Source organism: uncultured Tateyamaria sp. (assembly GCF_947488715.1).
Lineage (GTDB): Bacteria > Pseudomonadota > Alphaproteobacteria > Rhodobacterales > Rhodobacteraceae > Tateyamaria.
Genome location: NZ_CANLAG010000001.1, coordinates 55939 through 113609, shown reverse-complemented (window position 1 = coordinate 113609; position 57671 = coordinate 55939). Strand labels below are relative to the sequence as shown.

The following is a 57671-nucleotide window of genomic DNA, read 5'->3' as shown; positions in this document are numbered from 1 at the left end:
GAACTCGAAGACCTCAAGAACCGCTATATGGGGCGCTTTACGCTGATACATGTGCTGGAAACAGGTCAGGACATCGACCTGTTTTCGGGCCGAGTGGATGGCGAAAAATGCGCGCTGCTGTTCAAGTCGTGGATATCGGTCGCGTCTTTAGACACCGCCTTCATCTGTGGCCCCGAGCCCATGATGAAGGCGATCGCCACCGCGCTCGAAGGGCACGGCGTGGAAAAAGAGCGTATCAAATTCGAACTGTTCGGTGCCGGGCAACAAGGCCAACTGGCCCAACATACGATCCGCGACCGCGCACGAGACGCCAAGGGAACACAGGTGCAAATCACCTTGGACGGGACCACGCACAGCATAGAAATGCCCAAGGACATGCCCGTCCTCGAGGCCGCGTTGTCGAACAGCCTTGATGCGCCCTATGCCTGCAAGGCGGGTGTCTGTAGCACGTGCAAGGCCAAGGTCACCGAGGGCGAATACGAATTGCTCACCAACCACGCGCTCGAAGACTACGAGGTTGAGGCGGGGTATGTCCTGACCTGCCAGTGTTACCCCGTCTCAGATACTTTGACGGTTGATTACGACCAACATTAGGGGGGCCGCGATGCGCCAGGTTCACAGTCTAGTTGCGGGTCAATGGGTGGCCCCCGGTTCGGGCGCACGCGCCATATCCAGCGCGATTACCGGCGATGTCATTGCTGAGGCGGGCAACGATACGCTGGATGTCCATCTGATGCGCACGCATGCACGTGAGGTGGGTGGACCGGCCCTGCGCGCGATGTCGTTCCATGACCGCGCCCGCATGCTCAAGGCGGTGGCGATGTACCTGCGCGATCATCGTCAGACCCTTTATGACCTCAGCTTTGACACCGGTGCCACGCAGGCGGATCACCTGATCGACGTGGACGGCGGCATTGGGACAATGCTGGTTTTCGCGTCCAAGGGGCGGCGGGAAATGCCGGACGGGCATGTCTATCTCGATGGCGCAACGGAACAGCTTGGCCGATCCGGTCAGTTTCAGGGGCGCCACGTCTGTACGCCACTGCAAGGCGTTGCTGTCCACATCAACGCATTCAATTTCCCTGTCTGGGGGATGCTGGAAAAGATCGCGCCATGCCTGTTGGCCGGTATGCCCACCATCGTCAAACCAGCCACTGCCACCTCTTATGTGACCGAAGCCTGTGTGCGCCTGATCCAGGCCAGTGGGCTATTGCCCAAAGGTGCGCTGCAACTGATTGCGGGTGGCACGGGTGAACTGCTGGATCACCTCGACTGTCAGGATGTTGTGACATTCACCGGTTCCGCAAATACGGCTCTAACACTGCGCAAAAACGAAAACCTGTTGTCGAACGGTGTCCGGTTTACCCCCGAACAGGACAGCCTGAATGCCTCGGTGCTTGGTCCTGATGCCGTGCCGGGCACGCCGGAATTCGATCTGTTCGTCAAGGAAGTCATCCAGGAAATGACTACTAAGGCTGGGCAAAAATGTACGGCAATACGCCGGGTGATGGTGCCCGCCACACAGACCGAGGCCGTGATTGACGCCGTGCGCGCCCGTTTGTCCGATGTCTCAGTTGGTGATCCCCGTGCCGAGGGTACTCAGATGGGTGCATTGGTCTCTAACGCGCAGAAAAACGACGTTCTGGACAAGGTCACGCAGATCGGAGCCGAGGCGGAGCGACTGTGTGGTGATCCCGATGCGTTTGCGATGTCCGGTAGCAAGGGTGCGTTTCTACCGCCGATATTGTTTCACTGTGCCGATCCGGATGCCGCACAGGCGATCCATGATGTCGAAGCGTTCGGTCCGGTATCGACGATCTTGCCGTACCGCGACCTCGAACACGCCGCCGCACTGTTGAACCGGGGCAAAGGATCGCTGGTGGCATCCATCGTCACCCATAGTGCAGAAACAGCGCGTCAGATCACGCTGGCCTCCGCGTGTTTTCACGGGCGGCTCTACTTTAACAACCGCGACAGTATGAAAGAGGCAACCGGACACGGCGCACCCCTGCCGCATATGGTTCATGGCGGTCCGGGACGTGCGGGCGGCGGCGAAGAGTTGGGCGGCGTCCGCGCCGTGCTACACTATATGCAGCGCACGGCCATCCAAGGTAGCCCTGACATTTTGAGCGGCATCACGGGCCAATGGGTGCCGGGTGCTGTCGAGGCGACCGAGGCTGCACACCCGTTCACACGTCCCTTTGGGGATCTGCGTATCGGGGACACGCTGCACTCTGCCGCGCGGCAGATCACGTTGGAAGATATCGAAACCTTCGCCCATTTCACTGGCGATACGTTCTATGCCCACATGGACGACGACGCGGCGCGAGCCAATCCGTTCTTTCCGGGCCGTGTGGCGCATGGCTACCTGTTGCTCAGCTTTGCGGCTGGGTTGTTTGTGCAACCTGACCCCGGACCCGTTTTGGCAAACACCGGCCTCGACAATCTGCGGTTCATGAAACCGGTCGAGGCGGGCGACAGCATCAAGGTGCGTCTGACCGTCAAGGCAAAGACACCGCGCAATGACGACTATGGCGAGGTACGCTGGCACGTGACGCTTTTGAACCAGAACGAAGAGGTGGCAGCGGAATACGAGCTGCTGACGATGAATGCCCACTGACGCCCATACCCAAGCCATTCGGGCACTGGCCGACCTGGGACCGTTGAGGGTTTGGTCGGTTTTGGTGACCGTGTTTGGCGACCTTGCGCCAAATGACCCCCTGGACGGTCCAACCTTGTCTGCCATCATGAGTGCCATAGGGATCAAACCTGAGGCGACGCGCGTTGCATTGCACAGATTGCGCAGTGACGGCTGGATCGCATCACAAAAACGCGGGCGCACCAGCCTGCACAGCCTGACGGAACAGGGACGCCGTGACAGCGAGGCGGCACGCCCGCGCATCTATGGCACCCCGGATCAAATGGGGCGTGGCGCCTATGCGCTGATCATGCCGGACGCAGGCACGGCACTTGATCCCGCGCTCTATGCTCAGATAACGCCGCGCGTATACCTCGCAGCAGATGCAACGCCACTGCCAGACAGCGCAATGCAGCTTGCACCGATGGATTTACCGCCCTGGCTGGGCGCGCAACTGGAACCAACGGCGCTGCGCGATGCCTACAAGGCCCTGCACGCCGTGTTAATGGACGTCGATGCGGAGCTGCGGGATGTCCAACTGACACCGCTTGAGGTTGCCGTTTTGCGTGTGATGATTGTCCATGCGTGGCGGCGTCTGACGCTCCGGCACCCGGATCTGCCCCGCGCATCACATTCACCCGATTGGCGTGGTCACGACTGCCGCGCTCTGGTCACGGGGTTGCTGACCCGGTTTGCCCGGCCGGATCTGGACGCGATAAAAGCCGCCTAAACCCTTCTTTCCCAAGGGCGGGACAGGCGTTATAGCGGGTCTATGACCAATACGCTGCACATCTCCGACCTTCCTGATGACCTGGACCTGGGCCCGGTTGTCGCCATTGACTGTGAAACCATGGGATTGAACCCGCACCGCGACCGGCTGTGTGTGGTGCAATTGTCCGGCGGTGACGGAAATGCGCATATCGTGCAGATCAAGCTGGGGCAGACCCAAGCACCCAACCTGTGCAAGCTGTTGACCGATCCGAATGTGCTCAAACTGTTTCACTTTGGGCGCTTTGACATTGCAGCCATGCAGAACGCCTTTGGCGCCGTGACTGCGCCGGTCTATTGCACCAAAATCGCCAGCCGTTTGATCCGCACCTATACGGACCGCCACGGCCTCAAGAACTTGTTGCAGGAAATGCTGGGCATCGACATCTCAAAGCAGCAGCAGTCGAGCGACTGGGGCGCTGACACACTGACCGACGCGCAACTGGAATACGCGGCCTCGGATGTCCTGTACCTGCATAAATTGCGCGACGCCCTGAACTTGCGGCTAGAGCGTGAGGGCCGGATGGAGATCGCGCAGGCCTGCTTTGACTTTTTGCCGATGCGCGCGCATTTGGATTTGGCGGGCTGGCCTGAGACGGACATTTTTGCACACTCATGACGGACAAGACCCCCTTTATCGACACGGCAAGGCGGGTCATCCGCACCGAAGCTGACGCGCTTGTGGTTCTGGCCGATAGCATCGACGCCAGTTTTCGCGCGGCGATTGACCTGCTGTTGAACACATCGGGCCGGGTCATCGTGACCGGGATCGGCAAGTCAGGGCACATCGCACGCAAGGTTGCCGCGACACTGGCCAGCACTGGCACACCCGCCCAGTTCGTCCACCCTGCCGAGGCGAGCCATGGCGATCTGGGTATGATCACCCGCAACGACGTTGTGCTGGCCATCTCGAACGGTGGCGAAGCGCCGGAACTGGCCAACCTCATCGCCTTTTCACGCCGGTTTGAGATACCGTTGATCGGGATTACCAAGGCCCCGAACAGCAGCCTTGGCAGTCAGTGTGACGTGGTTCTGCAACTGCCCGACCTGGGCGAAGCCTGCGGCACTGGTGTCGTCCCGACCACATCGACCACCATGACGCTTGCGCTTGGCGACGCACTGGCGGTCGCGTTGATGGAACACAGGTCATTCACCGCCGAACACTTTCGCGACTTCCACCCCGGCGGCAAATTGGGTGCGCAACTGTCCCGTGTCGGCGATCTGATGCACAAGGGGTCGGCCATCCCGCTCGTCACCCTCAGCACGCCAATGTCAGATGCCTTGTTGGAAATCAGCCGCAAGAGCCTGGGCGTGGTCGGTGTGACCGGGGATCAGGGCATTCTGGTGGGGATCATCACCGATGGTGACTTGCGGCGGCACATGGACGGGCTGCTTGGGTTGACAGCAGCCGATGTGATGACCACCTCTCCCACTACCATTCACACCGGGGCGTTGGCCGAAGAGGCGGTCGCCCTTATGAACCAACGCAAGATCACCTGTGTCTTTGCAGTGCCCGCAGACGGGCCAGCCGTTCCGCAAGGTATCCTGCATATCCACGACTGCCTTCGGGTGGGGCTGGGCTAGGCCACTATAGCCGGGGAACAAGGCATGGACCGCTATTCGCGACTGGTCGCCTGGCTTAAGGTGCTGCTGCCTTTGACGGCGCTTGGCCTGCTGTCCACGCTGTTCCTGCTGTCGCGCAACATCGACCCCATGGCCGCCGTCCCCTTTGCCGAGACGGAAATCGCGGAGCGCCTGAAAGGGCAACAAATCACCGCGCCTTTCTTTTCCGGTACGACCGACGCTGGCGACCGGGTCACGGTCTCCGCCGGAACCATGGCCACCCGCGCTGGCACCAACAACGAGGCAAGCGACCTGTCGGCACAGATTGATCTGTCCTCTGGCACACGCATTGTCCTGTTTTCAGACAAGGGCGCATTCGACATGATGCAGGGCACATCGTCGTTGCGCGGCAACGTGGTGATCACCACGTCAACCGGGTACAAACTGACCTCTGACGCGCTGCATACCGACTTTGACACCTTGGCTGTCGAATCGCCCGGACCTGTCATGGGATCGGGTCCACTTGGCGTGCTGAACGCCGGCCAGATGCAACTGCAACGGGTCGGGGACAATGAAAACGCCCATTTGATTTTCACAAACGGGGTGAAACTGATATACGACCCCAAGAATTTGGAAGAGTGACAAGACCCCGTGACCTTTTTTCGTGCCATCGCATGCGTCGCCCTGTTGGGCTTGACGACCCCAGCCATTGCCCAAGGAACCAAGGTGGCCTTTGGCGCGATCCAGCAAGATACCTCTGCCCCGGTTGAGGTCAGCGCGGATGAACTGAGCGTGGATCAGGCAACTGGCGCTGCGATTTTCACGGGTAACGTCATCATCGGTCAGGGTGCGATGCGCCTTTCGGCGGCGCGGGTTCTGGTGATCTACAGGCAGGATTCGCAAGGTATTCAACGGCTCGAAGCAACGGGCGGCGTGACCCTCGTGTCCGGGCCGGACGCTGCCGAATCGCAACGCGCCGACTATGACATTGATGACGGTGTGATCGTCATGACCGGCGATGTTTTGATGACACAGGGCCAAAGCGCGCTGAGCGCTGACCGCATGACCGTCAATCTGGATGACGGCACCGCGCGCATGCAAGGCCGGGTCAAGACGATCCTTCAAACCGGAAACAACTGATGTCCAAGCCCGACCTGAAAGTGGCGGGGGGCTCGTCCGGTCTCAAGATTTCGCATTTGCGCAAATCCTACCGCAAGAAACTGGTGATCCGCGACTTTTCCATGGAACTGAACCGGGGCGAGGTTGTCGCGCTGCTTGGTCCAAACGGGTCGGGCAAGACCACGACGTTTTACAGCGTGGCCGGGCTGGTCACACCAGAGGGCGGCAAGGTCGTGTTGGATGGCACAGATGTGACCGCGCTACCGATGTATCGCCGGGCCCAGATGGGCATCGGTTATCTGCCGCAGGAAATGAGCATCTTTCGGGGGCTCAGTGTCCAAGACAACATCCTCGCCATTCTCGATATCACCGAAAAGGACCGGCACAAACGCCGTGAACGCCTCGAAGAACTGCTGAGCGAGTTTTCGATCGAACATATGCGCCGCGCCCCGGCTCTGGCCCTGTCGGGTGGTGAGCGTCGGCGCGTGGAAATCGCCCGCGCACTGGCCGCCAATCCGCGCTATCTTCTGCTGGACGAACCGTTTGCCGGCGTCGATCCCATCTCGGTCGGAGACATCCGCAGCCTCGTCGCTGACCTCAAAAACCGTGGGCTGGGTGTGCTGATCACCGACCACAATGTCCGCGAAACACTCGATATCGTCGACCGCGCCTATATCCTGCATGACGGGCAGGTTCTGATGTCTGGAACGCCCGAAGATGTCGTGCAAAACGAGAATGTCCGCCGCGTGTATCTCGGCGAGAATTTTCGCATCGGCTAACGGACTGCGTAACCATTTTCGCCGCTTTTCATTGACAGCTACCGCACTTTTGGCGTGCAATGGGTGTATGGCTTTGACGCTGTCCCTGATCCTCAGACTTATTCGCCCACTCTCTGGGCGCATGTCCGGTCAGGCTACAGGCCAGCCCGTTCCGTTTATCTGACAACCTGTTTCCGGCCACACCTATGGCCCGTCTTGCTGTCGGCGCGGACCTAAATGAAGGAGAAAGCATGCAATACCAAATCAGTGGCAAACAGATCGACATCGGCGACGCCCTGCAAACTCACGTTCGGGATGAACTTAGCGGCGTTGTGCAGAAATACGCCGAACGTCCCACCAACGCGAATGTGGTGTTTTCCAAGTCCGCACACGAATTCGTCTGCGAGGCGACCGTGCACCTGTCCACCGGCTTGACGGCCCAGGCCAAGGCGCATGCCACTGAAATATATGCTGCTTTTGACGGATGTTCCGAGAAAATGGAAAAGCAGTTGCGCCGTTACAAGCGGCGTCTCAAAGACCACCACAAGGAGCGCGCGCAGCCAGTTGAACTCTCGGGCGCGGCCTCGTATATCCTCGCCTCTGAAGACGGTTCGGACGACTCGGAACCAGAAAGCTTGAAGCCAATGATCGTGGCCGAGATGGAAACCAAGATTCCGTCTCTCTCCGTTGGCGAGGCAGTGATGCAAATGGAATTGGCGGGCGCCCCTGTACTGGTGTTCCGAAATGAGGGAAAAGACGGGCTAAACGTCGTATACCGTCGGGATGATGGTAATATTGGCTGGATTGACCCGTAAGGGATCGGCGCGCATCGACGCGCTGACAGTGCGAGCAAAATGGATTTTGGAACTCTCCTGAAACCCGAGGCGGTCAAGGTCGTGACCTCCGCTTCGTCAAAAAAACGCCTTTTGCACGAGATCGGTGATGTCGTGCAGGGCGCCTATGACGTGCATGCCGGTCTGGTTGTCGAGGCATTGCTGGCACGTGAGGCGCTTGGCCCGACAGGTGTTGGACACGGCGTCGCCCTGCCGCACGCGCGTTTGGATGGTATCGAACATGTCATGGGTGCTTTTGTCCTGCTGGACCGCCCGATTGATTTCGATGCCGTGGATCGTCAACCGGTCGACATCGCCTTTGCCCTGTTCGCACCCGAAGAAGCAGGCGTTGAACATCTCAAGGCGCTGGCACTGGTGTCTCGTACCCTGCGCGATCCATCCGTGTGTACGAAACTGCGCGCCAATCCTGATGCCTCCACCCTGTTCGCCATTCTGAACGAGGCGAAACCCGCACAAGCGGCGTGATCAGGTCGGCGTCCAGTCGCTGAAACCAAACATCAGATAATCCCGCCCATAGGCCGCGCGCGCCAAGGCCTCGATTTCTGCATCATAGATATCAGCCAGCGCATAAGGTGCGTCCGCACTCGGGCCCTTCAAAGCAGGCGGCGCGTCAATACCCACAGCCACCGCAAGTTCCGCAAGCTCATGCGCCACGGTGTCTTGGCGCATCAACCTGTCCGGCAGCACAAATTCTGCGAATCCTTCGATGATCTTTGATTGGCTGGCCCAATCCGGGTCCACCCGCACGCCTGTCTGACCCGCAAGGTTGGTTTTGAGGAATCCAAGGAACGCTGCAAACGCCGTGCGGTGCGCCACCTTGTCATAATCGCTGGCGGCCGGATCAGTAGGGAGCGGCATCTTGTACCGTTTGGTCAGCGTCGTCCTGATCCCGCCATATCCACCCTGACCGATGTTCAGAATTCGGTGGCAAAACACGGCGTGCGCCCGCACCAACGGGTGCCGCAACACGGAGAAACTGCGGTGGCCCGTGTGGTCGCGCATCCATTCGCGCAAATCGTTCTGAGACAGCTTGGACGCAGGCGCAGCATCCGCGCTTTTGTCTAGATCACGCAACCACTGCAACACAGGGTCAGACGGCCCACCCCGCACAGGCAGATACAAAAGCGGTGCCGTCTCGCTTGCGTGATAGGTCGGCACAGCCGCCCCGCGCCGTGGTTCGAAATTGGGTGTGCGGGTCAGATTGAAACTGTCCAGACCGGACAGGGCCTCAGTCATTTGACCAAAATTGCTGACCTTGTCGGACAGCGCGCTTGGGTTCTGCACCTTCAGGCTTTTGTCCAATGCCTCAAGCCGGGCGTCACTGCCCAACCAGGCGGCCAAACCGTTCATGACATCGAGGCTCTGCAAATCTTCGTAAGCAACGTAAAACGCGGTCTGCCCACTGGTTTGCAGACGGTTGAGCAGCGTGACCTGAAAATTCTGCAAGGCGGACAAGTGTTCGGCAAATTCATCGGCGACGAACTCGGCTTTGCCGTCCTTGCGCGCTTTGGCATCCGTCAGCTTCCACTGGCCAGTGGCCTGCGCAATTTTCCACGACACATAGCTGTCCACGGGGTTCCGGGTCAGTACGATCTTGGCGCATTTGGGGTCATCCAGAATGCGATCGAGAATACGCGGGTCATGGTCGTGAAAGTAACGAAACCCGTTCAACCCCGGCGCTTTTCGAACTTCGCGCAAGAGTTGCTTGGGGTCTGCATCGCGCGCGGCCTGCGTGACGCCCAGCGCATCGTCTCGATTGGGATAGCCGATAAAATGCGGATTGAACGCCTCGCCATGACAAGCGATGCCATCAAACGCATTCAGATTGGTTTCCAGAAAATTGGAGCCTGTCCGCATCTCTGCGAACACAACGAAATAGTCGAATTGGGCCATGACAGGTTACCGCACCAGATAGGGTTTGCGCGGACGATCATGTGCGGGTTCAGGACCCAGCGCCACAGGAAAATCGCCCATCAGATAGGGATGCATGCCCTGGTTCTTGAGATTCTGCAGGAATTGCCCGAACCCCGTCAAATCAACCATCTTAGGCACTTCGGACAGACGCCGCGCTTGCGTTTGACCAATCTCGTCCAGAATACCCTGCAACGGTTCCATCGGTGCCTCGATAAATTCCGCCATGGTCCAGATACGCACGCGCGCCTTCACATAGGGTGACCGCAGAACATCCAGATGGTCGCTTTCGATTTTCTGCAACTGCGCGGCCAGCTTGCGGATATCGAGAAAGTTCATATTGGACCGGAACAATGGCACCGCCCACGCACCTGAAATCACCGAAACCTGCGCATTTGGATCCTTGGCGATGCGCCAGTTGACCGATTGATTGCCCTCTGGCCCAAACTGGAAACACTGACGTTCGCCGCGTGTGTTCCAGATCAGGTTGGTCAGGAACGCATTGGCGTTATAGTCCCGTGCCCGCGCGCTGTCGCTGAGCGCGCCATTCAGCGTTGTTTGCCCTTCGGCAAACTCGACCCGGTCGGGGTGAAACAAATGCCCATGCACGCGCGCGCCTGTCGCTTTGGACAGCCACGGTTCGAAATTCTCGAAAATCTCGGTGAACCCCTGAAACATCGAATAGGGCGCGGCAGTGACGCCGTTTTCCCAGTCTTCGTTCGGAAACCGGCTCTGCATATAGAGGCCGGGCCGCCCGCGCGTCCGACGCTCGACAGCTTTGGCGAAAATGCGGTCAATCTTGCCGGGGTTCGGCTCTGTCCGCTTCATCGCACCGGCGGGGTCGGTCAGAAACGCCTCGTACAGTCGGTTGGCATGGGGCCAAATCTTGCGCGCAACGAAACAGTCGGACCGCCGCAACAGTTGCAGGTGATCGTCGTAGAAAATGTGCGGTTTGCCTTGAAAATCGAACTTGGACAGGGTCAACGACCGGCTTTCGATCTTGGTGGAATACTGTCGCGCAAGCGTCTGGAAATAGCTTTCGTCCGGAATCCAGACATGCCGGAAATACGTGTCATATTCCTTGCGATCCGGCCCCTGAAGGATCGCCGACAGCGTCTGACGGGTCAGGCACCACCATTGGCTGCCCATATGGGGGACCAGACCATCGGGTATCTTGCGCTTCATCTTAAAGCGGCGCTGCAACTCGACATAGCGATCAAAAAGCAGCCGCTGTCGCTTCCACGAGAACGGAAAACGCAGGGTGAACCGTTCCTGATCCAGCCCCCCGACAGTCCAAGGAACATCGGCGGTTGTAGCGCTTTCGATAAAATCGGTGCGCGGGCGCTCTTCGAGATATTCAATCAGCTCTTCGACGGGGCGCAGTGGCAAACAGGACCCCGAAGCCAGATAGACATGCCGCACATCCGGAAACTGGGCCAGCATCATTTCCGACGCCGTCTGGCTGGCCGCGACGATGCCCCACGTTCCCCATTCACAGCGGTAGCGTTTGCAAAACCGGATCGCCGGCACGTCCGCCAGTGCGCGGGCAAAGGCGGCATAAACCTTGCGCGGCACGGCGACGTCCACGTGGATCACAACCGGACAACCGCCCGCCGCCCAGTGACGCGCGGCCTGTTCGGCGCGGTCAAAGGCGTTGTGCACCAGCATGACAATACCGACACTCACGCCCAGTTCCCTTTCGACATCAGGCCCAAAATCTCAAGCTGACGCCAGTTGATGTATTTTTCGGACCATTTGCACCACAGGTCCGGGTCATCCCGCAACGTATCGGCGTAGGCTTTGTATTCCACGCTAGCGGCATAGTGCTGCTTGCGCTGCAACTCTTCGGCGGCCTTGGTGTTGAAGGTATCCAGAAACTTGGCGTGCAACAGGACGCCCGACGCCTTTTCGCCACCCCATTCGTCGTAGACCTGGTTCAAACCACGCGGCAGCAACATATGCGTCGAACTCACATAGGCATAGCGGCGGTCCCATTTGACCAACGGGATCTTGTTGAGCGCAGGCGCACGTTCCGGCGTGTCGGGAAAGAACACGCGCGCACGGGGGCCACCCTGTATCCACAGGTTTCCAAAGGTGTGGTTGCGCGAAATCGTATAATTCCCGCTGTCAAACCAACTGGCAATCTCGAGCGGGTTCTGCCCCGACTGGTACGGCTGTTCGTCCAACCGCCCCTTGGGATACATATCGAGCAGCATGGCAGAGAACGATTTGATCGACGACGCGTCCAGCCAATCGGTGAGCGCACGCAATGGCCGGGTATCGCAAAACGGATAGACGAGGAACTCATCGGGATCGACCACCAGGTTCCAATGGCCATGCCCATATTTCATTTGTAGCCAGTTCAGCCAGTCGACACCAAATCGCGAGCGCTTGTAACTGCCCGAAGTGGACCAGACCGACACATCAGGCTGCGAGGCAAGGTAATCGACAGAACCATCCGTACTGTCATTGTCCACGATCAGGAAATGGTTGATGCCCATCTCTCGGTAGTAGTCGAGGAAATAGGGCAGGCGTACCGCCTCGTTTCTCTGAGTGGAAAAACACAGCAAATCGCTGGGGCGGATCTGGTCAGTGCGATTGGTAATACGTTTCAATTCGCGACGCTTGCGGACCGCACGAATGCGCCACCGCTTGCGCTGAAGCCTCAGCCTATATGACTGCCAAGCGCCCACCGAACTCCGTTCCTCTACCTGCCGCGTGATACGACCAGCGTTGCGCCTATCAGGTCAACCTTAACACAGTCTTGAAATGCGTGTCCCAGGTGGGGGCATGGTACTGCGGTTGTTTGGGCGTTTGCTTGTCTGCCTCGGCCAACTCTTTGATCTTGTTTATCCACAGATAACGATCTGAAACGCTTGCGTAAACTGGAATATCGCCCAAGATTTCGCGGAACACCTCAAGATCATTCACGATCACGGGCACACCGCGCGATGCTGCCTCTGTTGCAGGCAGGCCAAATCCCTCTGCATGAGAGGGGAACAAAACGCCTTGTGATTGCTCGACCAACGCGGCCAAGGCACCATCACTCAGCCCTGCAACCTCACGGACCGAACCACCTTCGGGCAAGGCATCGAGACGGGAAAACACGTCTTCGTTCTTCCATCCGCGGCTACCTGCAATCACCAATGTCGGTGCGTCTGCACCCATCTGTTCCCACATATCCAACAAAAACGCGTGGTTCTTGCGCGGTTCAATTGTGCCGATACAGACAAAAAACGGGGCCCTTGGCGGCATGCCTTGGGGCAAATCATCAGGCGCGGATGGCACCAAGTCTGTTCCCAAATGAGCAACAATCCCAGGTGGCGGCGCAGCCATGCGTGCTTCGGTCCGGGTCTGCGTATCGGCCGAATTATAGATCAACAGATCGGCCTGTGTGCCAACACGCTCAATCATTGCCGCGAATGGCGCGACTGATCCGTCGCGTTGATAGTCGGGAAAATCCAATGGAATGACGTCATGCACCAAAACGCTGATATGCGCGTCGATCGCCTTGAGTGTGCCAAGGACCCGGTCCGTCAGGTTCGAATGCCCCACATTCAGGTAGGCGACACCGCGCGGCAGCCCGCCGCGCAACATGCGGCCCAACAGGGCGGGGGGAACCCGGCTGATGGATAGACGCCGCGCCTTGCGCCATGTCCGACGCCGCTGCGCATCCGCTGATGTATCGGGTTCAGGACCGCCCAGCGACGGCGCCAACGACGCCACGCCATCCGGATCAAGTAGGATGTAACCAAGTTGGGCACGGATAAGCCCGTAGACAGGTACGGGATCGGCCATCAGGGCCCGCAGATAGGCCCATTCGACACGATCCACGCCGGTCAAGACCTTGCCCACCCGCCGCATCAGGCGAGTCAGATCCAGCAGGCGCGCGGGGGGCGGATTATGTGTCGTAGTGGCCAGTTTGGTGCCATCTCCATGCATCGGTGATCATCGTCTCAAGCGTCGACCGTGTGGGTGTCCACCCCAATTCGGTTTCTGCCCGCGTCGATCCTGACACCAGCTTGGTACAGTCACCTGCGCGACGTGCGCCGTCAACATATGGAACCGCCTGATTGGTAACCGACCGCGAATGGTCGATGACCTCGCGCACCGAAAACCCGGACCCGGTGCCAAGGTTGAACACACGGCTGCCTTTACCGTCCTGCAGCCACTTGAGGCCCAGAACATGCGCATCCACCAGATCGCACACATGCACGTAGTCACGGATACAGGTGCCGTCCGGCGTCTCGTAGTCGGTGCCATAGACCGTCAGCGCGTCACGCTTGCCCGCAATCGCATCCAGCATCAGCGGGATCAAATGCGTCTCTGGCTGGTGGAACTCGCCCACCTCGCCATCGGGATCCGCGCCCGCAACATTGAAGTACCGAAAGATGACGTGGCGCAGCCCATAGGCCGCCTCAAAATCTACAAGCACATCCTCGATTGCACGTTTGGACGCGCCATAGGCGTTGATGGGGTGCTGTTCGCTGTTTTCGTCCAGAACCACGTTGTCCTGATCGCCATAGGTCGCACAGGTCGACGAGAACACAAAATCCATGCACCCAGCCGCCACAGCCGCCTCGATCAGAGTCAGTGAACCCAGAACATTGTTGCGCCAGTACCGGCCCGGCTCCTTCATGCTCTCGCCAACCTGGCTGAGGGCGGCAAAGTGCATGACAGCAACCGGCTTGTACGTGGCAAAGACAGCGTCGAGGCGAGCGCGGTCCATCAGATCGCCCTGTTCAAACGGGCCGAACTTGACGGCATCCTTCCACCCGGTCTCGAGATTGTCGTACGTCACCGGAACAAACCCGGCAGCGCGCAGGGCCTTGCAGGCGTGCGAGCCGATATAACCCGCACCACCCGTTACCAATACATGCTTCACAATGTGATCCCTGGTTTACTCTGCGGCTTTGTCCATCTGAACGACATCCTGAATGTAGCTCAACAGGTCGTCACGCAGTTCTTCGCGCGCCAGACCAAAGGACACAGTCGCCTGAAGGAAACCCGACTTGGACCCGCAGTCAAAACGCTGACCACGGAAACGGTAGCCGTAAACGCCGTCTTCGCCACCGATCTCTTGGGCGATGGCATCAGTCAGCTGGATTTCACCACCAGCGCCAGACTTCATCTGGTTAAGCGAGCGCAGCACCTGCGGCGTCAAAATATAACGGCCAATCACGGCCAGGTTCGATGGTGCCTCACCGGCAGGCGGCTTTTCAACCATGCCTTTGACTTCGACCATCTGGCCCATGTCTTCCTTGATGTCGAGAACACCGTAGGACGACGCTTTTTCCGGAGGAACTTCCATCGCGGCAACGATGTTGCCTTGCGTTTCCTCGAATGCCTCAACCATCTGCTGCAAGCAGGGTTTCTCGGCGGCAATCACGTCATCGGGCAGAATAACCGCGAAGGGTTCGTTGGCGATCAGGCGACGCGCGCACCAAACGGCGTGCCCCAGACCCAGCGCCTTGTGCTGACGGATATAGGCAATCGCGCCGCTGTCCATATTGGTGTCTTTCAACACGTCCAACAGCTCGTCTTTACCCTTTTTGCGCAGCTCCTGCTCCAGCGTGGGGGAATGGTCAAAATAGTCCTCAAGCGCACCTTTGCCGCGCGAGGTGACAAAAATGAATTCCTTGATACCCGCAGCGCGCGCTTCGTCGATCGCGTATTGGATCAACGGGCGATCCACGAGGGTCATGATCTCCTTGGGCACGGACTTGGTCGCTGGCAAAAACCGCGTACCCAGCCCGGCGACCGGGAAAATTGCTTTTGTGACCTTCTTACGCATACGCGTCATCCTCGTTTTGATATCTGGTTTGCAGGTGCAATAACTTTTCTGGCAACGCCTTACTATTAGACTGCGACCAAAGAATGTCCAATTCCTGAATTCCTGCCTTGACCGGCAAAGTGTTGCGCAGACGCGCCAAATTTATGCGGAAAATAGACGCTGAATCGCGACACGTTCACGTTCTCTAAGCACTCTTTCCCGAAAGCCATAAGGGCGAAACACCACATCGTCCCGGCTCGACTTGCCAAACAGTCCACCGCTTTGCTCCCAAAATCCACGCGGGTCGAACCGCACGTGATGATATAGAGACGTGGGCGAGAGCAGGAACAAGGTGACAATCTCGCCGTTTTTCACCCTCTCGGCCGCTTCGGCGCGCAAGCGTTTGGCCTGCCAGATCCGGCCAGAGATCAGCACACTCTTGCGCGGTGCAACCTCTAGCGGCTGATAGGGCAAAATCGGGCTGGCTGAAATCTGCGCGCCTCCGCGCTTGCGCATCAAACCCTGGCTGTATCCCTGATCAAGCCGTCCCAGCAGATACCGCACATCGCGTGGCAAGAGCCGCCCAGCCACCATATGTTCCAACGCACGTTTGCGCTCGGACAAACGAATGGCACGCCAATGATCGCGGCGCTCGGCCTCGGACAGGTACTTGCGCTGGAACACTGCCCAGCTTGCACCGATGTCGAACAGGTCACGTGGCACCCGATCCGCTCTGCGACGGGGGCTGGCGGCGAAACCGTGATGCACTTCGGCCATCGGAACAATTGCCGTGGCGTGGCCCGCACGCGCCAGCCGCAGGTTCAGATCCGTTTCGTCCAGATAAAACGCAAAGCCGGGGTCAAACCCTTCGAGATCCACCAACACGTCCCGGCGCACCGCCATATTGGTGCCTTCGGTTTTTGTGCCACGCGCACCTTTGGGTGTCAGGATCGTCGCCCGCCGCGGATTCATTTCCATGTGTTCCGTTGCACCGGTCTCGTCGATGCTGCGCGCCTGCCACTGAAACGAGATACCGTTCCGGCCCCGGACAAATCCACCCGTGGCGCCGACATGTGGCCGGGTGGCCGGTGACACGAGGTGCGTCAGCCAACTGGGCTCAGGCACCGCGTCATCGTCAATGAACGCAACGATGTCGCCCGCCGCGTGGCTGATGCCAAGGTTGCGCGCCTCAGAGATGTTGGGCCGGTCAAATTCGACCACTTTGACCAAACCGGCCAGTGGCGATCCCGCAACTGTCGCACGGCCTTTGACGTCGGCGACCACAACCACTTCGAACGGCGTATACTGCACCTGCGCCAGCGCGGTCAGGCATCGGCGCAATGCCGCAGGCCTGTCGCGGCTCACCACCACAACGCTGACAGGTGGCTGGGTCATGCCAGACCCATATCCGCCATCATTTGCTCAATCTTTGGCACATCTTCGGGGTTGTTCAGTTCCCAGAACTGTCGGCCACGCGCCGCCACTTCGACACACAGAACCTGCCTCCCGTTTTCCAGAAACCGAAGCTGTTCCAACCCCTCCAACTGCTCCAATGGCCCAACGGGCCAGCCGGGATAGGCAGCAAGCGCATCTGGGCGATAGGCATAGACACCCACATGGTGAAACACTGGCGTGTCCGCATCCGGGGCATAGTCGGTATTGGTGTACGGAATGACTTCCTTGGAGAAATAGAGCGCCTGACCAGCGGCACCAAACACAGCGGTCGTACCGCCAACGCGTCCCGCTTTGCGGTCCTCCAGAAAACCGGTCAGCGTCGCCCCGTCACACCGCAGGACCGGAGTCGCAATCTCGGCATCTGGCGCGGCGCGCAGACCATCGACCAGCCCTTCGATGAACCAGGCGGGCGTCAATGGCGCGTCGCCTTGCAGGTTTACGACAATATCATATCCACCGCCCAGCGCGGCATGCGCCTCGGCGCAACGCTCTGTTCCGTTGCCGCACGCCTCTGACGTCATCACAACCTCTGCGCCAAAGGCTTCAGAGGCCGCTTTGATACGATCGTCATCCGTCGCCACAACCACACGGTCCACCCCGGCCACATCGCAGGCGGCACGCCAGCTGCGCTCGATCAGGGTCTGCGCCTCGCCGGTTGCACCGGTCAACGGCACCAGCGGTTTGCCCGGATACCGGGTCGAGGCATAGCGGGCTGGGATGACGATCAGAACAGACATCAGGCTGGCTTCAGCTCAACACCGGGCGCATAGGCGATAAAGAACGGGTTGGCATAGGTATCTTTGCCGTACATCAGGGTCTCATGGTTGTCGAAACGCACCACTTTGCCGCCCGCACCCGTCAGCACCGCGTGACCCGCGGCGGTGTCCCACTCCATTGTGCGACCAACACGCGGGTAAATATCCGCCTCGCCCGTCGCAACCAAACAGAACTTGAGCGATGAACCCGCGCTCTTCATGTCTTTGACGTTGTACTTGTTAATGTAGTCATCCGTGGCCTGATCGCGGTGCGACTTTGATGCCACAACCATCAGCGCGCTGTTGTCGCTTTGAGCCACGTTGATTGGTGTAACCTCACCCATCTCGTTTTTGTCCAGCGCGCCGCTTTCCTCGACGGATTGACCATCTGCAAGGGTAAAGAACATGCGCCCCTTGGCCGGTGCATAGACAACGCCGCGCGTCGGTACACCACCTTCGACCAATGCAATGTTCACGGTGAAATCACCACGACGGTGGACGAATTCCTTGGTGCCATCCAGCGGATCAACGATCAGGAACGTGTCGCCAGTGGTGGAATGGGTCGCCGCCTGCTCTTCGGTCACCAGCATCACATCGGGAAACGCCGCGCGGAGACCATCGGAAATCAGCGCATCCGCAGCTTCGTCTGCTGCCGTCACCGGGCTGTCATCGGACTTGGACTTTACTTCAAAATCATCGCCGTCATAAATCTCCATGATCTTGTCGCCAGCCTCGAGGGCCAGTTTGCGGATCACCGGGATCAAATCGTCGTAGTTCATAAATTCGTTCCTCACACGGGCATTTGTTGAAATCACAATGCGCGCCCCTTATGCTGTGGTGCTAACGGAACGGCAAGAATTCCCTGCGACCATCGCGTCAGTCGAGGCAGAACCGCACATGTTTCAATCAACCCGCAAGCCACAGTCCGGCTTTGGCACCGCCATGGCCATGTTCGAGGTCATCTACCACTCGATCGTCCGGTCGGTGCGCAAGACGCATAACAACGCGTTCCTCGCGATTGCGATGAACATGTTGCAGGCGGTGATCTTTGTCGGCGCCTTCTATGTGATGTTCTCTGTACTGGGGCTGCGCGGTGCGGCGATCCGTGGCGATTTCCTCGTCTACATCATGACGGGCATCTTCCTTTATATGACGCACACCAAATCGCTGGGTGCCGTCGTCGGGTCCGAAGGCCCGGCAAGCCCGATGATGCAGCACGCGCCGATGAATACGATCATCTCGATCTCATCTGCTGCGCTTGGTGCGCTTTATGTTCAGGTTCTGTCGCTGTTTATGATCCTGTTTATCTACCACGTGGCCTTTACCCCGCTGGAAATCGACGACCCATTCGGCGCGTTCGGGATGTTGCTGATTGCGTGGTTCACCGGCTGCGCCTTGGGTCTGGTCCTGCTGGCGATCAAACCGTGGTTCCCGACATTCGTCTCGATCTTTACCCAGATCTATCAGCGCGCGAACATGATTGCCTCGGGCAAGATGTTCGTGGCCAACACATTGCCCAGCTTCATGCTGGCGATGTTTGACTGGAACCCGCTGTTCCACACCATCGACCAGTCGCGCGGCTATGCCTTTATCAACTACAATCCGCGCTACTCCTCGTGGGAATACGCACTGTGGGTCGGAATCATCCTTGTGATGGTCGGGCTGATGGGCGAATTCTATACCCGCCGTCACGCCTCGCTCAGCTGGAACGCACGGCGCTAACGTTCGGGAGAACCCGCTGTGGACTGGCTGTCGCTGCTACGCGAATTCATTACCCTTTTTGTGGTGATCGACCCTGTGGGGTCACTGCCCGTCTTTCTGTTTGCCGTGGCACATGTGCCGATTGCCCTGCATCGCCAGTTCGCAATCCGGGCCGTGGGAATTGCCGGGCTGGTCCTGTTGGCGTTTCTCTTTGGCGGGCAGTACCTGCTTGAAGCAATTGGCCTCCGCCTTGGGTCTTTCCAGATCGCGGGCGGGATCATCCTGTTCCTCTTTGCGCTCACCATGATCTTTGGCGATGCAAAATCCCAGACCGAGATTGCCGAGGCCGAGCGTGATCACCTCGCCGGTGCCGTGTTCCCGCTGGCAATGCCATCCATCGCGTCACCCGGTGCAATGCTGGCCATCGTCGTTCTGACCGACAACGAAACAGAAAGCCTGCCGGACCAATTGGTTACCGCCGGGCTGTTGATTGGCGTCCTGTTGATCACCCTGCTCCTGCTCTTGTCCGCGACCTATGTGTTCCGCCTGATTGGGAACACCGGGGCCAGTGTCATCAGTCGCGTCATGGGGATCATCCTCGCCACGATTGCGGTCGATTCGGTGCTCGTTGGTCTGGATACGCTGCAACTGCTCGACCTTGATGCGGCGTTCAAGGCGCACCCCACCAGTTCCGTGCTCGTTCCACCCGGCCAATAGGGTCAGGTCACCACGCGACAGGTCAAGTTGATCCGTCCGCCCTTGGGCAACAGCGTCGACGATCCAAACCGAATGCGGTCCACCCCGTGATAGGTCAGCCGCGCAGCACCGCCCATGACCACCACGTCACCCGATTCCAGCCACAGCGATTCGGTCTTGCCGCCGCGCGTCTCGTTCCCGATCCGAAACTGGCCCGCATCCCCCAAAGACACAGACAAAACCGGCCACTTAAAATCCGCCTCGTCCTTGTCCTGATGCATCCCCATCCTCGCGCCCTCACCGTAGTAGTTGATCAAACAGCAATCCGGCGCACGCTCCAACCCGGTCAGATCATGCCACAAGGCCACAACCGCATCAGGGATCGGCGGCCACGCTGCACCACCCGGATGGCACGGCGCATAGCGGTATCCAGTGCGATCCGCATACCACCCAAGCGCCCCGGTAGAGGTCATGCGCACGCTCATCGGTTTTCCATACGGTGTTTCCGGCGAAAACATCGGTGCAGCCACGGCAACATCTCGAACTGCAGATACTAAATCTGCCTGTGCAGCAGCATCCAGATACCCTTTGTAGATATCAAAGCCCCGAATAGTCGCCCGCATGCCCCAAACACCCCGTTATGTGCAATTTTTGCTGTTTTCGACCCCGCCGCAATGGTTGCAGCGTCAATTGACCCTCCTTATATACGCCCCAGCGCGCAAGGTTTCTTGCGCATTGTAATACGTGGCGTCGATGCCGAACCGGGTCGCCGCCTCGTGTCATCGCCTTGAACTGATATGAGGGATCGAAAACATGGCCAAAGTCATCGGTATTGACCTGGGAACCACAAACAGCTGTATCGCCATCATGGACGGCAGCCAGCCCCGCGTGATCGAAAACGCCGAGGGCGCGCGCACCACACCGTCCATCGTGGCCTTCACCGAAAACGAACGTCTCGTCGGCCAGCCTGCCAAACGGCAAGCGGTCACGAACCCCGACAACACCATCTTTGGTGTCAAACGCCTGATCGGCCGTCGCAATGACGACGCGGATCTGGCCAAGGACAAGAAAAACCTGCCCTTCGCCGTGATCGACGGCGGCAATGGTGACGCATGGGTCGAAAGCCGTGGCGAGAAATACTCGCCCAGCCAGATCTCTGCCTTCATCCTGGGCAAGATGAAAGAAACCGCCGAAAGCTACCTCGGCGAAGACGTGACCCAAGCGGTCATCACTGTCCCCGCCTATTTCAACGACGCACAGCGTCAGGCGACCAAGGACGCGGGCAAGATCGCGGGCCTGGAAGTACTGCGGATCATCAACGAACCCACAGCTGCCGCGCTGGCCTATGGCCTCGACAAGGAAAACAGCCAAACCATCGCGGTTTACGACCTCGGCGGCGGTACATTCGACGTGACCATCCTCGAAATCGACGACGGCCTGTTCGAAGTGAAATCCACCAACGGCGACACGTTCCTCGGTGGTGAAGACTTTGACATGCGCATCGTCAACTACCTCGCGGACGAGTTCAAAAAAGAGCACGCCGTTGACCTGACTGCTGACAAGATGGCCCTGCAACGTCTGAAAGAGGCGGCGGAAAAGGCCAAGATCGAGCTGTCCAGCGCCAACCAGACCGAAATCAACCAGCCCTTCATCTCGATGGGCAGCAACGGCCAGCCGCTGCACATGGTGATGAAACTGACCCGCGCCAAGCTGGAGCAGTTGGTTGGTGACCTGATCAAAGCGTCGATGAAACCCTGCGCCGCTGCGCTCAAGGACGCGGGCCTGTCCGCAGGCGACATTGACGAGGTTGTCCTCGTCGGTGGTATGACCCGCATGCCGCGCGTGGTTGAGGAAGTGACCAAGTTCTTTGGCAAAGAGCCGCACAAGGGCGTGAACCCCGACGAAGTGGTTGCCATGGGTGCCGCAATTCAGGCCGGTGTTCTGCAAGGCGACGTCAAGGACGTTGTCCTGCTCGACGTGACGCCGCTGTCGCTGGGCATCGAAACGCTGGGCGGCGTGTTCACCCGACTAATCGACCGCAACACGACGATCCCGACGAAGAAGAGCCAGATCTTCTCGACCGCCGAAGACAACCAGAACGCCGTGACCATCCGCGTGTTCCAGGGTGAACGGGAAATGGCCGCCGACAACAAGATCCTCGGTGCCTTCAACCTCGAAAACATCCCGCCTGCCCCGCGTGGCATGCCTCAGATCGAAGTGACCTTTGACATCGACGCCAACGGCATCGTGTCGGTGGGCGCCAAGGACAAGGGCACCGGCAAGGAACAGCAGATCACGATCCAGGCCTCGGGCGGTTTGTCGGACGACGACATCGAACAAATGGTCAAGGACGCCGAGGACAACGCCGAGGCGGACAAGGAGCGTCGCGAGCTGATCGAGGCGAAAAACCAGGCTGAGAGCCTCATCCACTCGACCGAAAAGTCGATGGAAGAGCATGCGGACAAGGTCGACCCGACCACGATCGAAGCCATCGAACTGGCGATTGCCGCACTCAAGGACGACCTTGAAGCGGACGGTGCTGGCGCAGACAAGATCAAGTCCGGCATCCAGAACGTGACCGAAGCGGCCATGAAACTGGGCGAAGCGATTTACAAATCGGCGCAAGAAGACGCCGAAGAAGAGCCAGCCGGTGCGGATGAACCACGCGGCGATGACGACGACATCGTGGACGCAGAGTTCGAAGATCTCGACGACGACAAGCGCGCCTGATCTTGCGCGCAAGGGAACCAATCACGAGGCCGGCCCGATCAGGCCGGCCTCAGACGTTCCAGCAAAGGAGTTGATCCATGGCAAAACGTGATTATTACGAGGTGCTTGGCGTCTCCAGAGGCGCAAGCGCTGACGAGATCAAAAAGGGCTACCGCACCAAGGCCAAAGAGCTGCACCCCGACCGCAACGCCGACAATCCCAACGCAGAAAGTCAGTTCAAAGAAGCCAACGAGGCTTATGACGTCCTGAAAGACGCCGAGAAAAAAGCGGCCTATGACCGCTTCGGTCATGCCGCATTCGAAGGTGGCATGGGCGGCGGCGGACAACGCGGCGGTTTTGGCGGCGGCCACCCGGATATGGGCTCTGCCTTTTCCGATGTGTTCGACGACCTCTTTGGCGACTTCATGGGCGGCCAACGCGGTGGCGGCGGCGGACGTCGAGCCGCGCGTGGGTCTGACCTGCGCTACAACCTGCGCATCTCTCTTGAGGAGGCGTTTGCAGGTCTGCAAAAAACGATCAATGTCCCCACATCCGTCAGCTGCGGCAGCTGCGATGGCTCCGGTGCCGAGGGCGGCACCGAACCCACAACCTGCCCGACGTGTTCGGGCATGGGCAAGGTACGCGCGCAACAGGGGTTCTTTACCGTTGAACGGACCTGCCCCACATGTTCGGGCCTGGGCCAGATCATCCAAAACCCATGCAAAACCTGTTCCGGCGCCGGTCGCGTCGAAAAGGATCGCGCGCTGTCCGTGAACATCCCCGCAGGCGTCGAAACCGGCACCCGCATCCGCCTTGCTGGCGAGGGCGAAGCCGGAATGCGCGGCGGCCCATCCGGCGATCTGTACATCTTTATCGAGGTGTCTGATCACAAACTGTTTGAACGCGACGGCACCAACCTGTTCTGCCGCGTGCCGGTCAGCATGGGCACCGCGGCACTGGGCGGTTCGATCGAGGTGCCAACCATCGACGGCGGTCGCGGCCGAGTGCAGATCCCGGCAGGGTCGCAATCAGGACGCCAGATGCGTTTGCGGTCCAAGGGCATGCCAGCCCTGCGCGGTGGTGGTGCCGGTGACATGTTCATCGAATTGGCCGTCGAAACACCCGTCAACCTGACCAGCCGTCAAAAGGAATTGCTCCGCGAATTCGAGGACCTCTCCGAAGAGAACAACCCTGAATCCAGCAGCTTCTTTTCATCGGTGAAGTCCTTTTGGGATTCGATGAAGGGTTAAACCAACAGCGGTGGATTTCGTTGCCCCGTTAACCCTTCTCTAACCAAGCTGCGGCACCGTTCGGACATGTCCGAATTTGCCGAACAGCCGCTGCCCTTCGATTTCGACGAAGCAACGCCCGCGCCCATGCCGCGCGGGCGTACGCCGTCCTATATGGCGGACCACCGCAAACGTCTGCGCACACGGTTCATGGATGGCGGCGCTGGCGCGGTCCCTGACTACGAACTGCTGGAACTCGTTCTGTTTCGCGCCATTCCCCGCCAGGACGTCAAACCACTCGCACATACCCTGATGGCCGAGTTTGGTGACTTCAACCGTGTCGTCTCTGCTCCGCCTGACCGGCTGCGCAGCATCAAGGGCGTCGGCGATGCGGTGATCTGCGAACTCAAGATCATCGAGGCCTCTGCCCAGCGCCTCGCCCGCGCCAAGGTTATGAACAAACAAGTTATTTCCAGTTGGGACGCCTTGGTTGATTACTGCCATACCACGATGGCGCACCGCGAAACCGAACAGTTCCGGGTTCTGTTTCTGGACCGCAAGAACGTGCTGATCGCGGACGAAGAGCAGGGCAAGGGCACCGTTGACCACGTCCCCGTCTATCCCCGCGAGGTGGCCAAACGCGCTCTGGAACTCAACGCCTCTGCGCTTATCCTTGTGCACAACCACCCATCCGGCGACCCGACCCCTAGCCAGTCCGACATCGACATGACGGCTCAGATGGAAATGGCCTGTGCTGCTCTGGGCCTGACACTTCATGACCACCTGATCGTGGGCAAATCACGCGAGCTCAGCTTCAAATCCGAAGGATACCTTTAGCGGACCCACACCTCGACGCGCCGGTTTGCCTGGCGGCCCCATGCGCTGTCATCGCACGCCATGGGCAAGGCTTCTCCGAATGCGTCGACGCCCATCTGAATGCGATCAAAGTTCACCGTTTCAGCGGCGGTTGTGACCGCGCGCATCACCGCTTCGGCCCGTCGCAACGCGATGTCACGGTTGGCTGTGGCCGGTCCATCCCCGTCACTGAAACCGACCAGCAAGATCTGCCGCGCATCGTATTTGCCCTGCTCCAGCGCGCGCGCCAATTGCTGCACATTGGACCGTGATTGCGCATCCAGACGAACCGATCCCGCCTCGAACCGGAACGACGTCGTCAAGCGCGCCATGCCGTACAGCGTGCGCGTCATACGCTGCAATTCTTCTAACGACACCTCTGGACCCGCAGCAGTGACTGCATTGGCAAACCGATACCCCTGATCGTTGATCGAGATTTCCTCGGGCGCCTGATCAATAAAACCCGCACGGCGGATCACAATCTGCGCCGACGCCCCACGGGTAAAGGCCAGAAACTCCCGCGCGACCTTGGGCAAACGCCGGGCGGGGACGTATAGAAACATGGGCGCGGTCAACGGATAATCTTCGGTCTTGATCGTGCCACGCGCCGCCGAAAGGGAAAACCCGCATGTGCCGGTCAGCGTCAGGGACCGCGTGTTGCCTGTATCAGCATAGCTCGCAATACCCAGACCAAACGGATCCGCCAACACCGCGTCCACCACCTCTCGCGGGCGGGGATGGCGCACAATTTCATCGGCAAACGCCAGACGCGCGGGGCCCATGATCTCATCCTCGACAGTCTGACCCAATCCGGTCTGCGCGCCCGGCAGGTGCAGCGTGATGGGGGCGTCAGCGCCGCCCAGTTCCTGCCAATTCGTGATCCGTCCACCAAATACGCGGGCCAACGCCTGCGGCGAAATTTGGTCTACCGGGTTCGAGGGCGACACAATCGGCACCATCGCATCCAGGGCCAACACGCGACTGCGATTTGCATCCGTCATGTCACCCATCCCGGCATCCCGCGCGCGCTGGCGTTCATCGGGCCGGATTTCACGCAGTGCCATGACGATATCCGCATCGTTCACCAACAGATCGGCAAACCCCTCGTCAGTGGTAGAGACATGGAAATAGAACAGGGCGACGGTCTTGTCGGTGCTGTTGTCCTTGAGCTCGTAGACAAAGTTCGACGGACCAATCGATAGCCGCGCCGCCGAATAGTCGTTGCGCAGGGCGAACCCCTCGATCAGCGCGGGCATCAGAACGGACCCCATGGTGGCCGAACCCGAGATGCTGACTTCGGCAACAAAATCCTGAAGGTTTGGGCAGGCAGGGCCGTCACACAGCACGCCAGATCCATCCACAGTCAATTCGCCATAGACAGTCTCGATGCGGTAAAACTCACCATCAAAACCCAGCAACGTCCCGCTGAGTTCGACCTGCCCATCTGGCGAGGTCAAAGTGACGTCCTGCGCGGTCAACGCAGTCGCCCAAAAAGAAAGTGCGGCGAAAATCGCCGCACGTACCCAAGCCATAGTCAGCCCTTTGTCGCAACGGTCAGTTGCTTGCGACTTTCAGGTCTGAGACAAGATTGTTCAACACCAGAAAGCTGCCAACAGCATCGCAATCAGGCACAGACAGCCACAGATCCTGTGTTTTCATCTGTCCACCCGCCATCATCTCGAGCGATTGCGCCTCGATATCCAGCCCGCAATTGCCATTGGTCACTTCGGCTTCGACACTCAGATCGATGGTGCCAGCACGTTCGGACATGCCGGTCGGGAATGTGTAAATCTCGGCAATCAGCGGTTCCGCAGACAGCGCGTCCCCCAACCGCATGGCAAATCCGTTCTGTCCCGCAACCATACCCGCCGCGTTTTGTGGCGCGCCAGTCCACACGTGACCTTCCTGGCCATAGTCCGCACCAAACTCACGTGCGTGCAATTCAAACCCTGTGCGCCCACGCCATTGCAGCGCAACGCGGTAATAGCGACCAAGATCCGGCACGGTGGTTTGCGCAACAGCGCCATCGCCATTGGAAAACGCGATGATGAACACCGCTTGTTCCGTCATCGCAGGCACCGTGACGCTCAGGCCACCGTCGGCATCTGTGGTTTCGGTGAACATCATACCGTTGTGGTGCACCGTCAGACGTTCGTTGCCAGCACACGGCGCATCAAGGGTCAGGTTGACCATCGCCGCGGCTGTCGGAATTGCGGTGGCCGTCATTTCGCACTGTTCGGACTGGGCCACACCCTCTGTTTCGGGCGGAAGATCACCAGCAGGTGCCGAGACGCGCTGCACAGGCGCAACCTCTGACGTGGCGGCGGTGTCCGACGCGGACGTCAGTTCGATGTCCTGCACTTCGAGCACATCAGCACTGGCGCTCCCGTTGAGCGTTTCGGCGGGTGCTTCGGGGGCCGGGATCGAAATCGGCCGCGCCGATTTGCCATAACGTTCCTGAGCGGCTTCGCTGCTTTGCATGACGAAACCAATGCCCACAGCGATGGCAAGCGTGCCAACGGCCGTCACGATTTCCTTCATATGCTGCATTGTCCCACGTCCCTTCCACGGATTGGATCACGGTAAGGAATCGCACAGCATCAGGGCCGGGGTATGACCGGGTCGCGGAGTCTTTGGGGCAGGATTAAGGCAATGCCTCAGGCAAGACGCCCGTGGCATTGCTTGAATTTCCGACCGGACCCACAGGGGCAAGGCGCGTTGCGACCGGGGTTGCCCCATGTCGCAGGGTCGTTTTCATCAAACCCGTTTGCAATCGCCTCTTCGGTCGGCGCAGGCAGGGCATCCTCAGCAGGCTCTATGGCTGCCTGCTGCTGTGCCGCCATGTCCGCCAGCATTTGCTGACGCTCTTCCTCGGTCATCGGGCGGATCAGCGCCAGTTTCTGCGTCACTTCGGTCCGCAGGCTTTCGAGCATCACCTCGAACAACTGGAACGCTTCGTTCTTGTATTCGTTCAACGGGTCACGCTGTGCGTAGCCACGGAACCCAACAACCGAGCGCAGATGCTCCAGCGTCAAAAGGTGTTCGCGCCACTTGCCGTCGATGGCCTGCAACACCAACTGCTTCTCGATGCTGCGCATATTCTCTTCGCCAAAGGCTTCGGTCTTTTCGGCCATCAGCGCATCACTGGCTGCAATCAAACGTTCGCGGATCTGTTCGTCGTCCACGCCCTCTTCGTCGCACCATTCCATCACCGGAACGTTCAGACCCAGTTGTTCAATCACAGCCGCATACAGGCCCTGCGTGTCCCACTGATCGGCATAGGAGTTGGCTGGCATGTACTGATCAATCAGATCGTCGACCACTTCGTCGCGCATGTCCGACGTGATCTCGGACAGGTCATCGGCCTCCATGATCTCACGACGTTGGCTGAACACGACCTTACGTTGGTCGTTCATCACGTCATCGAATTTCAGCAACTGCTTACGGATGTCAAAGTTGCGCCCTTCGACCTTGGCCTGCGCGCGCTCCAGCGACTTGTTCACCCAAGGATGCACAATCGCCTCGCCTTCCTCCAGACCCAGCGTCTTGAGCACCTTGTCCAGACGGTCAGAGCCAAAGATACGCATCAGGTCGTCTTCGAGGCTGAGATAAAAGGACGTGCGACCTGGATCTCCCTGACGGCCCGAACGGCCACGCAACTGGTTGTCGATCCGGCGGCTTTCGTGCCGTTCAGACGCCAGAACAAACAGACCACCGGCGGTCAGCACCTTTTGCTTTTCGTCCTCGTGTTCTGCTTCAATCCGGGCGCGGATGGCTTCGGGATCGGCTTCTGGATCAGCGGTAATCGCTTCCAGCACCTTCATCTCGACGTTGCCACCCAGCTGAATGTCAGTACCACGGCCCGCCATGTTGGTTGCAATGGTCACCGCGGCCAGTTTGCCGGCATCCGCAATAATCTGCGCCTCTTGTTCGTGCTGGCGCGCGTTAAGGACGTTGTGCGGAATGTTCTCAGCGGTGAGCATAGTCGCAAACATTTCGGACTTGTCGATGGACGTTGTCCCGACCAGAACCGGCTGCCCCTTTTCATGGGCGGCCTTGATCTCTTTGACCATGGCCAGGTATTTTTCCTGCCCGGTGCGGAACACCTGATCATCTTCATCAACGCGGGCGATGGGCTTGTTGGTCGGCACTTCGACCACGCCCAACCCGTAAATCTCGCCAAACTCTTCGGCTTCGGTCGCCGCTGTGCCGGTCATGCCCGCCAGCTTGTTATAGAGGCGGAAATAATTCTGGAACGTGACAGAGGCCAACGTCTGGTTCTCGGGCTGGATCTGAACGCCTTCCTTGGCTTCCAGCGCCTGATGCAAGCCGTCAGACAAACGGCGACCCGCCATCATCCGACCGGTAAATTCGTCGATCAGGACAACTTCACCACTGCGGACGATATAGTCCTTGTCCCGCAGGAACAGCTTGTGCGCACGCAGACCCTGGTTGACGTGGTGCACGATTGTCGTGCTTTCCGGATCATAGAGCGAATGGCCTTCTTCGATCAGACCGCGCGCCAGCAACTGCTCTTCGAGAAACTCGTTGCCCTCGTCCGTAAATGTGACGTTCTTCTGTTTCTCATCAAGCGTGAAATGCGCGTCCTCGATCAGCGGAATAATCGCATCGATGGTCACATACATCTCGGACCGGTCCTGCAACGGGCCGGAAATGACCAGCGGCGTCCGCGCCTCATCGATCAGAATACTGTCGACCTCGTCCACGATGGCATAGTTGTGCCCGCGCTGAACCATGTCCTCAATCGAGGGTTTCATGTTGTCGCGCAGATAGTCAAAGCCCAACTCGTTGTTCGTGGCATAGGTCACATCACAGGCATAGGCGGCGCGCTTGGCGTCCTCGTCCATACCCGCAATTGCCACACCAGTGGTCAGACCCAAGGCACCAAACACCTTGCCCATCCACTCCGCGTCACGCTGAACGAGGTAATCGTTCACGGTCACCACATGCACGCCCTTGCCGGTCAGCGCGTTCAGATATGTGGCAAAGGTCGCCGTCAGGGTTTTCCCCTCACCGGTCTTTTGCTCGGCGATGTTGCCCTGATGCAGGAAAATCGCACCCAACAACTGGGTGTCATAGGCCCGCAGACCCAGCGCCCGTTTCGCCGCCTCGCGGCAGTTGGCAAACGCTTCGGGCAGCAGGTCATCGAGGCTCTCACCGCCCATGGCACGCTGCGCCAGTGCTTCGGTCTTGTCCTTCAGACCATCGTCGCTCAGCGCCTCGAATTCCGGCTCCAGCGCATTGATCTTTTCGACCAGCGGGCGCGTGGCTTTGACCTTGCGATCATTAGGGGTACCAAACACCTTCTTGGTGAGCGTTCCGAAACCGAGCATGCGTTCTCCAGCCGATCAATTCATGTTGTGCAGCAACTGCTTGCCGGGCGCGCGCCAAGCCCATAGATACGGTGGGCAGAAACCGGCCCAGGCCGCGTCCATAGGGCGATGTAAGGGTCACGCTATACCGTGTCAATGCGCGCAGCCCTGCGTGCACAGCCCAAGGACTGTTCGATGATCAAACGCTTTCTCTCCCTGCCTGCATTTGGCCTTGTTGCCGCCATGGCCCTGCCCGCTGCTGCGCAGGACGCAAACACCGTCGTCGCGACCGTGAACGGGACAGAAATCACGGTGGGTCACATGATCGTGGCACGGGCCACCCTGCCCGCCCAATTCCAGGAATTGCCTGACGAGGTCCTGTTCAACGGCATCCTCGAACAGCTTGTGCACCAGACCCTGCTGTCCCAGGCATATGACGGCGAATTGCCCGCGCGTGCAAAACTGTCGATTGACAACGAAACCCGGTCGCTGACCGCTGGCGAGGAACTGGAAAAACTGTTCCAGCGCACCATCACGCCCGAAGCTGTGCAAACAGCGTACGATGCCCGTTTCCAGGACGCTGAACCGTCTCGCGAATACAACGCCTCGCACATCCTCGTCGAAACCGAAGAGGCCGCACAGGCCGTCAAGGAAGAGATCGAAGGCGGCGCAGATTTTGCCGCGACAGCCCGCGATAAATCGACAGGCCCGTCCGGCCCCAATGGCGGTCAATTGGGTTGGTTCGGCACGGGCGCAATGGTCCCCAGCTTCGAGGCGGCGGTGATCGCGTTGGAGCCCGGTCAGGTGTCCGAACCCGTCCAGACACAATTCGGCTGGCACGTGATCATCCTGAACGAGACACGGATTCAGGAACGTCCCTCGCTTGAATCGCTCCGCCAGGAGTTGGAAGCCGAAGTCCGCGAGGCAGCACTTGAGGAATACGTGTCCGAACTCGAAGCCGGCGCAACCATCGATCAATCGGGCGCTGACGCAATCGACCCCGCCATGCTCAAAGATCTGACGCTGGTCGAATAGCAAATGGCGTCCAAGATCTCGCCACTGGCACCCGCTCGGTTCCCTGACTTGCCACCCATCGCGGGTGTCCAATTTGCCGCCGTTGCTGCGGGCGTAGGATATTCAGGCCGAACAGACGTGATGCTGGCGCAATGCGCGCCGGGCACGTCCATCGCTGGCGTATTTACGCGCTCCGCAACCCGGTCGGCCGCCGTGCTCGACTGTCAGGCGAAACTCGGCAGTGCGACAACGGCTGGCGCTGCGATTTTGGTCAACTCCGGCAATTCAAACGCATTCACCGGCCTCAATGGCGCGGTCGCGGTGTCGACAATTGTCGAGGCAACGGCAAGCGCGACGGGCATACCGACAAATCGCGTGTTCACCGCCTCGACCGGTGTTATCGGCGAACCCCTGCACCACGAACGGATCACCGACAAACTGCCAGAACTCAACAGCGCATTGTCCGCGGATGGAATCGAGGGCGCAGCGCGGGCGATCATGACAACCGACACATACGCCAAGGGTGCCTCGGCCACCTGCACCATTGACGGCAAACCTGTCAGCATTGCCGGGATCGCCAAGGGCAGCGGTATGATTGCCCCCGATATGGCCACGATGCTGGTCTACATCTTTACCGACGCGCTGGTCGATCAATCCGCGTTGCAGGATATGACGGCGCGCCTCTGCGACCAGACGTTCAACTGCATCACCGTGGACAGCGACACATCGACATCCGACAGTCTGCTGGTCGCAGCTACCGGCGCCAGCCAAGTCAACGCGGCAGGTGATGCCGGATTTGAACAGGCGCTGCACAAGGTCATGCTCGACCTCGCGCATCAGGTCGTGCGCGATGGTGAAGGCGCAACCAAGTTTGTCGAGATCACCGTCACAGGTGCGGTCGACACAGCGAGCGCAAGAACGCATGGCCTGTCCATCGCCAATTCGCCGCTGGTCAAAACAGCCATAGCAGGTGAGGACCCGAATTGGGGCCGCGTCGTCATGGCCGTTGGCAAGTCCGGCGCGCCCGCGGATCGTGACACCCTGTCCATCTGGTTTGGTGACACGCAGGTCGCCGAAGACGGATGGGTCAGCCTCAACTACGTGGAGGCAGACGCAGCCGCACATATGAAGGGCGACCAAATCCGCATCCGCGTCGACTGCGGCATGGGCGACGGCGCAGCGACAGTTTGGACCTGCGATTTGACCCATCGCTATATCGACATCAACGCGGACTACCGGTCGTGAAAGTGGTTCTCGTTTCCGCCGTTGCGTTGATCGACGTCGACGGACGAATCCTCTTGGCCCAGCGCCCCGAGGGGAAATCCATGGCTGGCCTGTGGGAATTTCCCGGCGGCAAGGTCGAACCGGGCGAAACGCCTGAAATCGCCTTGATCCGCGAACTGCAGGAAGAGCTGGGCATCAACACCTGGCAATCCTGTCTCGCACCTCTGACATTCGCCAGCCACAGCTACGATTCGTTCCACCTGTTGATGCCGCTTTTCGCCTGTCGAAAGTGGGAAGGGGTGCCGCAATCACGCGAAGGTCAGGCGTTGAAATGGGTCAAAGCAAATGACCTAAAAGACTATCCAATGCCCGCCGCAGACATTCCCCTGATACCTGTTTTGCGTGATTGGCTTTAAACTTAAGCGTGTGCCCATAATTTTTGCGCACAAAAAATGACAAATTCATGACATTGTTGATGACTTGTTAACCAATGCGCGTACATTGTTCCTACAACTTTCTTTTGGGGAGGAAAGATCATGCTGAGAACGATTGCACTGGGCACATCGGTTTTGGTGCAGGGGATTTACGTAAAAACCCTGCCAGACGGTCGGATGACCGTACGCGTCGATGGCGCGCAATACTCTGGGATGCCAGTCACTCAGGCTGCCTGACGAAATTCAGATCATTCCAAATCAAAAGGGGACGGTTTTCACCGTCCCCTTTTCGATTCTGGGTGCGCCGCTATCAGTCCAGCGTGCGCGTGATCTCTTCGCGTTCAAAGATCTCGATGACGTCCTGCGGGCGGATGTCATCATAGTTCTCAAAGGCCATGCCGCATTCCTGACCGGACTGCACCTCGGCCACTTCATCCTTGAAGCGTTTGAGCGTCTTCAGCGTACCTTCGTGGATCACCACGTTGTCGCGCAGCAGGCGCACACCGGCAGAGCGACGTGCGACACCTTCGGTGACCAGACAACCGGCAACCTTGCCAACGCCCGTAACCTTGAAGACTTCCTTGATCTCGGAATAGCCGATGAAGTTCTCGCGGATTTCCGCGCTCAACAGACCCGAGGCCGCAGCTTTCACATCATCCACAAGGTCATAGATCACCGAATAGTACCGGATCTCGACGCCCTTCTGGTTGGCCGTGTTCCGGGCCGACGCGTTTGCACGGACGTTAAAGCCCATGATCGGCGCGCCTGACGCTTCGGCCAGACCGACGTCCGTTTCAGTGATGGCACCAACACCCGAGTGCAGTACGCGCACGCGCACCTCGTCGTTGCCAATCTTTTCCATCGCCTGAACGATCGCCTCGGCAGAGCCCTGCACATCCGCTTTGACCAAGATGGGCAGTTCGCTGACATTCTCGTCCGCCTTGGCATTCGCCATAAGCTGTTCGAGGGTCGTCGCCGCACCAGCCGCCGCGCGTTTGTCCTTGGCCGCTTTCTCGCGATACTCGGCAATCTCACGCGCCTGCGCTTCGGTCTCGGTCACGTTCAGCACGTCGCCCGCTTCGGGTGTGCCGTTCAGGCCCAGTACCTCGACAGGCACCGACGGGCCAGCCTCTTTGACGCGCTCGCCCTTGTCGTTGATCAGCGCACGGACCTTACCGTACTGCTCACCCACAACAAAGATATCGCCTTGGCGCAGTGTCCCGGTCTGAACCAGAACAGTTGCAACCGGACCGCGACCCACATCCAGCTGCGCCTCGATCACGGCACCTTGGGCGGCGCGGTCGGGGTTGGCTTTCAGTTCAAGGATCTCGGACTGCAGCGCAATCGCTTCGAGCAGGGAATCCAGACCTTGCCCGGTGATCGCCGAAACTTCGACGTCCTGCACTTCGCCGGACATCTTTTCGACAACCACTTCGTGTTGCAGCAGATCTGTCCGCACCTTGTCAGGATTCGCAGCCGGACGGTCGATCTTGTTGATCGCAACAATCATCGGCACTTCGGCGGCCTTGGCGTGGTTAATCGCTTCGACGGTTTGGGGCATCACGGCGTCATCCGCCGCAACCACCAGAACCACGATATCCGTCACCTGTGCACCACGTGACCGCATCGACGTAAACGCCGCGTGGCCAGGCGTATCCAGGAACGACAGCGTCACGCCTTCGTCGGTTTGCACCTGATAGGCACCGATGTGCTGCGTGATGCCACCTGCTTCGCCCGCGACAACCTTGGCGTCGCGGATCGCATCCAGCAACGATGTCTTACCATGGTCAACGTGACCCATGATCGTGATGACCGGTGGGCGCGATTTCAGGTCTTCGTCTGCGTCGACGACTTCCTTGATCACATCCTCAACGTCGGCATCCGACACGCGCTGCACGTTGTGGCCGAACTCTTCGATGATCAGTTCGGCTGTGTCCGCGTCGATGGTCTGGTTCTGCGTGACCATCATGCCCATCTGCATCAGCGATTTGACAACGTCGCCCACGCGCTCGGCCATACGGTTGGCCAGCTCGGACACGACAATTGCCTCGGGCAGGTTGACGGTGCGCGTAACCTTTTCACGCTCAACCGCACCACCCATCGCTTTCTGGCGGGCACGCTCCTGTTTCCGCTTCATCGCGGCCATCGACCGCTGGCGACCACCTTCGCCACCAGACAGCGCCTGGTTCAGCGTCAGCTTGCCGGAACGACGACCATCGTCGCCTTTGCCGCGGTTGTTGTTGCGCTGGTCGCGGTCGCGGTCCTGCTTGCGCGGGGCCGCCGCAGGCTGTGCCTGGCGTTGCGCGGGCTTGGTCGATTCGGCGGGCGGTGCAGCCGCAGCCGCTTGCGCAGCCGCTTCGGCCTCAGCAGCCTTGCGCGCCTCTTCGGCGGCCTTGGCTTTCAGGCTTTCTTCACGCTCTTTCTCTTCGCGCTCCTTGGCCTCGATCTCGGCCCGGCGGCGCTCGCGTTCGACTTCGCGTGCCTTTTCGGCTGCGGCGCGCTCTGCCGCTTCTTCGACTTCGCGTGCCTTGGCAGCCTGAACCGCCTTCAGGCGGCGATCCATCTCTGCGTCAGAGATCCCGGCGGGGCGGCGGCTCGGGTCACCGGCGGATGCACTTCCTCCGCCCGCGGGCTTGCCTGCCCCCGGCTTGGGTACAACGACCCGCTTGCGTTTCGTTTCGACGACGACATTCTTGGTACGTCCGTGGCTGAAACTCTGTTTCACGTTGCCAGGGCGCGCGCCACCGCGCAGACCCAATGTCTTCTTTCCGTCTGTATCGCTCAAAGCTCGTCAATCCTTCCCAGAGGCCGATGCCTCTGTATTTTCGCGCCCGGTGGCCTGAGACACCACAATTTCGCGGACTCCGCGTAAACGGTTGGCTTCCTCTACAACACGTTGCGTGAGTCCACCAGAGGCGAGCGCCCCATGTATCACAGTTTGGCGGCCAAAGGCCAAACCCAACTCGTCAGATGTCAGCCATCCGATATATGTTCCAAAATGCGGCGTGCTCAGTTTGGTCTTGCCACGACCCGAACCATCTACCGCTTGTATCAGAACCTGTGCCTCTTCCATTTGAAGCCAGGATTTCACTTTTTCATAGCCAGCCACAGCCCGGCCAGATTTTCGCGACAAGGCGATCAAATCGACAACCCGCCGCGCCAACTGCCGTTCAACCTCGTTCGTCAGGTCGTCCGGCACCTGCACGGGTTGCTTGGCCCCCCGTGCAAACAGCTTTTTGGCCACCGCTTTGTCCAGCGCCGTCCGATCGGCGGCCACGTATATACCACGCCCAGGCAATTTGCCCGCGATGTCCGGCACAATCTGTGCATCAGGCCCAACGACGAAACGGATCAACCCAAACTTAGGTTGCACCTCGCCCGTGGCAATGCACTTGCGTTCCGGTCCATCTGACCGCTCTTTGGATGCGCCACCGCGACCCATGAGGTTGCCCCGAGGCCTGAGATCAGGCCTCGGTCTCCTCGGTCAGTTCACCGTCTTCCTCAGCGCCTTCTTCCGCTTCGGCTTCCAGTTCTGCCGGATCGACCCAGCCCAACAGGATACGGGCCGTCATCACCAGTTGCTGCGCCTCTTCCAGAGACACGTCAAAGGGTTCGAGAACACCATCATCCTTGTGACGCTCGCCATCCACAGTTGTCCAGCCACCGGCCAGTTCCCAATCCGCGCATGTCGCAAAATCTTCGAGAGTTTTCACGTCGTCCTTAGCCAACGCTTCAACCATTTGGGGTGTGAGCCCGTCGAATTCAATAAGGCTGTCCTCGGCACCCAGGGCACGCGCATTCTCAAGTGCTGCTTTGGCCGCCGCTTCGAGCACGTCGCGCGCACGGGCCTGCAGTTCCTGCGCCGTGCCTTCGTCCACACCGTCGATCACCAACAGCTCGTCCAACTCAACGTATGCAACCTCTTCGAGGTTCGTGAACCCTTCGGACACCAGCAACTGGGCAAAGAACTCGTCGAGGTCGAGGTTGTCCATGAATAGCTTGGTACGCTCTTCGAATTCGGCCTGACGGCGGGCCGATTCGTCGGCTTCTGTCATGATGTCGATGTCGAGGTTGGTCAGCTGGCTGGCCAGACGCACGTTCTGACCGCGACGACCGATGGCGAGGCTCAGTTGCTCTTCCGGCACCACAACTTCGATCTTGCCGGCTTCTTCGTCCAGAACCACCTTGCTCACCTCGGCAGGCTGCAACGCGTTCACGAGGAAGGTCGGCTGATCCTCATTCCACGGAATGATGTCGATCTTTTCGCCCTGCAATTCATTCACAACGGCCTGCACACGGCTGCCGCGCATACCCACACAGGCACCCACAGGGTCGATGGACCCGTCATAGGAAATCACAGCAATCTTGGCGCGCGAACCGGGGTCACGGGCGACGGCCTTGATCTCGATGATACCGTCATAGATCTCTGGCACTTCCATCTTAAACAGCTCGGCCATGAACTCAGGCGCGGTGCGGCTCAGGAAGATCTGCGGCCCACGCTGTTCGCGGCGCACGTCCTTGATGTAGCAGCGGATGCGGTCATTTGGGCGATAGGATTCGCGGCCAATCTTTTCATTGCGGCGCAGGATCGCTTCGCCTGCACCCACATCGACGATGACGTTGCCGTACTCTTCGCGCTTGACCAGCGCGTTGATGATCGTGCCTGCGCGATCCTTGAACTCTTCGTACTGACGATCCCGCTCGGCTTCGCGCACCTTTTGCAGAATCACCTGCTTGGCCGACTGCGCGGCGATGCGGCCCATCTCGACCGGGGGCACCTCTTCGATCAGCTGTTGGCCGACCTCGGGGTCTTCCATGTACTGCTTGGCCTGCTCAACGGTGAACTCGGCCTGATAGTTTTCCAGCAGTTCATCTTCGACCACCGTACGTACACGCGTGAATGTCGCGCGACCCGTCTTGCGGTCGATGCTGACACGAATGTCCATTTCCGCGCCGTAGCGGGACTTGGCCGCGCGGGCGAGCGATTCTTCCATCGCCTCGATGACCAGCGCAGGGTCGATCATCTTTTCGCGGGCAACAGCCTCGGCGGTTTGCAACAGCTCAAGCTGGTTTGCAGATGTAATGGCCATCAGGTGTCCTCCTCAGACGTGTCAGTCTGTATTTCATCGAAATCTGTTTCGTTCAGCACGCCAGCCGCTTTGCGTTGGCGCAACATTTCCTTGATCAGCTCGTCCGTCAGAACGAGCTTGGCATCACTCAGCCAGTCGAATTTCAGACCAATCGTGCCCTCGGTCACGTTGATCAGCACTTCGTCATCCTCGATCCCGGCCAGTACACCCTTGAAGCGGCGGCGTCCGTCGATCAACTCATCCGTTTCCAGCTTGGCCTCGTAGCCTTCGAACGCATCGAAGTCCTTGAGCCGGGTCAGCGGGCGGTCGATGCCAGGGCTCGACACTTCGAGGGTATAGGCATCAAGGATCGGATCCTCGACATCGAGGGTCGCGCTCACCGCCGTGGAAATCGCACCGCAATCATCCACCTCGATCCCGCCATCAGGCTTGTCCGCCATGATTTGCAGCGTCGTTTCCTTGCCGCTCATCAGCCGAATACGCACCAACTCATAGCCCAGATCCTCGATCACCGGGGTGATGATCTCGGCCAGGCGGCGGTCAATGGCTGCTTTGGCGATCAGGTCGTTGGTCATGTGATCCAAAATCCAGTGACAAGGCACAAAAAAACGGGCGCGCGGCCCGTCGATGTTTCCCGGTGGAGCGTTGGGTTTGGACCCCAGCGCGCCGCTGTTGAGGGGGATATACGTAAGGTCGGGCGAGTCTGCAAGCCCCTCAGGCCATCCACCACCGTTCCGCCATGCGCAGGTTGTCCAGTGGCCAGGACTTGCCGACCGTGACCGGCACCGCAACTGTGCGGCTGGCGATATGGGTGGGCGCGTGATCGCCGGGCAGTTTCATGTAGTCGCGCGGGTCGGCATAGTCGTCCAGCGCCACGACATCCGCTACGTCCACCAGCCCGTCACGCAGCGCCTCGGCCCGCACGTAGTCGGCGCCGAATTGCACAAATTCGATGCTGTCGAACCACCCGGCGCCCTGTTTCCAATGGTTGTCCACACGCGTCCCAATGAAATGACGCCCCGCATCCAGTTTCTGCACCTCATAGAGGCCGGTTCCGGTCGCATTGCGGATTTCAAAACCGGGCTGGGCCAGCAAATAGGGCAGGCTGGGGTTTGGTGTGTCCAGAGTGATCCGGACTGTCCTCGCATCCAGCATTTCCACGCCGTTCATCAGGCCGGTTACAGCCGATGCGTCAAACAGGGTGCCATCGTGAAACGTCACATCGTCGCGCAGCGTGAAATGCCATACGCGCGCATCGGCGTCGGATAACCAGTCAGTTGCCAACTCTCCGCGCATCGTGCCGTCAGCGGCGATTTCCGTGAGGTTGTCGAAAACGGTCGCGTTGACCGCGAGGTCGAACAGGTCGGGCGACAACGCCGCGCGCAGACGTCCACCGCGTTGCGGCAACGCCGACGCGCCCGTCGCCGCCAACAAGGCAGCGGCTGCACCGGATGCAAACAAGGCGCGGCGATCGATGCGGGTCATTTTCCTGCAATCCTGTCCATAGTCCGCACCAGTTCAGCCGAAATACCGGGTTCAGACAAGGCATGTCCTGCATTCCGCACCATCTTGAGGTCAGACGCCGGCCACGCCTGAGACAGGGCGTAGGCGCTGTCAGGTGGGCAAATCATGTCATATCGACCCTGCACGATGGTGCCGGGGATATGTTTGATCCGCCCCGCATGCGCGAGGATCTGTCCGTCAAAATCGAGGAAACCCGCATTGGTGAAATAGTGATTCTCGAGCCGCGCAAAGGCGCGCGCATAGTCGCCGGGCGCTTCGCCACCCGATCCGGTCGAGTGGATCGACGCCAGCGCATTTTCCCACGCAGACCAGGCACGGGCAAACCGGGTTTCCTGTGACACGTCGCCCGAAAACAGGCGACGGTGATAGGCACCGATCAGATCACCGCGCTCGTCCTCGGGCACCAACCCTTCGAAACGGGCCCAAACCTCAGGCCAGAATTTACCAGCGCCGCCGCCGTAGAACCAATCAAGCTCTGCCTGGGTCATCAAGAAGACACCGCGCAACACGAGGTGCCGCACGCGGGCGGGGTGCGCCTCGGCGTAGATAAGGGACAGAGTCGCGCCCCAGCTACCGCCAAAGACAATCCACGCATCGATGTCGAGCGTTTGGCGGATCAGTTCGATGTCGCGCACGAGGTGCCAAGTGGTGTTGTTCACCACCGACGCATGCGGCCGCGACCGGCCACACCCGCGTTGATCGAACAGGATGACGCGAAACCGCTCTGGATCAAAGTAGCGCCGCATCGCCGGGCTGCACCCGCCACCGGGACCGCCATGCAGAACGACAACAGGCATGCCCTGCGGATTGCCGCATTGCTCGACGTAGACGCGATGCCCGTCTCCCACGTCCAGCATCCGCTGGTCGAAGGGGTCCAGAGGCGGGTACAGATATTGTACCGCGCGCTTTTGATCACTGTGTTTGTCCATTGTACCGACCTACATAGGGCGCAAGACGCACATGAGCATACGGAGACCGAAATGCAAACGCATCAAACGACCGTTGACCCGGCAGAAATCGCAAAATTCGAGGCGATGGCCGCGGAATGGTGGGATCCCAACGGAAAATTCAAGCCGCTGCACATGCTGAACCCGTGCCGGTTGGACTATATCACCAGCCAGATTGCCGCCGAATTTGACCGAAACCTTTCGCATGCGAAAGGTTTTGAGGGTCTGCGCATCCTCGACATTGGCTGCGGTGGGGGTCTGTTGGCAGAGCCGATGGCCCGAGTGGGCGCAGATGTTGTGGGTGCCGATGCTGCTGAACGCAACATACCGGTTGCGCAGGTCCATGCAGAGCAATCTGGCCTGACAATCGACTATCGTCACACCACGGCCGAAGACATGGCCGCCGCCGGAGAGCAGTTTGACGTCGTCCTGAACATGGAAGTTGTTGAGCATGTGGCCGATCCACTCAGCTATCTGACGGCGTGCCAGCAGTTGCTCAAACCCGGCGGGTTGCACATTTGTTCGACCATCAACCGCAATCCGAAATCTTACATGATGGCGATCATCGGTGCCGAACATGTGATGCGTTGGCTGCCCAAGGGGACGCATGAATGGTCCAAGTTCATCACACCTGACGAATTGTTCGACCTGATCCGAGATGCGGGATTGGACCCTGTGGACCGCAAGGGGTTCATCTTTAACCCCCTGACATGGGCGTGGAAACTGTCGGACAGCGATCTGAGTGTGAACTATGTGACCGCGAGCACCAAGCCCGCCGCCTAGTCCGACTTGACCGGTGCCATGCGCGCCCGCAATTCGCGCAGGATGGGCAAGGTCGCTTTGACGCGGTCTTCGCCCAGGTTGTCGATGACTTCGCCGACCATGGGGGCAATGGCGCTGAGCGCCTGTTCCCGTGCGCGGCGGCCTGCGGGGCTGATGGCAACCATCTTGCGGCGTGCGTCGTCCCAATCGGGGCGGATGTGCACATATCCCGCCCATTCCAGCCGATTCAGCGTGTTGGTCATCGCACCACGGGTCACGTTGAACGCCTCGGCCAGTTGTGCCGGGCTACGCTCGCCCTCGTGCCAGGCGAGATGGTTCAGAACAGAGAAATGCGAAATCTCCATACCTTTGGGCAACACGCGGCTGAGCCGGTTGCGGACCATCTGATCCGCTGCCAGCACCTCGCTGAAGAGCGAAATGGCCAATGCGTTCTTTTCTGTGCTCATACACCTCAGGGGCCATCAAAACGGCGCGCGTTTTCCCGCGACGGGATACGGCGGCGCGCCTCGGCCACAGCGTCCAAATCCAGATCGAACATATAAACGCCCGGCGCCGCCCCTGCGTCAAGCACGACCTCCCCCCATGGATTGACCACGAGGCTGTGCCCATAGGTGTCCCGCGTCTTGTGATTCGCGCTGGAATGCGTGCCTGTCTGCGCCGGGGCCAACACCCAGGCCCCCGCCTCAATCGCGCGGGCCCGCAAAAGACTGTGCCAATGCGCCGCACCCGTGACAGGGGAAAACGCGGATGGATAGGTCAGTATCTCGGCGCCTGCCGACACAAGCGCATCCGACAATCGTGGAAAGCGCATGTCATAGCAGATGGCCATGCCGATGGTGCCAATGTCTGTATTCGCGACCACGGCACGTGTGCCGGGGCGGTATCCGGCGGATTCGGCATATGTTTCGGTGTCAGAGATACGGACGTCGAACATATGTATCTTGTCATAACCCGCGATGATCGCGCCATCCGGGCCAATCAGGAAAGACCGGTTGGCAAACCGCCCGTCCGCTTCATCCGTTTTAACGGCAAGTGAACCGATTAGCAGGTGTATCCCACGTGCGGCCGCAACTGTGCACAGCGCAGTCAGGGTCTGATCCTGTTCCTGGGTTTGCAGAACCGCGTTCTGATGAACACGCGCGGTGCTAACACAGTTGGTCACCTCGGGGGTCAGCACAAACTGCGCCCCCTCATCCGCAGCCTGCTGCACCATCGCGACCGTCCGGGGCAGATTGGCCACCGGATCGTCCGAGACGTTGAGTTGCAGCAGGGCCGCTTTCATTCAGGAGGCGAGAAGCGGGTCAAGTTTCCCTGACTGCTCGAGCGCATAGAGATCGTCGCATCCGCCAACGTGCGAGTCGCCAATAAAGATCTGCGGCACGGTCCGACCACCATTTGCACGTTTGATCATCTCGGCCTTGCGGCCCGGCTGTGCCAGCACGTTCACCTCGGAAAAGGCCACGCCTTTTTCCTTGAGCAGTCGTTTTGCGGCATGACAATAGCCACACAGCGGCGACGTATAGATTTCAACGGGTTTCATCGGTCTTGGTCCTTTGCGTACTGCGTTGCATCGGATTTAGTGATCTTTGACCGCCCGTGCCAGTACGCTCACGCACACATGATCCGCACCCGACGCACCGCAGGCCGTGGCACAGGCGGCCAACGTGGCACCGGTTGTCATCACATCATCGACCAGCAGGACTGGCCTGCTCTGAATGCGGTGGCGCCGTTTGGGGGCGATTGCGATGGCGCCGGACAGCGCGTCAGACCGTTCTGTCGGTGATTTTCCATCCAGTGACGGGGTCCGCCGGGTCCGTTGCAACAGGTCGGCACACCAGTCGAGGCCCGTGAGCTTGGAGAGTTCCATCGCGATCAGGGCGGACTGATTGTACCGCCGTTTCGCCAGGCGCGTCCAATGCAGAGGTACCGGCACAATGAGGGTCCGGGGATCGACGATATCGCCAAGGCTGGCTTGCATCCACACGGCGGCGGGGCGCGCGACCTCTTGGCGATCGCCATGTTTGAGACCCAGGACCAGTTTGCGGCCCATGCCGGTATAGGTCAGCGCCGCACGCCCATGCGCCCAGGGGCGCGGTGTTTTGAGGCAGGCGTCACAGTGCAGGTCCTCGTCCTGGACGCTGCCGGGCACAGGCGCGCCGCAGGCATCGCAGGATGCGCCACCGATGAACGCGGTTTGACCCCAACAAGCGCCGCACAGGCCAAAGTCGCTGTCGACCGTGGATCCGCACCCAAGACAGCGCGGGGGGTAGATGGCCGCAAGTGTTGTTTGTATGAGACCCATGCCGACCTATCCTGATTGCCCATGACCCACGCCAACGCCCTTACCGATCCTTATGCGCTTGCCCTCAACCGCGCGCGCGCCGCACCCGATGCGCTGTTCCTGCAAGAGATCGCACGGGACGATGTGCATGATCGTCTGGAACTGGTTAACAAAACCTTTCAATCGCCAGCGGTGGTCACGGCCTTTCCCCACATCTGGGAGGGTGCAATCGCAGATGCCGCCGTTTTTCCCGAGACGGAGACGCTGCCGCTGACCACGGGTGGTCACGATGCGGTGATCCACAGCATGGGCCTGCACTGGGCAAATGACCCTGTGGGCCAGTTGATCCAGTGTCGGCGCGCCCTCAAACCCGATGGGCTGTTGCTGGCGGTGGCGCTGGGTGGCCAAACGCTGTTTGAGCTGCGCGCGGCACTGGCCGAAGCCGAGATTGCGGTTTGTGGCGGGCTGTCCCCTCGGGTGGCACCGATGGGCGAGGTGCGCGATCTGGGCGGTTTGCTGCAACGGGCGGGGTTGGCGTTGCCGGTCGCAGATACTGTGCCATTGCGGGTGCAATACGCATCCATGTGGCACCTGATGCGCGATCTGCGGGCTATGGGCGAGGCCAACGCGCTGACTAGCCGCCTGCGCAGGCCGACGCGCCGCGCAGTGTTTGAACGCGCCGCGGACATTTATGCGCGCGCCTATCCCGCCGACAGCGGGGACGGCATCATCGCGACCTATGAATTGATCTTGCTGACCGGGTGGGCGCCCGACGACAGTCAGCAGAAACCACTGCGACCGGGATCGGCGCAGGCACGGTTGGCAGACGCCTTGCACACGGACGAAACGTCGCTGCCAGATTGACGCGCACCCAAAACCGTTTATCTGGTCCCCCATACTGCACGAGGATGCCCAGAGAATGCTTGATACCAGCAAGACCGCGATACGTCCGGCCCATGCCGCCGACGATCACCCCGCGATCCCGCAGGCGCGGGTTGGTATCCTGCTGGCGAATCTCGGAACGCCGGATAACTACGACTATTGGTCGATGCGCCGGTACCTGAACGAATTCCTGTCCGACAAACGGGTCATCGACTACAGCGCGTGGGTCTGGCAACCCCTGCTGCAACTGATCATCCTGACCAAGCGCCCCTTTTCATCCGGTGCGGCCTACAAATCTATCTGGAATCACGATGCGGGTGAAAGCCCGTTGATGACCATCACCAAAGACCAGACGACCAAGATCAAGGCCGGTCTACAGGCGCGCTATGGCGATCAGGTGATGGTTGATTTCTGCATGCGCTACGGCAATCCGTCGACCAAATCCAAGGTGCGCGAGATGGTTGAGGCCGGGTGCCAGAAGATCCTGTTTTTCCCGCTGTACCCACACTATGCCGGTGCAACGTCAGCCACAGCAAACGACCAGTTCTTTCGCGCGTTGATGGAAGAAAAGTGGCAGCCGACGACCCGTACAGTCGAACCGTACTATCAGCATCCAGAGTACATCGAGGCGCTGGCACAGTCGATTGAGCGGGCTTATGGCGCGCTGGATACGCGACCGGACATTCTGGTGTGCAGCTATCACGGGGTGCCGATCCGCTATTTGATGGAAGGCGACCCGTACCATTGCCAGTGTCAGAAAACGACGCGCCTGCTGAAAGAGCGGCTGGGTTGGGCAGACACCGAGATCACCACGACGTTCCAGTCGAAATTCGGCCCCGAAGAGTGGTTGCAGCCCTACACAGTCGAAGAGGTGGCCCGTCTGGCCGAAGCGGGCAAGAAGAACATCGCCGTCTGTGCGCCTGCGTTCTCGGCGGATTGCATCGAAACGCTCGAAGAGATCAACGAAGAGATCAAGGAAAGCTTTGAGCACGCGGGTGGTGAGACGTTCACCTATATCCCCTGCCTCAACGACGATGATGCACATATCGACGCGCTGAACACCGTGATCGAAGAGAACCTGCAAGGGTGGTTGGCCTAAAGCCCCGCCCCACAAGACTGGCAACAGCTCTGAAACGAAAAAAGGCGGCACTTGCGTGCCGCCTTTTTGATTTTCTTGCGTCCGAAACTTAGTCGGAAACAGCAGCCGCGACGACGATCAACAGCAGCAGGGGCAGGATGATGCCGCCCGAGGAGCTACGTGTTTCTTCGACGATGACAGGTGCTTCGATGATCGGCTCGGCAGGAGCGCCGGCGAATGCAGTGGAAGCAGCAGCGGTCAGAGCAGCAGCGAGAACGAGTTTTTTCATAGTAACCTCCAAAATCAGCGCGCTGGCATAGTTCGCCAGAACGCACCCAAGACTTACCTCGTAGTGTTGTGTAAACAGCAATGGGGCGGATTTGCAAACCATGTTTCAAATGGTTAGCTGCCGATCCGCCGCAATGTCGTCAAATTAGCAACACTTGCGTACCGACATTCGCCATCTCGTACAGCTCTTCGATATGCTCATTATAGAGCCCGATGCAGCCGTTCGAAGATTTGCGGCCAATCTTGCGCGTATCGTGGGTGCCGTGGATGCGATAATAGGTCCAGCTGAGGTGCAGCGACCGTGTGCCCAGCGGGTTTTGCGGGCCGGGGCCAATATAATCGGGCCATTCCGGGTTACGCTGTTTCATGGACGGGGTTGGGCGCCAATCGGGCTCGGGATCCTTGAGAATCACCTGGGTCCGGCCGCGGCGTGTCAGATCGTCGGTCAGTGGCACACTGGACGGGTACAGTTTGTAAACTGTCTGATCTTCGTTCCAGTAGTGTACTGCACGGCTGTCGATATCGACGAGAATCGCACCCTTGCGCAGGTTGTCGAAATAGGGCTGCCAATCCAGCGTGCGGAAGCTGGAGATGTTGCGGCGCGCCGACAGGTTGGGGTCGCGCGATGCCTGTCCGGCGGGAATGTTCTGGGCAATGGCGGGCGTGCCCAAAAGGGCCGCTGTTCCGGCCAAAAAGGCCCGACGTGTAGGTGTACCAAATGGCTTCTTGGACATTGAATGCCTCTCCGAATGTGGTTTACTGCCTTCGCGGCAGACAATATTGCGCGAAAGCCTCAGTCGCAAATCAAACAGATGTCATCACGCGGCATCACGCCGATGTGCGTTTGTAATGCAACGCACGACGGGCTATCGAGTTTCAAACAAACAAATGTTGTGCAGGACCCATGCGTATTTTCTCTGTTATTCTCGTTGCCTTGCTTGCCCTTGCTGCATGTACGCCGTCGTCGGCGCCAACGCGCACGGATGATGGGCGACCGCTGCCCAAACTGTACCGTATCCGCAATAACGACACCGCCAAGCTTCAGTTTCGCATGCTGGACTCGGTCAACGCGTTGCGCAGCACGCGCGGCGCGGGCCCGGTTGAGCTTGACCCGCAACTGAACGCAGCCGCGGCCACGCATTCGCGCGATATGTCGTTGCAGAACCGCCCCTGGCATTTCGGCTCGGACGGGTCGTCGCCTATCGATCGGCTGGCGCGGGTTGGATATGCGGGCAGCCTCGTTGGCGAGAACATCTCGGAGACCTACGAGACCGAACTGGAAACGCTTGCGGCCTGGATGGAACAGCCTGACACCCGTCGGACGATCCTGTCACCCCAAGCGCAACAGATGGGATTCGCCTGGTTTCAGGAACCCAATGGCAAGATCTGGTGGACCATGGTGATGGGCAACCCGAACAACGCGCCATCCATTCCGTCAGCGAACCCGTCGGCCAGCCGTCTGGTGCCTGACGCCGAACCGGAAGAGGTCGCAACCGACGAAACCGAGGCGGATCTGGTGGTTGTCACAACCACACCCGCCACGTGATCAGGGATTGATCTGGATCGGGGTGCCGTTGCGCACCATCGCATAGACGTCTTCCATCTCGCGGTTGGTCACGGCGATACAGCCCCATGTCCAATCATCTGTCCCGCGTTTGAAGGGGCTGGAATGACCGTGGATAAAGATGTCACCGCCGGGCGGTTTGCCCAGTGCGGCCGCCTCGGCCCGGTCCCGTGCATTGGGATAGGAAATCCCGAGAGACAGGTGGAACCTGCTGTTGGGGTTGCGGCGGTCGATGATGTAAGTGCCTTCGGGCGTTTTGCCGTCGCCCTCAAAGAACTTGTCGCCAATCGGCTCAAAGCCCAGGTCGATCTCGTATTCCTTGAGCACCTTGTTGTTGTTGAAGAGAAACATCTCGCGCGCCTCTTTGTTGACCACGATATAGGTCACGTCCGGGCCGCGATATGTCTTGAACTTGCTCTGGGTGCACGCGCCTAAACCAAACGCGGCTGCGCCACCCATCATCAGATGTCTGCGCTTCATTGAAAATCCTGTCCCACGGGGTGGTTTTTTGTAATTGGCCTTAAAATATCATTGAAACCATACGCGAAGATAGGCGGATTCGGAATCCGCCTGATCACCTGCGCGTGATCGTGACCTATGGGTCGCGGTTGTCTCGGGCGTCCAGCTTGGCCTCAATCGCCTCGAGGCGCTGCATGACAGCGTCACGATAGCTGTCGGTGGCGGCGTTGGTTTCCTCGGCATGGGCGTCCTGCATCGAGTTTACGATCAGGCCGACCAACAGGTTCACGACCGCGAATGTCGTCACCATGATAAACGGCACAAAGAACAGCCAGGCGTAGGGATAGACCTCCATGACCGGGCGGACGATTCCCATGGACCAGGATTCCAGCGTCATGATCTGGAACAGAGAGTAGGCGCTGAGGCCCAGATTGCCGAACCAGTCGGGAAAGCTGCTGCCAAAGAGTTTGGTCGCCATGACCGCGCCGATATAGAAAATCAGCGCCATCAACAGGAACACGCTGCCCATGCCGGGCAATGCAGTCACAAACCCTTCGACAACGCGGCGCAGGCTGGGGGCCACGGATATAACGCGCAACACCCGCAAAATCCGCAAGGCCCGCAGAACCGACAACCCGGCACCGCCGGGGATCAGTGCAATGCCAACGATCACGAAATCGAAAACATTCCATCCATTGCGGAAGAAACCGGACCTATAAGCCACCAACTTGGCCAGGATTTCAATCACAAAAATTCCAAGACAGATGCGGTCGATCAACACAATCAACGGACCCGCAGCATTCATCGCAACCGAAGATGTTTCGAGCCCAAGTGTGATCGCATTCACGATGATAACGGCAATGATAAAGTTGCTGACGCCATCGCTTTGCAGGGCGGTCGTCAAACGGGCACGATCGAACATGTTATCTCCTTTGGTCCCGGATATGGGCCAGACGGAATGCCGCGACAAGTTCCACATGCGCGGACCAGCGGAACTGATCAACAGGTTGGACCCAATCGAGGGAATAGCCAGCATCGCACAAGGTTTTTGCATCACGTGCAAAGGTCTGTGGATTGCAGGATACGTACGCAATGGTTTCGATTTTGGCCTGCGCCAGCTCTGCGATTTGCGCAGCCGCTCCGGCACGAGGCGGGTCAATCACTGCTGCGTCAAAGCGCGCAAGTTCATCCGGCATCAGTGGACGGCGAAACAGATCACGCGTTTCGGTTGTCACCCGCTTGAGCCCCTGCGCCTGTCGCCAGCCACCGTCCAGTGCGGCCAGCATGGCGCGATCCCCTTCGACGGCGTGAACCTCGGCGGTTTTGGCCAGCGGCAAGGCAAATGTTCCGCAGCCAGCAAACAGATCGAGAACAGATTTGGCAGGACCAACGATGTCACGCACCAGATCAGTCAACGTCGCCTGACCGTGTTCGGTCGCTTGCAGGAACGCGCCGGGCGGCGGCACCACGCGTGCCGCACCCATGGCGTGTGACGGCGGCATGCGCATCCCGATCAGCTCGTCTTCCCATGTCAGGCGCGCCAGCCCGTGTGCCTCGCACAAGGCGGCGAGGGTGATGCGCAACGGTCCATCCAGTGGTTTGCCACCCGTAACCAGAACATCCAGACCATCAACGCTGTCTGTCACACTGACGGACAAGGCGCCCTTGCGACTGGCGCCTGCCACGGCCAGCGCCTCGGCCATCGGCGCAGATTTGGCCAGGGTTGGCGTGACCAGAACGCAGGATGGAACCGGTATGATGGCGTCGGACTTGCGCGCGTGGAAACCAGCCATCGCGCCCTTTTTCGTGCGCCGCGCGGCAAAGGTCGCGCGGCGGCGGGACCGGTCCGGGGATGTTAGAATGGGGCGCACGGTTGCCGTTACGCCCTGCACAGTCAGAGCCGTTTCCACGATGCCCCGTTTCCAACCTGCAACGCAGGTGTCGCTGGCGTGCTGCACTTGGCAGCCGCCGCAGGACCGGAAATGTGGGCAGGGTGCTGAAACACGGTCCGCAGATGGTGTTTCGACACGCATCTCGGTCAATTGGTCGCCGTCCGGGATGCCGCTGACCACTTCGCCCGGTAAGGCCAGCGGGACAAACATGTCGCCCGCGACGCCGTCGCCCTGTTGGCCAAGCCGTTCGATGGTTACTGTTTTTCTCATGGTGGGTGCCTACTGGGCCGCTGCGATCTGCAAAACCCCTATTCCGCAGCCTTGGTACTGATAAAGCCACCAGATTGCCGCTGCCAATACTTGGCATACAGCCCGCCCTGCGCCAGCAATACGTCATGCGCGCCCTCTTCGACGATGCGGCCACGATCCATGACGACAATCCTGTCCATTTCGGTCAGCGTGGACAGACGGTGGGCAATGGCGAGGACGGTCTTGCCCTCCATCACACGGGTCAGTGCGGCCTGAATCGACGCCTCGACTTCGCTGTCGAGGGCACTGGTGGCCTCATCCAACACCAGGATCGGCGCGTCCTTGAGGATCGCGCGCGCCAAGGCGATGCGCTGGCGCTGACCACCCGACAGTTTCACACCACGCTCGCCCAGATGCGCCTCGTATCCTTTGCGGCCACGGTGGTCCTGAAGATCCAGGATAAAGTCATGCGCTTCGGCCTTGCGTGCGGCGGCGATCATGTCGTCGTCACTGGCATCCGGTCGGCCATAGAGAATGTTGTCACGGGCGGATCTGTTGAACATCGCCGTCTCTTGGGTCACCAGCCCGATGTTATGCCGCAAACTGTCCTGGGTCACCGCGCTCGTGTCGTGCCCGTCGATGAGAATACGACCTTTTTCGCCTTCGTAGAGACGCAAGAGCAGCGAAACCAAGGTCGATTTCCCGGCACCGGACGCGCCGACAATGCCCACCTTTTCACCCGGTTTGATCGACAGGTTCACGTCGTCGATGCCACCCGTCTGACGGCCATAGCTGAACCCAAGGCGGTCAAAGGTGATCGCGCCCGACACATGGGACAGATGGTGCGCATCTGCCTGATCCTCGACGCGTGTGCGTGGGGTCAAGGTGCGCATGCCATCCTCGACCTCGCCGATATTCGAATAGATCGCCATAAGCGTAAAGCTGACCCAGCCCGTCATTTGCGCAATGCGAATGGCAATTGCGCCGGAGGCCACGATGTCACCCGGCGTGGCAAACCCGCGCTGCCACATCAGGATTGTGCCACCGAGCAACAGAACCGGTAGCAGACCCGCCAACGCCATCAGCGCAAACCTGAAACCGGCGGCCAGAACACCAAAATCCACCGCCGTTTCGCGGAACGATCCCATTGCGCCCAGCGCCGCCTGATCTTCGTGATCGTCGTGGGCAAAAAGCTTGACCGTTTTGATGTTGGTGATCGTGTCAACGACCTGTCCCGACACCATCGCACGTGCCGCCGCGCGCGCCGCCGACCGTTTGCGAATACGCGGCAGATACCAGCGGATCAGCGCGAAATAGAACACCAGCCAGACCGCGAAACCGATTGCCACCCGCCAATCAATGGCCAGCAGCAACAGCACTGACCCCACCAACGAGGCCAGTGCAAATGCAACCACGTTGATAAATTCGGACACCACATCCGTGACTGCCCGCGCCGCCTGCATCTGCTTCTGGGCGATGCGCCCGGCAAAGTCGTCGTCAAAGAAACCCACCGACTGACCAAGCGTCCAACGGTGCAGGCGCGACAAAACAAGGGGGTTCACATTGGGCTGAACGATGATCGAGTTGGTCGCGGAACTGAGACCAAAGAGGATGGGCCGCGCGATCAGGAAAAACGCCAGCGCGCCGACAACCAGACCAATATTGCCCACGGTAAAGAACCCATCAGGACCCAGCTGCACAGTGGCATCAATCACCCGGCCCAGGATCAGCGCGGTGCCTGCCTCGAGGATACCGGCCGCAGCGGAACAGAACGCGGCCAGCCACAATGCAGGCCACGCACCTGACAGGCACCAGCGGAGGAAGGGCCACAGCGCCTGCGGCGGCGGCCCTTCGGCACGTCGAAACGGTTTGATCCAATCAGAAATGTTCACTCGGCGGCCTCGGTCGCAATGAACCCGCCGGATTGGCGTGCCCAGAACTCCGAATATAGGCCTCCGCTTTCCAAAAGCGCGTCGTGGGTGCCGTCTTCGACAATTTTTCCGTCATCCAACACAAGAATCCGATCCATCTGGGCGATGGTGGACAGCCGGTGGGCAATTGCGATCACCGTTTTGCCGACCATCATCTCGTAGAGCGTATTCTGAATCGCGGCTTCGACCTCGCTGTCGAGGGCGCTGGTCGCCTCGTCCAGAACAAGGATCGGAGCATTCTTGAGAATCACCCGCGCCAAAGTCACGCGCTGACGTTGACCACCAGACAGTTTGACCCCCCGCTCGCCAACCTGCGCATCATATCCCGTGCGGCCTTGCGGGTCTGCAAGATCAAGGATGAAGTCATGCGCCTCGGCCTGTTTGGCGGCCTCGATCATCTCGGCTTCGGTGGCATCGGGACGGCCATACAGAATGTTGTCGCGCACAGACCGGTGCAACAGGGAACTGTCCTGTTGGACCATACCGATGTTGCGCCGCAAAGTGTCTTGCGTGACTTGCGTGATGTCCTGACCGTCGATCAAAATCCGCCCGTCTTCGGCGTCGTAGAACCGCAACAGCAGCTTGACCAGGGTCGATTTACCGGCACCTGACCGACCAATCAAACCCACCTTTTCACCGGGCTGGATCGTCGTCGTTATCGCGTTCAGACCACCGCTGTCACGCCCATAGTGGTGTGTCAGCCGATCAAGCGTGATCTGACCAAGACCCATATCAAGCGGTTTGGCATCCGTCGCATCCACAAGCGAGATGGGCTGGGCGATGGTCTCCATGCCTTCGGCAACGACGCCAAGCTGGCGGAAAAACGTGGTAAGCGCCCACATGATCCAACCGGTCATCGCGTTCAACCGCAACGTCAGCGCAGTCGCGGCGGCAACAACACCGACGCTGGCCGCGCCTTGCATCCACAGCGCAAGTGCCCAACCGACAACGCCCACAATCAGCAACCCGTTCAGTGTCACCAGAACAACGTCCATGATTGTATAGAGACGCATTTCGACAAAGAACGTGCGGCGCGTCAGCTCGATCGCCTCTTTGGCGTATTCGACCTCGCGATCATGGTGCGCGAACATCTTGACCGAATGAATGTTTGTATAGGCATCGACAACCCGACCCGTGGTGGTCGACCGCGCATCCGACGCTGCCTGAGACGCGGGGCCAACACGTTTGACTGTCCAGGCGATCAAACAGGCATAAGCCGCAAACCAGATCGCCAATGGCAACAACAACCGTGGATCCGCCACGCTAAGCAAAATGGCGGCCCCGATCAGATAGGCCAGTGCAAAGGAAATCGCGTCGAACACCTGAAACACCACTTCGCCCGCGGCGGGTGGGGTTTGCATGATCCGGTTGGCAATGCGCCCGGCAAAATCATTCTCGAACCAGCCAACGGATTGCCGCAACACATGGCGGTGCGACCGCCACCGGATCAACGTCCCGAAATTCGGCAAGATCGTCTGGTTTAACAACAAGACATCGACCATCTGCAGGACCGGCCGGATCAACAGGATAAAGACACCGACCAAGAGGACTTCGGTGCCGTGATTTTCCCAGAAAATCGCCGGGGACGTGCCCAGCAGGTCGACGATGCGACCCATATAGTAGATCAGCCCGACCTCAATGCCCGCGACGATGATGGACATGATCCCGGCGACAACAAAGATACCGGTGAAAGGACGCGCGTAATCGCGCATGAACGGCCAAAGCCGCGTCGGTGGCGTGTCAGATTGCTGATAGGGCGCGTAAGGATCGACAAGCGATTCAAAGAACTTGAACATGGGGGTAATCCGTAGAGATGTAGTGCAACATGCGAATGACGCGGGCCAAGGCCCGGTGCGTCACAAGGGACGATCGGCGACAATATCAGGTGTCGTTCCAGATCCCGTAAAACATGATGCTTCCTCCGTGTTCCCCTTGGACATACCGCCCTTTGTCTCAAAAGTCACGCCGTCAGCAGCGCCTTTTTCGTCAAGGTCAGATCAGAAGCCAGCCAGAGCTGTTTCAACGCCTTGAGGCGCGCACCAAGTGCGGCACCCGAAAGGCCGGGAATGTCCTGCGATTTAACGGGAAATTCGGTGCCCGCCCCCTGCAGGACGGCATCCACATCGCCGGGTTCCAGAACGCGGTTTGCCATCGCGGAACGCAGCAGCAATGCGCCGATCCCCGCCTCTGCACCCGCTGCGTGGCCCAGCGCGTGCACCCCAAAGGTGCTGGTTGAATTTTCAAGCGTCGAATCAAGTTGCCGGTGCATCTTGCGCGAAAGCCGCAGTCGCGCCGCCACATCATCGCCCCCCATCGCGGCAAGCCGGTTGACCGGATCAATGGTGGCACCGCTTAACCCTTCGAGGTGGACAAGCGGGCCAACCAATGTGGACGTCGCACCAGGCAAAATGTGACCCAGGACACCCGTCTGTTCCATCACACAAACCGCCGCTGTCGGTTCGGGCGCGGCCAGAAGTTTCAGCATCTCTGCCCCGACCCTTTCGGCGGACAGACTGTTCAAGCCATCGAGGTTTGCAGCGATCCCATCCAGCGCGTCTGCATCCCATCCCTCTTCAGGATTGGCGTACCAGGCATGGAACCGAAAAAACCGTAGCGTGCGCAGATAATCCTCGCGAATACGCTGGCCTGCGTCCTCGATAAATCGCACGCGCCGCGCCCGCGCATCCGGCAAGCCGCCAAGTGGGTCGATGATCAGGCCCGTCCGATCCGCATAGAGCGCATTCATGGTGAAATCTCGGCGCCGCGCGTCTTCGGCAACGTCCTTGGAAAACGCGACGACCGCACGCCGACCATCTGTAGCGACATCGCGGCGAAAGGTCGTCACCTCGAACGGGGCGCCATCCACGACAATCGTCACCGTGCCATGATCGATGCCAGTTGGCACCGCACGAAAGCCTGCCGCTTTGCAAATGCGGATCACGTCCTGCGGCAAGGCATCCGTCGAGATGTCGATGTCAGAGGCCGGCGCGTCCATGATCGCATTCCGCACACATCCCCCGACAAACAGGGCAACGTGCCCCGCCGCGTCAATGGCGCTGCAAAGCGCCTGCGCCCGCCGGTCCGTCAGGAACGGTGTTGACGCGTTCAGGTGTGTGACAATTGATCGGTCCATGTCCGCAATATACGCGCGGTTGCGCCCCAGATGTAGTAGGGACCATAGGGAACCGTATAGTAGGCCCGGCGCTTGCCCCGCCACCGGCGGGATTCCACCGTGAATTGCGACGGGTTCAGCACATGGGCCAACGGCACGCGAAAGACTTCGGCGACTTCACCGGGTTCGGGTATCGCATCGAACGGGCTGTTTATCAGCCCGATCACCGGGGTGACGGTGAACGAGGTCACGGTTTCATGCGGCGCAAAGGTGCCCAGAATTTCGACGCTGTCGCGCGGCAGGCCAATCTCTTCGTGTGCCTCGCGCAATGCGGTAGCGATCAGGTCGGCGTCGCTCTCATCCTGTTTGCCACCCGGAAACGCAATTTGTCCGGGGTGATGTTTGAGGGCGGATGACCGTTTGGTCAGGATCAAATCAAACCCGTCATCGCCAGCAATGATCGGCGCAAGCACCGCTGCGGGGCGCAATTTGCGACCCGGTGCCAGTTCCGTGTCCGGGTTCAGATCGAAATCAGATGATGGGGGGCACGCACGCGCCAAGGCATGACGCGTGCGGGTGATCAGGTCACTCACTGGCGGTTTCTGCCTCGAACCCAACGGACTTGGGGTCGAGATTGTAGTGGGCACCACAGAACTGACAATCGGCGGTCACACGCCCATTATCGGTTGTCATGGTCTCAATATCCCGCGCCGAATAGATCGACAGGCTTTGACGCACACGGTCCTCGGAACAGGTGCACCCGAACCGCACTGGCTGCGTGTCGTATACCCGTGGCGTTTCCTCGTGAAACAGTCGAACCAGAATGTCGCTGGGCGACAGTTTCGGGCCAATCAGTTCGATTTCATCAACCGTATCCAGCAGGATATTGACGCGGTTCCAGTTGTCTGACGCATCGCCATCCAAGAGATCGTCAGCTTCGAGAAGCTCACCCGTGCCTTCGCCTTTGGCCATCAGCGGGGACGCTTTAGGCATGTGCTGCAGCATGATACCACCCGCGCGCCAGTGTTCCGCGACACCCGGTTCCGTGGATCGACCAAAGCTGAGTTGGAAGCGGGTCGGCAGCTGCTCGGACTGGGCAAAATACGCCTCTGCACAGGCGGCAAGCGACCCACCTGCCAGAGGCGTGATACCTTGATACGGCGTCATGCCCTGACCCTGATCGATCATGATGGCAAAATACCCCTCACCAACCTGATCAAAGGGCGCGCCATCGGTCAGCCGATCCGCGTCATAACTGGCATAGGCACGGATGCGCGCCGCGTCGCCTTCGTTTTCCGGCCCATAGTAATCCGTGGCGATCATGCGCACCGGACCCTTGGACTGGACCTGCAGCGACAGCTTCCAGCGCAGTTTGATCGTTTGGCCAATCAATGCCGTCAACAGCGCCATCTCTGCAACAAGTGCCTCGACCTGTGGCGGATAGTCGTGTTGCTTCAGGATGCCATCCAGCACACCATCGAGGCGCGCAACGCGCCCGCGCATGTCCGAAGCATCAAGTTGAAATGGCAGGACGGTGTCGTCCCACGCAAGTTGCGAACCGGTTGTCATGGGGTTTCCTTTGGCGCCACACATAGGCATATCAGCGCCTTATATAGGCCCGTGATCGAAAACTGAAAGAGGGCACGCATGATCCGTCGTTTTGGCGCCCCGCCGCAAAAGGGTCGCACCTATACCCGCAGGCCAGGTGCCTACGCGATCCTACCGCGCGATGGGCGGGTGTTGTTGACATATCAGCACGGTCTGGACCCTGAATTTCAGTTGCCGGGTGGCGGTATTGATCCGGGCGAAAGCCCCTTGCGGGCGCTGCACCGCGAGGTGTTCGAAGAAACCGGTTGGCATATCGCGCGGCCGCGCCGGATCGGTGCATTCAAGCGGTTTGTGTACATGCCGGAATATACGCTCTGGGCGGAAAAGCTGTGCCATATCTATGTCGCACACCCCGTCCGCTCGGTCTGTCCACCGACGGAGCCGGAGCATGAAAGTGTTTGGATGACGCCCCAGCAGGCGATTGCCACCGTTGGAAACGATGGCGACTGTATGTTCCTGGCGCGATTTTATCAGTGATCGGGGCCGCTGAATTCAAACAGGATGCCTGACACGTCGTCGGGGAACTGATCGCCACCGGCAAATTCGGTCATTTTCCACAACAGCGCCTCGAAAAAGGGCGGGCCCGACACGTCGGCAAGCTCTGTCATGATCGTGGCGAGGCCTGATTCTTCGAGCATGTCGCCAGTGCCGTCCGGGCATTCCGTTACGCCATCGGACAGCAGCAACAGTCGGTCACCGGGCAAAAGCTGCGTTTCGAATTGCTGGAATGAGATCCCGGACATCAAGCCAACGGGAAATCCACCGGGTCCGTCCTGTTCGATATCCCCATTCTTGCGTTGCACGGCCGGATGCGGGTGGCCCGCCTGTGCCATGCGCACATGGCCCGTTTCGAGCGTCACGTCAGCAAGCAACAGCGTAAAATAGTGTTCAGTGTCCATTTCATCGAGCACCAGATCGTTCAGCGTTTCGATGACCTCTTCGGGGGGAAGGAACGCATAGGTTCCGTCCGGGGCGCGGTGCAACGCGACGTTCTGGTCCGGCGCAGTGGCCGACAGGTATCCGGCCAGCCGCGCGGTCATCAGCGCAGAGCTGATGCCATGGCCCGACACATCAATCGAAAACAGCCCCAGATGCCCCTCGCCCGCGGGAAAGAAACCAACCAGGTCGCCGCCCACATGTCCGCTGGACCGGAGCATCAGCGACACGTCACCGGTATCAAAGGATTTGTGCCGT

At 59.6% G+C, this 57671-nt stretch carries 58 protein-coding genes (2 of these 58 only partly in view); 24 read left to right on the top strand and 34 right to left on the bottom strand.

All coding sequences use genetic code 11. The annotated features are described in order from the left end of the window. The 10 genes from Q0936_RS00555 to Q0936_RS00510 form a co-directional block, all read left to right on the top strand. On the top strand, window positions 1-594 hold the 3' portion of the coding sequence (locus Q0936_RS00555; RefSeq protein ID WP_299294259.1) for a 2Fe-2S iron-sulfur cluster-binding protein. 471 nt of this gene lie to the left of the window's left edge; 594 of the gene's 1065 nt are visible here — the last part of the coding sequence; its start codon lies beyond the left edge, outside the window; the stop codon is at window positions 592-594. A 10-nt stretch (window positions 595-604) separates the two neighbouring features. Next, the gene (paaZ, locus tag Q0936_RS00550) at window positions 605-2620 is read left to right on the top strand and encodes a phenylacetic acid degradation bifunctional protein PaaZ (protein WP_299294257.1); all 2016 of its coding nucleotides are present in this window, start codon (window positions 605-607) and stop codon (window positions 2618-2620) included. Then, window positions 2610-3368, top strand: a complete 759-nt coding sequence (locus Q0936_RS00545; protein ID WP_299294255.1) for a PaaX family transcriptional regulator C-terminal domain-containing protein — start codon at window positions 2610-2612, stop codon at window positions 3366-3368. Before paaZ ends, Q0936_RS00545 begins: the two co-directional genes overlap by 11 nt. A gap of 42 nt (window positions 3369-3410) precedes the next feature. Then, complete coding sequence (locus tag Q0936_RS00540; protein ID WP_299294253.1) at window positions 3411-4025, top strand: ribonuclease D; 615 nt, start codon at window positions 3411-3413, stop codon at window positions 4023-4025. Continuing rightward, window positions 4022-4990, top strand: coding sequence for a KpsF/GutQ family sugar-phosphate isomerase (locus Q0936_RS00535; RefSeq protein ID WP_299294251.1), 969 nt, complete (start codon window positions 4022-4024; stop codon window positions 4988-4990). The genes Q0936_RS00540 and Q0936_RS00535 overlap by 4 nt, the downstream gene beginning before the upstream one ends. Window positions 4991-5014: 24 nt before the next feature. After that, window positions 5015-5611 (top strand): hypothetical protein, encoded by a 597-nt coding sequence (locus tag Q0936_RS00530; protein ID WP_299294249.1) that lies wholly within the window; start codon window positions 5015-5017, stop codon window positions 5609-5611. Between the two features lie 9 nt (window positions 5612-5620). Then, a complete protein-coding gene (locus Q0936_RS00525) occupies window positions 5621-6109 on the top strand; it encodes an LptA/OstA family protein (RefSeq protein ID WP_299294247.1) in 489 nt (162 codons plus the stop codon). Further along, complete coding sequence (gene lptB, locus Q0936_RS00520; protein WP_299139659.1) at window positions 6109-6867, top strand: LPS export ABC transporter ATP-binding protein; 759 nt, start codon at window positions 6109-6111, stop codon at window positions 6865-6867. Before Q0936_RS00525 ends, lptB begins: the two co-directional genes overlap by 1 nt. Window positions 6868-7097: 230 nt before the next feature. Next, entirely contained in the window at window positions 7098-7661 is a 564-nt protein-coding gene (raiA, locus tag Q0936_RS00515; protein ID WP_299139660.1) for a ribosome-associated translation inhibitor RaiA, read from the top strand. A 39-nt stretch (window positions 7662-7700) separates the two neighbouring features. Next, window positions 7701-8165, top strand: coding sequence for a PTS sugar transporter subunit IIA (locus Q0936_RS00510; protein ID WP_299139663.1), 465 nt, complete (start codon window positions 7701-7703; stop codon window positions 8163-8165). Here the strand turns inward: Q0936_RS00510 and Q0936_RS00505 are convergent, their stop codons facing one another. The 9 genes from Q0936_RS00505 to cysQ all read right to left on the bottom strand — a co-directional run bounded on the left by Q0936_RS00505 (window position 8166) and on the right by cysQ (window position 18373). Beyond that, window positions 8166-9593: a nodulation protein NodH gene (locus Q0936_RS00505; protein WP_299294245.1), complete on the bottom strand. Its 1428-nt coding sequence runs from the start codon at window positions 9591-9593 to the stop codon at window positions 8166-8168. It abuts the gene before it with no gap. Between the two features lie 6 nt (window positions 9594-9599). Beyond that, on the bottom strand, window positions 9600-11297 hold the full coding sequence (locus Q0936_RS00500; protein WP_299139669.1) for a beta-1,6-N-acetylglucosaminyltransferase: 1698 nt from the start codon (window positions 11295-11297) through the stop codon (window positions 9600-9602). Further along, window positions 11294-12304 (bottom strand): glycosyltransferase family 2 protein, encoded by a 1011-nt coding sequence (locus Q0936_RS00495; RefSeq protein WP_299139672.1) that lies wholly within the window; start codon window positions 12302-12304, stop codon window positions 11294-11296. The genes Q0936_RS00500 and Q0936_RS00495 overlap by 4 nt, the downstream gene beginning before the upstream one ends. A 49-nt stretch (window positions 12305-12353) precedes the next feature. Then, window positions 12354-13553 carry a glycosyltransferase gene (locus tag Q0936_RS00490; protein ID WP_299377779.1) on the bottom strand — a complete coding sequence of 400 codons (1200 nt, stop codon included), beginning with the start codon at window positions 13551-13553 and terminating at the stop codon, window positions 12354-12356. After that, complete coding sequence (galE, locus tag Q0936_RS00485; protein ID WP_299295361.1) at window positions 13513-14496, bottom strand: UDP-glucose 4-epimerase GalE; 984 nt, start codon at window positions 14494-14496, stop codon at window positions 13513-13515. The genes Q0936_RS00490 and galE overlap by 41 nt, the downstream gene beginning before the upstream one ends. A gap of 15 nt (window positions 14497-14511) precedes the next feature. Beyond that, a complete protein-coding gene (gene galU, locus Q0936_RS00480) occupies window positions 14512-15405 on the bottom strand; it encodes a UTP--glucose-1-phosphate uridylyltransferase GalU (protein ID WP_299139678.1) in 894 nt (297 codons plus the stop codon). Window positions 15406-15546: 141 nt separating this feature from the next. Further along, window positions 15547-16779 carry a glycosyltransferase gene (locus Q0936_RS00475; RefSeq protein WP_299295359.1) on the bottom strand — a complete coding sequence of 411 codons (1233 nt, stop codon included), beginning with the start codon at window positions 16777-16779 and terminating at the stop codon, window positions 15547-15549. Continuing rightward, complete coding sequence (locus tag Q0936_RS00470; protein WP_299295357.1) at window positions 16776-17576, bottom strand: manno-octulosonate cytidylyltransferase; 801 nt, start codon at window positions 17574-17576, stop codon at window positions 16776-16778. The genes Q0936_RS00475 and Q0936_RS00470 overlap by 4 nt, the downstream gene beginning before the upstream one ends. Continuing rightward, window positions 17576-18373, bottom strand: coding sequence for a 3'(2'),5'-bisphosphate nucleotidase CysQ (gene cysQ / locus Q0936_RS00465; RefSeq protein ID WP_299139685.1), 798 nt, complete (start codon window positions 18371-18373; stop codon window positions 17576-17578). The genes Q0936_RS00470 and cysQ overlap by 1 nt, the downstream gene beginning before the upstream one ends. Window positions 18374-18491: 118 nt before the next feature. Here cysQ and Q0936_RS00460 point away from each other — a divergent pair, with 118 nt between their 5' ends. Further along, on the top strand, window positions 18492-19316 hold the full coding sequence (locus tag Q0936_RS00460; RefSeq protein ID WP_299139688.1) for an ABC transporter permease: 825 nt from the start codon (window positions 18492-18494) through the stop codon (window positions 19314-19316). An 18-nt stretch (window positions 19317-19334) separates the two neighbouring features. Next, window positions 19335-20012, top strand: coding sequence for a MarC family protein (locus Q0936_RS00455; protein WP_299139691.1), 678 nt, complete (start codon window positions 19335-19337; stop codon window positions 20010-20012). Window positions 20013-20014: 2 nt separating this feature from the next. Here Q0936_RS00455 and Q0936_RS00450 read toward each other — a convergent pair whose 3' ends face one another. After that, window positions 20015-20614: an alpha-ketoglutarate-dependent dioxygenase AlkB gene (locus Q0936_RS00450; RefSeq protein WP_299295355.1), complete on the bottom strand. Its 600-nt coding sequence runs from the start codon at window positions 20612-20614 to the stop codon at window positions 20015-20017. A gap of 190 nt (window positions 20615-20804) precedes the next feature. Here Q0936_RS00450 and dnaK point away from each other — a divergent pair, with 190 nt between their 5' ends. The 3 genes from dnaK (at window position 20805) to radC (ending at window position 24766) form a co-directional block, all read left to right on the top strand. After that, window positions 20805-22721 carry a molecular chaperone DnaK gene (gene dnaK, locus Q0936_RS00445; protein ID WP_299139697.1) on the top strand — a complete coding sequence of 639 codons (1917 nt, stop codon included), beginning with the start codon at window positions 20805-20807 and terminating at the stop codon, window positions 22719-22721. 77 nt (window positions 22722-22798) lie between these two features. Next, window positions 22799-23950, top strand: a complete 1152-nt coding sequence (gene dnaJ, locus Q0936_RS00440; protein WP_299295353.1) for a molecular chaperone DnaJ — start codon at window positions 22799-22801, stop codon at window positions 23948-23950. 66 nt (window positions 23951-24016) lie between these two features. Next, window positions 24017-24766: a DNA repair protein RadC gene (gene radC / locus Q0936_RS00435; RefSeq protein ID WP_299295350.1), complete on the top strand. Its 750-nt coding sequence runs from the start codon at window positions 24017-24019 to the stop codon at window positions 24764-24766. Here radC and Q0936_RS00430 read toward each other — a convergent pair. The 3 genes from Q0936_RS00430 to secA form a co-directional block, all read right to left on the bottom strand. Next, window positions 24763-26316, bottom strand: a complete 1554-nt coding sequence (locus Q0936_RS00430; protein WP_299139705.1) for a phosphate ABC transporter substrate-binding/OmpA family protein — start codon at window positions 26314-26316, stop codon at window positions 24763-24765. The two genes, radC and Q0936_RS00430, sit on opposite strands and share 4 nt — an antisense overlap. A 22-nt stretch (window positions 26317-26338) precedes the next feature. After that, window positions 26339-27334 carry a hypothetical protein gene (locus tag Q0936_RS00425; RefSeq protein WP_299295348.1) on the bottom strand — a complete coding sequence of 332 codons (996 nt, stop codon included), beginning with the start codon at window positions 27332-27334 and terminating at the stop codon, window positions 26339-26341. A gap of 107 nt (window positions 27335-27441) precedes the next feature. Then, on the bottom strand, window positions 27442-30138 hold the full coding sequence (secA, locus tag Q0936_RS00420) for a preprotein translocase subunit SecA (RefSeq protein ID WP_299139711.1): 2697 nt from the start codon (window positions 30136-30138) through the stop codon (window positions 27442-27444). Between the two features lie 174 nt (window positions 30139-30312). On the opposite strand from secA, the gene Q0936_RS00415 reads away from it, so the two are divergent. From Q0936_RS00415 to Q0936_RS00400, 4 genes are all read left to right on the top strand, one after another. After that, complete coding sequence (locus Q0936_RS00415; RefSeq protein ID WP_299164840.1) at window positions 30313-31152, top strand: peptidylprolyl isomerase; 840 nt, start codon at window positions 30313-30315, stop codon at window positions 31150-31152. 3 nt (window positions 31153-31155) lie between these two features. After that, a complete protein-coding gene (gene argJ / locus Q0936_RS00410) occupies window positions 31156-32376 on the top strand; it encodes a bifunctional glutamate N-acetyltransferase/amino-acid acetyltransferase ArgJ (RefSeq protein WP_299295346.1) in 1221 nt (406 codons plus the stop codon). After that, the gene (gene mutT / locus Q0936_RS00405) at window positions 32373-32771 is read left to right on the top strand and encodes an 8-oxo-dGTP diphosphatase MutT (RefSeq protein ID WP_299164842.1); all 399 of its coding nucleotides are present in this window, start codon (window positions 32373-32375) and stop codon (window positions 32769-32771) included. The genes argJ and mutT overlap by 4 nt, the downstream gene beginning before the upstream one ends. Window positions 32772-32891: 120 nt before the next feature. Then, on the top strand, window positions 32892-33026 hold the full coding sequence (locus tag Q0936_RS00400; protein ID WP_299139717.1) for a hypothetical protein: 135 nt from the start codon (window positions 32892-32894) through the stop codon (window positions 33024-33026). A 73-nt stretch (window positions 33027-33099) separates the two neighbouring features. Here Q0936_RS00400 and infB read toward each other — a convergent pair whose 3' ends face one another. From infB to pip, 6 genes are all read right to left on the bottom strand, one after another. After that, on the bottom strand, window positions 33100-35574 hold the full coding sequence (gene infB / locus Q0936_RS00395) for a translation initiation factor IF-2 (RefSeq protein ID WP_299139719.1): 2475 nt from the start codon (window positions 35572-35574) through the stop codon (window positions 33100-33102). Window positions 35575-35580: 6 nt separating this feature from the next. After that, window positions 35581-36231 (bottom strand): RNA-binding protein, encoded by a 651-nt coding sequence (locus tag Q0936_RS00390; RefSeq protein WP_299139721.1) that lies wholly within the window; start codon window positions 36229-36231, stop codon window positions 35581-35583. A gap of 22 nt (window positions 36232-36253) precedes the next feature. Then, window positions 36254-37879 carry a transcription termination factor NusA gene (gene nusA / locus Q0936_RS00385; protein WP_299295343.1) on the bottom strand — a complete coding sequence of 542 codons (1626 nt, stop codon included), beginning with the start codon at window positions 37877-37879 and terminating at the stop codon, window positions 36254-36256. Further along, window positions 37879-38454, bottom strand: coding sequence for a ribosome maturation factor RimP (rimP, locus tag Q0936_RS00380; RefSeq protein ID WP_299139726.1), 576 nt, complete (start codon window positions 38452-38454; stop codon window positions 37879-37881). Before rimP ends, nusA begins: the two co-directional genes overlap by 1 nt. 139 nt (window positions 38455-38593) lie before the next feature. Further along, the gene (locus Q0936_RS00375; RefSeq protein ID WP_299295341.1) at window positions 38594-39364 is read right to left on the bottom strand and encodes an ABC transporter substrate-binding protein; all 771 of its coding nucleotides are present in this window, start codon (window positions 39362-39364) and stop codon (window positions 38594-38596) included. Beyond that, window positions 39361-40332: a prolyl aminopeptidase gene (gene pip / locus Q0936_RS00370; RefSeq protein ID WP_299295339.1), complete on the bottom strand. Its 972-nt coding sequence runs from the start codon at window positions 40330-40332 to the stop codon at window positions 39361-39363. Before pip ends, Q0936_RS00375 begins: the two co-directional genes overlap by 4 nt. Window positions 40333-40383: 51 nt before the next feature. On the opposite strand from pip, the gene ubiG reads away from it, so the two are divergent. Continuing rightward, window positions 40384-41133 (top strand): bifunctional 2-polyprenyl-6-hydroxyphenol methylase/3-demethylubiquinol 3-O-methyltransferase UbiG, encoded by a 750-nt coding sequence (ubiG, locus tag Q0936_RS00365; protein ID WP_299295336.1) that lies wholly within the window; start codon window positions 40384-40386, stop codon window positions 41131-41133. Here ubiG and Q0936_RS00360 read toward each other — a convergent pair. The 4 genes from Q0936_RS00360 to Q0936_RS00345 are packed head-to-tail and all read right to left on the bottom strand — an operon-like array spanning window position 41130 to window position 43435. Next, window positions 41130-41579, bottom strand: a complete 450-nt coding sequence (locus tag Q0936_RS00360; protein WP_299139739.1) for a MarR family transcriptional regulator — start codon at window positions 41577-41579, stop codon at window positions 41130-41132. The two genes, ubiG and Q0936_RS00360, sit on opposite strands and share 4 nt — an antisense overlap. Before the next feature lie 5 nt (window positions 41580-41584). Continuing rightward, window positions 41585-42415, bottom strand: a complete 831-nt coding sequence (locus Q0936_RS00355; RefSeq protein WP_299139742.1) for a carbon-nitrogen hydrolase family protein — start codon at window positions 42413-42415, stop codon at window positions 41585-41587. Beyond that, entirely contained in the window at window positions 42416-42673 is a 258-nt protein-coding gene (gene grxC, locus Q0936_RS00350) for a glutaredoxin 3 (RefSeq protein ID WP_299139745.1), read from the bottom strand. A gap of 36 nt (window positions 42674-42709) precedes the next feature. Beyond that, window positions 42710-43435, bottom strand: coding sequence for a double zinc ribbon domain-containing protein (locus Q0936_RS00345; protein WP_299139747.1), 726 nt, complete (start codon window positions 43433-43435; stop codon window positions 42710-42712). 21 nt (window positions 43436-43456) lie between these two features. Between Q0936_RS00345 and Q0936_RS00340 the strand changes: the two genes are divergently transcribed. After that, window positions 43457-44278, top strand: coding sequence for a methyltransferase domain-containing protein (locus Q0936_RS00340; protein ID WP_299139749.1), 822 nt, complete (start codon window positions 43457-43459; stop codon window positions 44276-44278). Window positions 44279-44333: 55 nt separating this feature from the next. Then, window positions 44334-45395: a ferrochelatase gene (hemH, locus tag Q0936_RS00335; protein WP_299295333.1), complete on the top strand. Its 1062-nt coding sequence runs from the start codon at window positions 44334-44336 to the stop codon at window positions 45393-45395. An 88-nt stretch (window positions 45396-45483) separates the two neighbouring features. On the opposite strand, the gene Q0936_RS00330 is transcribed toward hemH, so the two are convergent. Then, window positions 45484-45663 (bottom strand): hypothetical protein, encoded by a 180-nt coding sequence (locus tag Q0936_RS00330; RefSeq protein WP_299139754.1) that lies wholly within the window; start codon window positions 45661-45663, stop codon window positions 45484-45486. A gap of 139 nt (window positions 45664-45802) precedes the next feature. Then, window positions 45803-46396, bottom strand: coding sequence for a L,D-transpeptidase (locus tag Q0936_RS00325; protein ID WP_299139755.1), 594 nt, complete (start codon window positions 46394-46396; stop codon window positions 45803-45805). A 170-nt stretch (window positions 46397-46566) separates the two neighbouring features. Here Q0936_RS00325 and Q0936_RS00320 point away from each other — a divergent pair, with 170 nt between their 5' ends. Then, entirely contained in the window at window positions 46567-47208 is a 642-nt protein-coding gene (locus Q0936_RS00320) for a CAP domain-containing protein (RefSeq protein WP_299295331.1), read from the top strand. Here Q0936_RS00320 and Q0936_RS00315 read toward each other — a convergent pair whose 3' ends face one another. From Q0936_RS00315 to Q0936_RS00280, 8 genes are all read right to left on the bottom strand, one after another. Then, entirely contained in the window at window positions 47209-47706 is a 498-nt protein-coding gene (locus Q0936_RS00315; protein ID WP_299139757.1) for a L,D-transpeptidase family protein, read from the bottom strand. Between the two features lie 115 nt (window positions 47707-47821). Further along, window positions 47822-48607: an ion transporter gene (locus Q0936_RS00310; protein ID WP_299295329.1), complete on the bottom strand. Its 786-nt coding sequence runs from the start codon at window positions 48605-48607 to the stop codon at window positions 47822-47824. A 1-nt stretch (window position 48608) separates the two neighbouring features. Continuing rightward, the gene (locus Q0936_RS00305; RefSeq protein ID WP_299377775.1) at window positions 48609-49847 is read right to left on the bottom strand and encodes a class I SAM-dependent RNA methyltransferase; all 1239 of its coding nucleotides are present in this window, start codon (window positions 49845-49847) and stop codon (window positions 48609-48611) included. Window positions 49848-49885: 38 nt separating this feature from the next. Then, the gene (locus tag Q0936_RS00300) at window positions 49886-51718 is read right to left on the bottom strand and encodes an ABC transporter ATP-binding protein (RefSeq protein WP_299294767.1); all 1833 of its coding nucleotides are present in this window, start codon (window positions 51716-51718) and stop codon (window positions 49886-49888) included. Beyond that, entirely contained in the window at window positions 51715-53553 is a 1839-nt protein-coding gene (locus Q0936_RS00295; protein WP_299294765.1) for an ABC transporter ATP-binding protein, read from the bottom strand. Before Q0936_RS00295 ends, Q0936_RS00300 begins: the two co-directional genes overlap by 4 nt. Window positions 53554-53717: 164 nt before the next feature. Further along, window positions 53718-54890, bottom strand: coding sequence for a CCA tRNA nucleotidyltransferase (locus Q0936_RS00290; protein WP_299294763.1), 1173 nt, complete (start codon window positions 54888-54890; stop codon window positions 53718-53720). Beyond that, window positions 54863-55462: a CoA pyrophosphatase gene (locus Q0936_RS00285; protein ID WP_299294761.1), complete on the bottom strand. Its 600-nt coding sequence runs from the start codon at window positions 55460-55462 to the stop codon at window positions 54863-54865. Before Q0936_RS00285 ends, Q0936_RS00290 begins: the two co-directional genes overlap by 28 nt. Continuing rightward, window positions 55455-56438, bottom strand: a complete 984-nt coding sequence (locus Q0936_RS00280) for an Hsp33 family molecular chaperone HslO (protein WP_299294759.1) — start codon at window positions 56436-56438, stop codon at window positions 55455-55457. The genes Q0936_RS00285 and Q0936_RS00280 overlap by 8 nt, the downstream gene beginning before the upstream one ends. A 78-nt stretch (window positions 56439-56516) precedes the next feature. On the opposite strand from Q0936_RS00280, the gene Q0936_RS00275 reads away from it, so the two are divergent. Beyond that, window positions 56517-56954, top strand: coding sequence for an NUDIX hydrolase (locus Q0936_RS00275; RefSeq protein ID WP_299294758.1), 438 nt, complete (start codon window positions 56517-56519; stop codon window positions 56952-56954). On the opposite strand, the gene Q0936_RS00270 is transcribed toward Q0936_RS00275, so the two are convergent. Beyond that, window positions 56948-57671, bottom strand: partial view of a PP2C family protein-serine/threonine phosphatase gene (locus Q0936_RS00270; RefSeq protein WP_299294756.1) — the 3' portion only. Its footprint extends 566 nt past the window's final position; only the last 724 of its 1290 coding nucleotides appear in the window; its start codon lies beyond the right edge, outside the window — the gene reads right to left on this strand; its stop codon occupies window positions 56948-56950. The two genes, Q0936_RS00275 and Q0936_RS00270, sit on opposite strands and share 7 nt — an antisense overlap.

Bases quoted from the DNA above. Each gene is read 5' to 3' on its own strand.
- paaZ (WP_299294257.1), top strand. From the start codon at position 605: ATGCGCCAGGTTCACAGTCTAGTTGCGGGTCAATGGGTGGCCCCCGGT.
- Q0936_RS00545 (WP_299294255.1), top strand. From the start codon at position 2,610: ATGCCCACTGACGCCCATACCCAAGCCATTCGGGCACTGGCCGACCTG.
- Q0936_RS00540 (WP_299294253.1), top strand. From the start codon at position 3,411: ATGACCAATACGCTGCACATCTCCGACCTTCCTGATGACCTGGACCTG.
- Q0936_RS00535 (WP_299294251.1), top strand. From the start codon at position 4,022: ATGACGGACAAGACCCCCTTTATCGACACGGCAAGGCGGGTCATCCGC.
- Q0936_RS00530 (WP_299294249.1), top strand. From the start codon at position 5,015: ATGGACCGCTATTCGCGACTGGTCGCCTGGCTTAAGGTGCTGCTGCCT.
- lptB (WP_299139659.1), top strand. From the start codon at position 6,109: ATGTCCAAGCCCGACCTGAAAGTGGCGGGGGGCTCGTCCGGTCTCAAG.
- raiA (WP_299139660.1), top strand. From the start codon at position 7,098: ATGCAATACCAAATCAGTGGCAAACAGATCGACATCGGCGACGCCCTG.
- Q0936_RS00510 (WP_299139663.1), top strand. From the start codon at position 7,701: ATGGATTTTGGAACTCTCCTGAAACCCGAGGCGGTCAAGGTCGTGACC.
- Q0936_RS00505 (WP_299294245.1), bottom strand. From the start codon at position 9,593: ATGGCCCAATTCGACTATTTCGTTGTGTTCGCAGAGATGCGGACAGGC.
- Q0936_RS00490 (WP_299377779.1), bottom strand. From the start codon at position 13,553: ATGCATGGAGATGGCACCAAACTGGCCACTACGACACATAATCCGCCC.
- galU (WP_299139678.1), bottom strand. From the start codon at position 15,405: ATGCGTAAGAAGGTCACAAAAGCAATTTTCCCGGTCGCCGGGCTGGGT.
- Q0936_RS00475 (WP_299295359.1), bottom strand. From the start codon at position 16,779: ATGACCCAGCCACCTGTCAGCGTTGTGGTGGTGAGCCGCGACAGGCCT.
- Q0936_RS00470 (WP_299295357.1), bottom strand. From the start codon at position 17,576: ATGTCTGTTCTGATCGTCATCCCAGCCCGCTATGCCTCGACCCGGTAT.
- cysQ (WP_299139685.1), bottom strand. From the start codon at position 18,373: ATGAACTACGACGATTTGATCCCGGTGATCCGCAAACTGGCCCTCGAG.
- Q0936_RS00460 (WP_299139688.1), top strand. From the start codon at position 18,492: ATGTTTCAATCAACCCGCAAGCCACAGTCCGGCTTTGGCACCGCCATG.
- Q0936_RS00450 (WP_299295355.1), bottom strand. From the start codon at position 20,614: ATGCGGGCGACTATTCGGGGCTTTGATATCTACAAAGGGTATCTGGAT.
- dnaK (WP_299139697.1), top strand. From the start codon at position 20,805: ATGGCCAAAGTCATCGGTATTGACCTGGGAACCACAAACAGCTGTATC.
- dnaJ (WP_299295353.1), top strand. From the start codon at position 22,799: ATGGCAAAACGTGATTATTACGAGGTGCTTGGCGTCTCCAGAGGCGCA.
- radC (WP_299295350.1), top strand. From the start codon at position 24,017: ATGTCCGAATTTGCCGAACAGCCGCTGCCCTTCGATTTCGACGAAGCA.
- Q0936_RS00430 (WP_299139705.1), bottom strand. From the start codon at position 26,316: ATGGCTTGGGTACGTGCGGCGATTTTCGCCGCACTTTCTTTTTGGGCG.
- Q0936_RS00425 (WP_299295348.1), bottom strand. From the start codon at position 27,334: ATGCAGCATATGAAGGAAATCGTGACGGCCGTTGGCACGCTTGCCATC.
- secA (WP_299139711.1), bottom strand. From the start codon at position 30,138: ATGCTCGGTTTCGGAACGCTCACCAAGAAGGTGTTTGGTACCCCTAAT.
- Q0936_RS00415 (WP_299164840.1), top strand. From the start codon at position 30,313: ATGATCAAACGCTTTCTCTCCCTGCCTGCATTTGGCCTTGTTGCCGCC.
- argJ (WP_299295346.1), top strand. From the start codon at position 31,156: ATGGCGTCCAAGATCTCGCCACTGGCACCCGCTCGGTTCCCTGACTTG.
- Q0936_RS00400 (WP_299139717.1), top strand. From the start codon at position 32,892: ATGCTGAGAACGATTGCACTGGGCACATCGGTTTTGGTGCAGGGGATT.
- Q0936_RS00390 (WP_299139721.1), bottom strand. From the start codon at position 36,231: ATGGGTCGCGGTGGCGCATCCAAAGAGCGGTCAGATGGACCGGAACGC.
- nusA (WP_299295343.1), bottom strand. From the start codon at position 37,879: ATGGCCATTACATCTGCAAACCAGCTTGAGCTGTTGCAAACCGCCGAG.
- rimP (WP_299139726.1), bottom strand. From the start codon at position 38,454: ATGACCAACGACCTGATCGCCAAAGCAGCCATTGACCGCCGCCTGGCC.
- Q0936_RS00375 (WP_299295341.1), bottom strand. From the start codon at position 39,364: ATGACCCGCATCGATCGCCGCGCCTTGTTTGCATCCGGTGCAGCCGCT.
- pip (WP_299295339.1), bottom strand. From the start codon at position 40,332: ATGGACAAACACAGTGATCAAAAGCGCGCGGTACAATATCTGTACCCG.
- ubiG (WP_299295336.1), top strand. From the start codon at position 40,384: ATGCAAACGCATCAAACGACCGTTGACCCGGCAGAAATCGCAAAATTC.
- Q0936_RS00360 (WP_299139739.1), bottom strand. From the start codon at position 41,579: ATGAGCACAGAAAAGAACGCATTGGCCATTTCGCTCTTCAGCGAGGTG.
- Q0936_RS00355 (WP_299139742.1), bottom strand. From the start codon at position 42,415: ATGAAAGCGGCCCTGCTGCAACTCAACGTCTCGGACGATCCGGTGGCC.
- grxC (WP_299139745.1), bottom strand. From the start codon at position 42,673: ATGAAACCCGTTGAAATCTATACGTCGCCGCTGTGTGGCTATTGTCAT.
- Q0936_RS00345 (WP_299139747.1), bottom strand. From the start codon at position 43,435: ATGGGTCTCATACAAACAACACTTGCGGCCATCTACCCCCCGCGCTGT.
- Q0936_RS00340 (WP_299139749.1), top strand. From the start codon at position 43,457: ATGACCCACGCCAACGCCCTTACCGATCCTTATGCGCTTGCCCTCAAC.
- hemH (WP_299295333.1), top strand. From the start codon at position 44,334: ATGCTTGATACCAGCAAGACCGCGATACGTCCGGCCCATGCCGCCGAC.
- Q0936_RS00330 (WP_299139754.1), bottom strand. From the start codon at position 45,663: ATGAAAAAACTCGTTCTCGCTGCTGCTCTGACCGCTGCTGCTTCCACT.
- Q0936_RS00325 (WP_299139755.1), bottom strand. From the start codon at position 46,396: ATGTCCAAGAAGCCATTTGGTACACCTACACGTCGGGCCTTTTTGGCC.
- Q0936_RS00320 (WP_299295331.1), top strand. From the start codon at position 46,567: ATGCGTATTTTCTCTGTTATTCTCGTTGCCTTGCTTGCCCTTGCTGCA.
- Q0936_RS00315 (WP_299139757.1), bottom strand. From the start codon at position 47,706: ATGAAGCGCAGACATCTGATGATGGGTGGCGCAGCCGCGTTTGGTTTA.
- Q0936_RS00310 (WP_299295329.1), bottom strand. From the start codon at position 48,607: ATGTTCGATCGTGCCCGTTTGACGACCGCCCTGCAAAGCGATGGCGTC.
- Q0936_RS00305 (WP_299377775.1), bottom strand. From the start codon at position 49,847: ATGAGAAAAACAGTAACCATCGAACGGCTTGGCCAACAGGGCGACGGC.
- Q0936_RS00295 (WP_299294765.1), bottom strand. From the start codon at position 53,553: ATGTTCAAGTTCTTTGAATCGCTTGTCGATCCTTACGCGCCCTATCAG.
- Q0936_RS00290 (WP_299294763.1), bottom strand. From the start codon at position 54,890: ATGGACCGATCAATTGTCACACACCTGAACGCGTCAACACCGTTCCTG.
- Q0936_RS00280 (WP_299294759.1), bottom strand. From the start codon at position 56,438: ATGACAACCGGTTCGCAACTTGCGTGGGACGACACCGTCCTGCCATTT.
- Q0936_RS00275 (WP_299294758.1), top strand. From the start codon at position 56,517: ATGATCCGTCGTTTTGGCGCCCCGCCGCAAAAGGGTCGCACCTATACC.